The sequence below is a fragment of the Dactylosporangium sp. NPDC006015 genome, from assembly GCF_040614215.1.
In the GTDB taxonomy this organism is placed as follows: Bacteria; Actinomycetota; Actinomycetes; order Mycobacteriales; family Micromonosporaceae; genus Dactylosporangium; species Dactylosporangium maewongense.
The window spans coordinates 54,932-112,602 of record NZ_JBEXUD010000034.1 but is presented as its reverse complement, the minus strand read 5'-3'; the positions used below and the strand labels follow the sequence as shown (position 1 = coordinate 112,602).

Annotated in this window: 45 protein-coding genes, 1 pseudogene and 1 riboswitch (1 of these 47 cut by a window edge); of the genes and pseudogenes, 36 read left to right on the top strand and 10 right to left on the bottom strand. The window is 73.8% G+C overall.

Translation table 11 applies throughout. The features are described 5' to 3' along the window. The 7 genes from ABZ321_RS41280 to ABZ321_RS41250 all read left to right on the top strand — a co-directional run. Window positions 1-651 carry the end of a protein phosphatase 2C domain-containing protein gene (locus ABZ321_RS41280; RefSeq protein WP_354901134.1) on the top strand. The gene continues 1,098 nt to the left of window position 1, outside the view, so the window shows 651 of its 1,749 coding nt (coding positions 1,099-1,749); the start codon falls outside the window, past its left edge; it ends in the stop codon at window positions 649-651. A gap of 4 nt (window positions 652-655) precedes the next feature. Further along, entirely contained in the window at window positions 656-1,651 is a 996-nt protein-coding gene (locus ABZ321_RS41275) for a protein kinase (protein WP_354901132.1), read from the top strand. Further along, a complete protein-coding gene (locus tag ABZ321_RS41270) occupies window positions 1,636-2,370 on the top strand; it encodes a protein DA1 (RefSeq protein ID WP_344511394.1) in 735 nt (244 codons plus the stop codon). The genes ABZ321_RS41275 and ABZ321_RS41270 overlap by 16 nt, the downstream gene beginning before the upstream one ends. A 113-nt stretch (window positions 2,371-2,483) precedes the next feature. After that, window positions 2,484-2,663, top strand: a complete 180-nt coding sequence (locus ABZ321_RS41265; protein ID WP_344511396.1) for a hypothetical protein — start codon at window positions 2,484-2,486, stop codon at window positions 2,661-2,663. Window positions 2,664-2,802: 139 nt separating this feature from the next. Continuing rightward, window positions 2,803-5,817, top strand: coding sequence for an AAA family ATPase (locus ABZ321_RS41260; protein WP_354901130.1), 3,015 nt, complete (start codon window positions 2,803-2,805; stop codon window positions 5,815-5,817). A 152-nt stretch (window positions 5,818-5,969) separates the two neighbouring features. Beyond that, window positions 5,970-8,519: a caspase family protein gene (locus ABZ321_RS41255; RefSeq protein WP_344511400.1), complete on the top strand. Its 2,550-nt coding sequence runs from the start codon at window positions 5,970-5,972 to the stop codon at window positions 8,517-8,519. A 49-nt stretch (window positions 8,520-8,568) separates the two neighbouring features. Then, window positions 8,569-8,805 (top strand): hypothetical protein, encoded by a 237-nt coding sequence (locus ABZ321_RS41250; RefSeq protein WP_344511402.1) that lies wholly within the window; start codon window positions 8,569-8,571, stop codon window positions 8,803-8,805. 72 nt (window positions 8,806-8,877) lie between these two features. Here ABZ321_RS41250 and ABZ321_RS41245 read toward each other — a convergent pair whose 3' ends face one another. Further along, a complete protein-coding gene (locus ABZ321_RS41245; protein ID WP_354901128.1) occupies window positions 8,878-9,474 on the bottom strand; it encodes a LuxR C-terminal-related transcriptional regulator in 597 nt (198 codons plus the stop codon). A 98-nt stretch (window positions 9,475-9,572) separates the two neighbouring features. Continuing rightward, window positions 9,573-10,424, bottom strand: a complete 852-nt coding sequence (locus ABZ321_RS41240) for a hypothetical protein (protein WP_344511406.1) — start codon at window positions 10,422-10,424, stop codon at window positions 9,573-9,575. A gap of 295 nt (window positions 10,425-10,719) precedes the next feature. Here ABZ321_RS41240 and ABZ321_RS41235 point away from each other — a divergent pair, with 295 nt between their 5' ends. From ABZ321_RS41235 to ABZ321_RS41225, 3 genes are all read left to right on the top strand, one after another. After that, entirely contained in the window at window positions 10,720-11,733 is a 1,014-nt protein-coding gene (locus tag ABZ321_RS41235) for a hypothetical protein (protein WP_344511408.1), read from the top strand. Window positions 11,734-11,884: 151 nt separating this feature from the next. Then, on the top strand, window positions 11,885-13,540 hold the full coding sequence (locus ABZ321_RS41230; protein WP_354901126.1) for a CHAT domain-containing protein: 1,656 nt from the start codon (window positions 11,885-11,887) through the stop codon (window positions 13,538-13,540). A gap of 16 nt (window positions 13,541-13,556) precedes the next feature. Further along, window positions 13,557-14,162, top strand: coding sequence for a hypothetical protein (locus ABZ321_RS41225; RefSeq protein WP_354901124.1), 606 nt, complete (start codon window positions 13,557-13,559; stop codon window positions 14,160-14,162). Between the two features lie 85 nt (window positions 14,163-14,247). On the opposite strand, the gene ABZ321_RS41220 is transcribed toward ABZ321_RS41225, so the two are convergent. After that, entirely contained in the window at window positions 14,248-14,514 is a 267-nt protein-coding gene (locus ABZ321_RS41220; RefSeq protein ID WP_344511414.1) for a hypothetical protein, read from the bottom strand. A gap of 153 nt (window positions 14,515-14,667) precedes the next feature. Between ABZ321_RS41220 and ABZ321_RS41215 the strand changes: the two genes are divergently transcribed. The 12 genes from ABZ321_RS41215 (at window position 14,668) to ABZ321_RS41160 (ending at window position 35,285) form a co-directional block, all read left to right on the top strand. Then, window positions 14,668-16,890 carry a vWA domain-containing protein gene (locus tag ABZ321_RS41215; RefSeq protein ID WP_354901122.1) on the top strand — a complete coding sequence of 741 codons (2,223 nt, stop codon included), beginning with the start codon at window positions 14,668-14,670 and terminating at the stop codon, window positions 16,888-16,890. Window positions 16,891-16,919: 29 nt separating this feature from the next. Beyond that, window positions 16,920-20,087, top strand: coding sequence for a tubulin-like doman-containing protein (locus ABZ321_RS41210; RefSeq protein ID WP_354901120.1), 3,168 nt, complete (start codon window positions 16,920-16,922; stop codon window positions 20,085-20,087). Beyond that, the gene (locus tag ABZ321_RS41205) at window positions 20,084-22,462 is read left to right on the top strand and encodes a hypothetical protein (RefSeq protein ID WP_354901118.1); all 2,379 of its coding nucleotides are present in this window, start codon (window positions 20,084-20,086) and stop codon (window positions 22,460-22,462) included. The genes ABZ321_RS41210 and ABZ321_RS41205 overlap by 4 nt, the downstream gene beginning before the upstream one ends. After that, complete coding sequence (locus ABZ321_RS41200) at window positions 22,459-22,647, top strand: hypothetical protein (protein WP_344511422.1); 189 nt, start codon at window positions 22,459-22,461, stop codon at window positions 22,645-22,647. Before ABZ321_RS41205 ends, ABZ321_RS41200 begins: the two co-directional genes overlap by 4 nt. Next, window positions 22,628-24,688 carry a hypothetical protein gene (locus tag ABZ321_RS41195; RefSeq protein ID WP_354901116.1) on the top strand — a complete coding sequence of 687 codons (2,061 nt, stop codon included), beginning with the start codon at window positions 22,628-22,630 and terminating at the stop codon, window positions 24,686-24,688. The genes ABZ321_RS41200 and ABZ321_RS41195 overlap by 20 nt, the downstream gene beginning before the upstream one ends. Then, entirely contained in the window at window positions 24,688-25,788 is a 1,101-nt protein-coding gene (locus tag ABZ321_RS41190; RefSeq protein ID WP_354901114.1) for a hypothetical protein, read from the top strand. Before ABZ321_RS41195 ends, ABZ321_RS41190 begins: the two co-directional genes overlap by 1 nt. Beyond that, complete coding sequence (locus ABZ321_RS41185) at window positions 25,785-26,999, top strand: hypothetical protein (protein WP_354901112.1); 1,215 nt, start codon at window positions 25,785-25,787, stop codon at window positions 26,997-26,999. Before ABZ321_RS41190 ends, ABZ321_RS41185 begins: the two co-directional genes overlap by 4 nt. A 104-nt stretch (window positions 27,000-27,103) precedes the next feature. Beyond that, a complete protein-coding gene (locus tag ABZ321_RS41180) occupies window positions 27,104-28,471 on the top strand; it encodes an O-antigen ligase family protein (protein WP_354901110.1) in 1,368 nt (455 codons plus the stop codon). Beyond that, window positions 28,468-28,914 (top strand): hypothetical protein, encoded by a 447-nt coding sequence (locus ABZ321_RS41175; RefSeq protein ID WP_344511432.1) that lies wholly within the window; start codon window positions 28,468-28,470, stop codon window positions 28,912-28,914. The genes ABZ321_RS41180 and ABZ321_RS41175 overlap by 4 nt, the downstream gene beginning before the upstream one ends. Window positions 28,915-29,054: 140 nt before the next feature. Next, window positions 29,055-31,154, top strand: a complete 2,100-nt coding sequence (locus tag ABZ321_RS41170) for an alpha-galactosidase (RefSeq protein ID WP_354901108.1) — start codon at window positions 29,055-29,057, stop codon at window positions 31,152-31,154. A 114-nt stretch (window positions 31,155-31,268) separates the two neighbouring features. Further along, the gene (locus ABZ321_RS41165; RefSeq protein WP_354901106.1) at window positions 31,269-33,566 is read left to right on the top strand and encodes a bifunctional diguanylate cyclase/phosphodiesterase; all 2,298 of its coding nucleotides are present in this window, start codon (window positions 31,269-31,271) and stop codon (window positions 33,564-33,566) included. Between the two features lie 69 nt (window positions 33,567-33,635). After that, the gene (locus ABZ321_RS41160) at window positions 33,636-35,285 is read left to right on the top strand and encodes a cellulose binding domain-containing protein (RefSeq protein WP_354901104.1); all 1,650 of its coding nucleotides are present in this window, start codon (window positions 33,636-33,638) and stop codon (window positions 35,283-35,285) included. Here the strand turns inward: ABZ321_RS41160 and ABZ321_RS41155 are convergent. Together ABZ321_RS41155 and ABZ321_RS41150 are read right to left on the bottom strand one after the other, a co-directional pair. Continuing rightward, the gene (locus ABZ321_RS41155) at window positions 35,257-35,877 is read right to left on the bottom strand and encodes a LuxR C-terminal-related transcriptional regulator (protein WP_354901102.1); all 621 of its coding nucleotides are present in this window, start codon (window positions 35,875-35,877) and stop codon (window positions 35,257-35,259) included. The two genes, ABZ321_RS41160 and ABZ321_RS41155, sit on opposite strands and share 29 nt — an antisense overlap. A gap of 130 nt (window positions 35,878-36,007) precedes the next feature. Next, window positions 36,008-36,604 carry a response regulator transcription factor gene (locus ABZ321_RS41150; protein WP_354901100.1) on the bottom strand — a complete coding sequence of 199 codons (597 nt, stop codon included), beginning with the start codon at window positions 36,602-36,604 and terminating at the stop codon, window positions 36,008-36,010. A 182-nt stretch (window positions 36,605-36,786) separates the two neighbouring features. Here ABZ321_RS41150 and ABZ321_RS41145 point away from each other — a divergent pair. The 4 genes and pseudogenes from ABZ321_RS41145 to ABZ321_RS41130 form a co-directional block, all read left to right on the top strand. Beyond that, window positions 36,787-38,619, top strand: a pseudogene (locus ABZ321_RS41145) (cellulase family glycosylhydrolase); the annotation flags it as partial. Next, window positions 38,614-39,102 (top strand): cellulose binding domain-containing protein, encoded by a 489-nt coding sequence (locus ABZ321_RS41140; protein WP_354901149.1) that lies wholly within the window; start codon window positions 38,614-38,616, stop codon window positions 39,100-39,102. The pseudogene ABZ321_RS41145 and the gene ABZ321_RS41140, both read left to right, overlap by 6 nt. Window positions 39,103-39,235: 133 nt before the next feature. Continuing rightward, window positions 39,236-39,880, top strand: a complete 645-nt coding sequence (locus ABZ321_RS41135) for a fasciclin domain-containing protein (protein ID WP_344511444.1) — start codon at window positions 39,236-39,238, stop codon at window positions 39,878-39,880. A 6-nt stretch (window positions 39,881-39,886) separates the two neighbouring features. After that, window positions 39,887-41,401 carry a molybdopterin-dependent oxidoreductase gene (locus ABZ321_RS41130; RefSeq protein ID WP_354901098.1) on the top strand — a complete coding sequence of 505 codons (1,515 nt, stop codon included), beginning with the start codon at window positions 39,887-39,889 and terminating at the stop codon, window positions 41,399-41,401. Here the strand turns inward: ABZ321_RS41130 and ricT are convergent. Continuing rightward, window positions 41,395-42,228 (bottom strand): regulatory iron-sulfur-containing complex subunit RicT, encoded by an 834-nt coding sequence (gene ricT / locus ABZ321_RS41125; RefSeq protein ID WP_344511448.1) that lies wholly within the window; start codon window positions 42,226-42,228, stop codon window positions 41,395-41,397. The two genes, ABZ321_RS41130 and ricT, sit on opposite strands and share 7 nt — an antisense overlap. A 237-nt stretch (window positions 42,229-42,465) precedes the next feature. Between ricT and ABZ321_RS41120 the strand changes: the two genes are divergently transcribed. After that, a complete protein-coding gene (locus tag ABZ321_RS41120; RefSeq protein WP_354901096.1) occupies window positions 42,466-44,046 on the top strand; it encodes a hypothetical protein in 1,581 nt (526 codons plus the stop codon). A 438-nt stretch (window positions 44,047-44,484) separates the two neighbouring features. Here the strand turns inward: ABZ321_RS41120 and ABZ321_RS41115 are convergent, their stop codons facing one another. After that, the gene (locus tag ABZ321_RS41115) at window positions 44,485-44,727 is read right to left on the bottom strand and encodes a hypothetical protein (protein WP_354901094.1); all 243 of its coding nucleotides are present in this window, start codon (window positions 44,725-44,727) and stop codon (window positions 44,485-44,487) included. Between the two features lie 205 nt (window positions 44,728-44,932). Here ABZ321_RS41115 and ABZ321_RS41110 point away from each other — a divergent pair, with 205 nt between their 5' ends. The 5 genes from ABZ321_RS41110 to ABZ321_RS41090 all read left to right on the top strand — a co-directional run bounded on the left by ABZ321_RS41110 (window position 44,933) and on the right by ABZ321_RS41090 (window position 49,673). Beyond that, window positions 44,933-45,322, top strand: coding sequence for a winged helix-turn-helix domain-containing protein (locus tag ABZ321_RS41110; RefSeq protein WP_344511454.1), 390 nt, complete (start codon window positions 44,933-44,935; stop codon window positions 45,320-45,322). Between the two features lie 133 nt (window positions 45,323-45,455). After that, window positions 45,456-45,941 carry a MarR family transcriptional regulator gene (locus ABZ321_RS41105; RefSeq protein ID WP_344511456.1) on the top strand — a complete coding sequence of 162 codons (486 nt, stop codon included), beginning with the start codon at window positions 45,456-45,458 and terminating at the stop codon, window positions 45,939-45,941. Continuing rightward, window positions 45,938-47,497: an MDR family MFS transporter gene (locus tag ABZ321_RS41100; protein WP_354901092.1), complete on the top strand. Its 1,560-nt coding sequence runs from the start codon at window positions 45,938-45,940 to the stop codon at window positions 47,495-47,497. Before ABZ321_RS41105 ends, ABZ321_RS41100 begins: the two co-directional genes overlap by 4 nt. A gap of 74 nt (window positions 47,498-47,571) precedes the next feature. Next, window positions 47,572-49,209: a fatty acid--CoA ligase gene (locus ABZ321_RS41095; protein WP_344511460.1), complete on the top strand. Its 1,638-nt coding sequence runs from the start codon at window positions 47,572-47,574 to the stop codon at window positions 49,207-49,209. Further along, entirely contained in the window at window positions 49,206-49,673 is a 468-nt protein-coding gene (locus tag ABZ321_RS41090; protein WP_344511462.1) for a hypothetical protein, read from the top strand. Before ABZ321_RS41095 ends, ABZ321_RS41090 begins: the two co-directional genes overlap by 4 nt. Here ABZ321_RS41090 and ABZ321_RS41085 read toward each other — a convergent pair. Further along, complete coding sequence (locus tag ABZ321_RS41085) at window positions 49,670-50,620, bottom strand: Ku protein (protein WP_344511464.1); 951 nt, start codon at window positions 50,618-50,620, stop codon at window positions 49,670-49,672. The genes ABZ321_RS41090 and ABZ321_RS41085 overlap by 4 nt on opposite strands. Window positions 50,621-50,718: 98 nt before the next feature. On the opposite strand from ABZ321_RS41085, the gene ligD (ABZ321_RS41080) reads away from it, so the two are divergent. Together ligD (ABZ321_RS41080) and ligD (ABZ321_RS41075) are read left to right on the top strand one after the other, a co-directional pair. Further along, the gene (ligD, locus tag ABZ321_RS41080) at window positions 50,719-51,672 is read left to right on the top strand and encodes a non-homologous end-joining DNA ligase (RefSeq protein WP_344511466.1); all 954 of its coding nucleotides are present in this window, start codon (window positions 50,719-50,721) and stop codon (window positions 51,670-51,672) included. Next, window positions 51,665-52,531: a non-homologous end-joining DNA ligase gene (gene ligD / locus ABZ321_RS41075; RefSeq protein WP_344511468.1), complete on the top strand. Its 867-nt coding sequence runs from the start codon at window positions 51,665-51,667 to the stop codon at window positions 52,529-52,531. Before ligD (ABZ321_RS41080) ends, ligD (ABZ321_RS41075) begins: the two co-directional genes overlap by 8 nt. A 98-nt stretch (window positions 52,532-52,629) precedes the next feature. Here ligD (ABZ321_RS41075) and ABZ321_RS41070 read toward each other — a convergent pair whose 3' ends face one another. Continuing rightward, window positions 52,630-53,823 carry an aminotransferase class V-fold PLP-dependent enzyme gene (locus ABZ321_RS41070; protein ID WP_354901089.1) on the bottom strand — a complete coding sequence of 398 codons (1,194 nt, stop codon included), beginning with the start codon at window positions 53,821-53,823 and terminating at the stop codon, window positions 52,630-52,632. A 12-nt stretch (window positions 53,824-53,835) separates the two neighbouring features. Further along, window positions 53,836-53,953: riboswitch (SAM riboswitch) on the bottom strand. A gap of 326 nt (window positions 53,954-54,279) precedes the next feature. Between ABZ321_RS41070 and ABZ321_RS41065 the strand changes: the two genes are divergently transcribed. Continuing rightward, complete coding sequence (locus ABZ321_RS41065) at window positions 54,280-55,737, top strand: PrsW family intramembrane metalloprotease (RefSeq protein WP_354901087.1); 1,458 nt, start codon at window positions 54,280-54,282, stop codon at window positions 55,735-55,737. Here the strand turns inward: ABZ321_RS41065 and ABZ321_RS41060 are convergent. Beyond that, the gene (locus tag ABZ321_RS41060) at window positions 55,728-56,057 is read right to left on the bottom strand and encodes a co-chaperone GroES (protein WP_344511622.1); all 330 of its coding nucleotides are present in this window, start codon (window positions 56,055-56,057) and stop codon (window positions 55,728-55,730) included. The two genes, ABZ321_RS41065 and ABZ321_RS41060, sit on opposite strands and share 10 nt — an antisense overlap. A gap of 146 nt (window positions 56,058-56,203) precedes the next feature. Between ABZ321_RS41060 and ABZ321_RS41055 the strand changes: the two genes are divergently transcribed. Continuing rightward, the gene (locus ABZ321_RS41055) at window positions 56,204-57,457 is read left to right on the top strand and encodes an AI-2E family transporter (protein ID WP_354901085.1); all 1,254 of its coding nucleotides are present in this window, start codon (window positions 56,204-56,206) and stop codon (window positions 57,455-57,457) included. The last annotated feature ends 214 nt before the right edge of the window (window positions 57,458-57,671 follow it).

The window sequence follows — 57,671 nt, the reverse complement described above, 5'->3', positions numbered from 1 at the left end:
GTCTCCGACGGGGTGTCCAACAGCAAGCTGTCGCACAAGGCGGCGTCCGTCGTCACGCGGCTCGGCGCCGAGCTCGTCTCGCTCGCGCTGACCCGCAAGCCCCCGGCCGAGATCGACTGGCCGGAGATCGTGACGCAGCTCAGCGACGAGATCGTCCGGCTCGGCAACAAGCTGGTCGAGCCGGCGCCGGACGGCGGGGAGCTGGACGCCGGCGAGATCGCCCGGCACCTGGCCGCCACCGCCCTGTTCGGGGTGATCGACCTGCGCCCGGTGGAGCCGGAGGTCGACGCGTACTTCTACGCCGTCGGGGACTCCTCGGCGTGGGTGCTGCGCGACGGCAGGCACTGGCAGCCGATGTTCGAGACCAAGAACAGCGGGGAAGGCGCGGCCACCTCCGTGACGAAGGCGCTGCCGCTCAGCCGGCCACCCGCCGGCGGGTGCGTCACGACCACCGTGCGGAAGGGCGACGTCGTGGTGCTCATGAGCGACGGGCTCGGCGACCCGCTGGAGGACGGCACCCGCACCGTCGGCAGGTTCCTGGCCGAGGCGTGGCGGGAGCCGCCGGCGCCGCTGCAGTTCGCCGCGCAGGTCGACTTCGCCCGCAAGACCCACGACGACGATCGCACCGCCGTCGCGATCTGGGCCGTGTGACGCGGTGGCCGACGAAGTCGTCACCGCGGGCCAGCTCGGCGCGCTCGGCCGGCTGCTCGGCACGGGTGGGCAGGCCAGGGTGTACGAGGCACCGCACCTGCGGCTCCCCGACGCGCCCGGCCCGCTGGTCTACAAGGAGTACAAGCCGGAGTCCAAGGCCCGGCAGGGGCCGCGGCAGCTGGTCAAGTTCCGCAACGGGCTGGAGCCGGCCGGCCGCGCCAAGCTGGACAGCTTCACCGCCTGGCCGCTGCGGGTCGTCGAGGACGGCAGTCAGGTCAGCGGGGTGATCATGCCGCTGATCGACCCGTCGTTCATGCAGCTGCGCACCCTGCCCGGCACGGGCACCAAGAAGACGTCGACGCGGGAGGTGCAGAACCTGCTGGTGCCGCCGCAGCGGGCGGCGCTGGTCGGGATGCCGGTCGTCACGGCGCAGCAGCGCCTGACGATCTGCCGCGACCTGGCCGCCGCGCTGCACTGGCTGCATGCCATGGACCTGGTCTTCGGCGACCTCAACGCCCGCAACGAGCTGTTCCGGCTCAGTGGGCACCCGTCGGTGATGCTCGTCGACTGCGACGGCGTCCGGAAGAAGGGCACCATGGCGGAGGTCGCGCAGCTCGACGCGCCCGACTGGGACGCGCCGGAGGGGTGGCTGACCACCCAGTCCGACTGCTACAAGTTCGGCCTGTTCGTCCTGCGCGTCTTCAGCAGCGGCGACCAGCAGTCCACGACCCGCGACCCGGCGCGCGCCGACGCGGCGCTCGACGACGACGGCCGGCAGCTGCTGCGGGCCACCCTCAGCGAGGTGCCCGGCAGCCGGCCGCCCATCGAGGACTGGGGCTACTACTTCCGCTACCGGCTCACCGGCAAGCCGCCGCCGGCGGCCGACCCGGCCAGGACGGTGCCCCAGCCCCGCCCGGCGGCCGTCGTACCGGCGGCGAAGACCACCGCGACGACAGGATGGATCCGGGACAGGGTGACCGGCAGATGGACGCCGCTGTAGTGGCGCCGGCGTGCACCGTCTGCGGGAGCCGGCCGGTGCTGGCATACCGGCAGTCGCTGCACGGCGAGGTCACCTGCGCCGCCCACCCGGTCCTGGCCGAGTGCATGTTCTGCGCCCGGACCCACGCCGACCCGGCGCCGCCGGGCTGGCGGCCCTTCGCCGCCGGGATGATGCGCTGCCCGACGTGCCTCGCCGACGCGGTGGAGACCCAGCAGGACGCCCGGCTGCACCTGCCATCGGTACGCCGGCAGATGACCGACATCGGGCTGGAGCTGCCGGACCGCGTGCGCGTGCGCATCGTCAGCCCGGAGGAGGCCGCGGCGACCGCCGGGCTGGTGACGACGGGGGTCCTGCTCGGGCTCACGGAACAGACGACCGGCGGAGCGGAGGGGACACGGGTGACCGGGATCAGCATCGTCGCGGGCCTGCCGCCGACCTACTTCGGCCGGGCGGTCGCCCACGAGATCGGCCACGCCTGGCTCGCGCTGCGCGGCCGGGCACCGGTCGACGACGTGATCGAGGAGGGCCTGTGCGAGCTCTTCGCCTACGCGTGGCTGCGGCGGCACGGCACCCCGATGGCGCTGGAGCTGCGCCGCCGGCTCAGCACCAACCCCGACCCGGTCTACGGCGGCGGGTTCCGCACGGTGCACCAGGCGGTGCGGCGGCACGGCGTCGCCACCGTCCTCGACCGGTTGCTGACGACAGGAGGCTTGCGGTGAACGGCCATGACCACGCGTGTGTCCCATCCCCGACCCAGCGGATCCGGGCACACGGACAGCGAGCTTCGGCCGGTCGCCCGGCCCTGGCGCACAAGCAGCGACCGGAGATCGACATGTGTGACTACGAGACCGACGGTGGCCTGCCCTGCACCGCGCAGTGCCGGCTGACCGGGCTGCTCGCCGGCGAGCTCGCCGCCGCCTGGGGCGCCGCCGTCGCGGCCGGGGCCGACCCGGCCGAGCTCTGCACGATCGTCGCCGAGCGGCTCAGCGCCGTCAACGACGACAGGGGTTGATCGCCACCCTCCGTTCTCCTGGCTTCTGCCGTCCGTGTCGCTACCGGGCGCCACCGCTTCGGTCCGACGTGCGGCGTCGGAGGGGGAACTCGGCACAGGCCCGGCTGACATCGGCCGGTGGCGGAGGCACGATGGCGCAATGGCAGGCGATCGGACGGCCCGCGCGTTCGTCGGGCGTCGCACGGAGCTCGACCGGCTCCGGCATCTCCTGCGTGGCGCCGGCGGTTCCGCCGGCACCGGCACCGTCCTGATCGCCGGCGAGGCGGGCATCGGCAAGAGCCGGCTCATCAGCGAGTTCACCGCGGCGGCCGTCGCCGCCGCGGGGCCGGCGGGCAGGCTGCACGTGCTGTCGGGGGCGTGCATCAACCTCGGCGTCGGCGTGCCCTACGCGCCGCTGGTCGACGCGATCCGGCGGCTCGTGCGGGCGCACGGCGACGACTACGTGACGAAGTACGGCGGGCCGGCGTACACCGAGCTGACCAAGCTGATCGCCGGCCTGCCGGGCGGCGGACCGGCGACCGGTGCCGCCGCCGAGCCCGTGTCGCAGATGCGGGTCTTCGGCGCGGTGCTGCGCATGCTCGACCATCTCGGCGCGAACGGCCCGACCATCCTCGTCTTCGAGGACCTGCACTGGGCGGACCCGTCGACCCTCGACCTGGTGTCGTACCTGGTGCAGTACCGCACGGACGAGCGGGTGCTGTTCGTCTTCAGCTACCGGCCCGGCCGGGAGATCGAGGGCAGCCGGCTGATGGCGCTGCTGGCGGAGACCACGTTCAGCGCTCGGGTCGAGCACATCAGGCTGCCCGCCTTCACCGAGACCGAGCTCGGCGAGCTGCTCGGCGCGTCCGTCGCCGAGGAGCTCGAGCCGGCCGTCGTGCGGCAGTACCACCGGCTCACCGGCGGCAACGCGTTCTTCGCCGAGGAGCTCATCGTCGACGGCCGGCTCACCGACCCGTCCGCGGGCCAGCTGCCGCACTCGCTGGAGCACCTGCTGCACTCGCGGCTGCACCCGCTCGGCGAGGACGCCAGGAACGTCGTCGACGCCGACGCCGTGGCCGGCCAGCCCGTCGGCTACGACCTGCTGGCGACGGTCTGCGAACTGCGCCCCCGCGTGCTCGACAACGCGCTGCGGGTCTGCGACGACCGGCAGATCCTGCAGCTGGACCCGCAGCGGCTGACGTACGACTTCCGCCACGCGCTGCTGCGTCAGGTGGTCCTCGACGACCTCGGCCCCGGGCACCTGCGCGAGCTGCACACCCTGCTCGCCGAGGCGCTCACCGCCGACCCGTCGCTCGCCACCGAGGGCAACCCGGCCGCGACACTGGCCCACCACTGGTTCGAGGCCCGCCGCTGGCCGCAGGCGCTGCGGGCGGCGCTCGCCGCGGCCGCGGAGGCCGAGCGCAGCCAGGCGTTCCGGGTCGCGCAGAGCCACTACGAGCGGGTGCTGGACCGGCTCTGGCAGCTGGTCCCGGACGCGGCCGCGGTCGCCGGCACGACCGAGGACCGGCTGCTCGCCTCCGCCGCCGAGGCCGCCCGCTGGGCCGGCGACCTCGACAAGGCCCTCCAGCTGCTGCGCCGCGCGATCGACGGGGTCGACGCGGGCGAGCGGCCGGTCCGCGCCGGCGAGCTGCACGAGCGGCTCGGCCGGTACCTGTGGGAGCAGGGCGACAACGAGGCGTCGGTGGTCGCCTACCGCCGGGCCGACACCCTCCTGCCGCTGGAGCCGCCCAGCGCGGCGAAGGCCCGCGTGCTCGCCGCGCTCGCGACCGTCCAGCTGCAGTCCGGGCACTACCGGGACGGGCTGGCGGCGGCCCGCACCGCCGTCGGGCACGCCCGCAAGGCGGGGGCCCGGGCCGAGGAGGGGCGCGCCCTCAACGCCGTCGGGGTGGCGCTGACCCTGCTCGACGAGCCCGACCAGGGCATCCCCGACCTGCTCTCCGCCGTCGCGATCGCCAAGGAGGTCAGCCAGCTCGAGGACCTGCACCGGGCCTACGGGAACCTGACCGTCGCCCTGGAGCACGCCGGCCGGCTGGCCGAGTCGGCGGCGGTCGCGCTGGACGAGCTCGACCGCTGCGAGGCGGCCGGGCTGCAGACCAAGAGCACCCGGGTGCTGGCCAACAACGTCAGCACCACGCTGGTCATGGTCGGCCGGTGGGACGAGGCCGAGTCGCTGCTGACCGGCGCGATCCGCGACCGGCCGGTGCGGGAGACCCGGTACCCGCGGCTCACCCTCGCCGAGATCCACGTCGCCCGCGGCCGGTTCGGCCGCGCCGCCGAGCTGCTCCGGGACCTGCGCGCCGACGCCGGCACGGACCCCCGGTTCCTCAGTCCGCTCGCCTGCTGCCTCATCGAGCTGGCGCTCTGGCAGCGGGAGCACGACGCCGCGGCCGAGGCCGTCGACCGCTGGATCGACCTGCTCAAGGGCACGGAGCACGTGCTGTCGCTGCTGCGGTTCCTGGCGAGCGCGCTGCGGGCGGCCGCCGACGTGCCGCGCAGCGAGGGGCGGCAACGGCACCAGGAGGCGCTCGCCGGGCGGCTGGCGGCGCTGGAGCCGCTGCTCGACCGGGCCCGGCCGGCCGAGCCGGGGTCGGAGGTCGACGTCCTGTCGGCGCAGTGCCGGGCGGAGCTGGACCGTGCGCGATCCGCCGCCACCGCCGGGCAGTGGGAGCGGGTCGCCGCCGGCTGGGCCCGGCTGGAGCGGCCCTACCACCGCGCCTACGCCCTGTGGCGCGCGGCCGAGGCGGCGGTGCGCACCGGCCCGAAGGAGACGGTGACCCGCTGGGCCGGCGACGCGAACGGGCTGGCCCGCGAGCTGTCGGCGAAACCGCTGATGCGGGCGGTCGAGGAGCTGGCCGGGGCGGCCGGCGTCGAGCTGGACCCGGTACGAATGGCCGAGACGTCCGACGCCCCGCCGCAGCCGGCCATTCCGCAGCAGCGGCGACCGGCGGTCCCCTGGGGGCTGACCGGCCGGGAGATGGAGGTGCTCGAGCTGCTGACCGCCGGCGAAACCAACCGGAAGATCGCCAGGAGACTGGGTATCGCCGAGCGGACCGTGGCGGTCCATGTCGGCAGCATCCTTCGGAAAGCGGATGTCGAGAACCGGCAGATGGCCGCGATGGCGGCACAACGGCTCCAGTTGTTCGCCGATTCGTAGGAGTAGGTGTCGCCCGATACCGGAAGCGCTTGCCCACAAGGGCGGTCCTGCGCAATACGTGAACCAACGTAGTCGTCGGCTAGTGACTGCCGCACCGCCCAGCCAATAACGTCCGGGGTGGATTTCTTCACCCACCTTGCTGAGGGGGCGTTGTGGCGCGGAAGGCATTGCTGATCGGCGCGCAGACCAACGGGCTCGCCGGAGTTGAAAACGACGTCGACGCGATGGCCGACGCGCTCTCGCGGCGGGAATTCACCATTCAACGGTGCACCGGGGAAGCGGCCTCGCGGGCCGGGATCCTCGACGCCTACGAGCAGCTGATCGCCCAGACCGGCACCGGAGACTCGGTCTTCGTCTACTACAGCGGGCACGGCGGGCGGCTGCTCGCCCCGCCGGACGAGCGGCACCCGTCGCGGCAGGGCCGGCCCTCGGTGCAGTTCATCGTGCCGAACGACCTGGAGAAGTCGACCGAGGGCGACTTCCGGGGCATCACGGCGGCCACCCTGTCGAGCCTGCTCGCGCTGCTCACCGGGAAGACGGACAACGTCGCGGTCATGATCGACGCGTGCCACTCCGCGCTGGTGTCGCGCGACGACTTCAGGGTCAAGGCCCTGCACTACCCGTACGAGTGGGCCGAGGAGCACGTCGCCGAGGAGCTCGACAGGTTCAAGCGCCTCGGCGGGCTCCCCAGGGACATCCTGGGCAGCGACCTCGCGGTGCGGCTGGTCGCCTGCGCGCCGGAGGAGGCCGCGTACGAGTACACGAACGCCCACGGCGTGCGGACGGGCATGTTCACCGACGCGTTCGTCCGGGCGCTGCGCGACGCCGGCGACCTGCCGGTGACCTGGTCGTCGCTGATGGACCGGGTGCGCCGGGAGGTCCTCGCGCTCGCCCCGGCGCAGCGCCCCGAGGCCGAGGGGGTCGCCGCCGACCGGGTGATCTTCTCCACCCGGGTCCCGGACGCGGCCGGCGCGCTGCGGGTCGTGCCGGGCGCCAACCCGGAGCGGATCTCGCTGCAGGTCGCGCCGCTGCTCGGGATCCGGCTCGGCGACGAGTTCGCGGTCATGCCGGCCGGGGCGGTGGAGGCCGACCCGGCGCACGCGGTCGGGACGGCGGTCGTCGACCGGGTCGGGTCCCTGGAGGTGCACGCCCACCTGACCTTCGCCGGCACGTGGACCGCCGTGCCACCCGGCGCGCGGGCGTTCCAGACCCGCTCGTCCGAGCCGAGCCTGCCGGTCGGGATCCCCGACGACCCGCGGGCCGATGAGCTCCGCCTGGCCGTCGGCACGACGCCCCTGCTGCGACCGGCGGAGCCGGGCGAGGCCACCGTCGCGGACGTCGTCCTCGACGGCGACGGCGGCATGGCGCTGCGCGACCGGGTCGGCCCGCTGCACCCGCCCCGCCCGGCCGGCGGCGCGCAGGCCGGCCTGGTGAAGATCGACCTGGTGCGGCTCGCCCGCGCGGCCCGGCTGCGTGAGCTGCACGACGACCCCAGGTTCGCCCTGGACGCGCAGATCAGCCTGGAGTGGGGCCGCGTCGTGGACGGCGCCGAGCAGCCGCTGCGCCACACCGGCGAGGTGTTGTACCGCGACGAGCGGGTCTTCGTCCGGATCGGCAACAGCGGCGAGCGGACGGTCCACGTCGCGCTCGTCGACATCGGCGTCGGCGGCGCGATCACCCTGCAGACCAGGTTCAGCCCGTCGGGCATCCGCCTCGACCCGGGGCAGTTCTACCTCTTCGGCCTCGACGACATGACGGGGCGGCTGGAGGGGGTGCAGCTGGGCTGGTCCGACGGGCTGGACCCGAGCGCGGTGCGCCCGGAGAGCCTCGTCGTCGTGGCGTCGGACCGCCCGCAGGACCTGTCCGTGCTGGAGCAGGGCGCCGCGTACACCAACCGGAAGGGCCACTGGCCGTCGCCGCTGGAGCAGCTTGTCCGTCAGATCGCTGTAGGGGGCACGCGCGACATGGTGATGTCGTCCGGCCCGCAGATCCAGTACACCGTCCGCTTCATCGATTTCGACCTGAGCCCGGTGCCCGCACCGGTGGCCGAGGAGGTCACCTTTGCGATCGACGACCGTCCGGACCCGGCGGCGCGGCTGCTCACGCCGTCGTTCACCGCGCGCGGCGCGGCGCCCGAACGGGTGGCCGTCCGCCTCGGCGAGCTGGTCGTGCACCGCAACCGGGCCCTGTTCGGCGCCGACGTCCGGGTCGACGCCGTGGTCCTGACCGGCGGATCGCACCCGGGCACGCCGGTCTACACCGCGCAGACCCAGCGCTTCGCCAACGTCCGCGACGGCGACCGGCTGCCGCTGGACAAGCTGCTGGTCTACCACGGGCCGGCGACCGACTTCCTCGACATCGCGGTCTTCGTGTCCCGCGACTCGGCCGGAAGTCTCGAGCTCAGCGACATGATGCGCGCCGAGCTCGGCGACCCCGAGGTGCAGGGCGCGGCGACGACCCTGGCCGGCCTCGCCCTGGCCGCGCCGCAGGCGGCCCTGGCGGTCGCCGCGATCGGTGCCGGGGCCGTCGTCGTCAACGTCGCCTACAAGCTGCTGCGCCGGGCCGTCGGCGACAGCATCGGGCTCTACCGGACCTCCCTGCTGGCCCACGAAGGGTTCGGCGCGGGGCGGCACCCGGCCGACGGGACCCTGCGCCGCGCGCAGGACTTCTCGTTCTCGTTCACCGTCGAGGCAGTCGCCTGAGCTGCCCGGCGTCCATCGCAACGCACCACCTTCTGAGAGGAAGACCGTCATGGGCACCAAGCGGATCGTCATCGGCCAGCACGAGTACGGCATCCACGCAGACCAGTTCACCTCCGTCGTCCAGAACGTCCAGTCCGCGATGGAGAGCGCCACCACCGCCCGGCTGGCCCTGCTGGACAAGGAGGAGCGGCCGGTCACCGTGTACCTCAACGGCCGCGTCGCCGAGGTCGTCGTCGTGGACGGCGACGAGCTGGACCGCGACACCAGGCCGAGCGAGATCTCCTGAGGCTCCCGGAGCCGCTGCGCTCCCGAGGCCCGGACGCCGGGTGCGGCGTCCGGGCCCTGCCTGCGTGACGGCTCAGGCACCGGGTTTCAGCAGGCCCAGCCGCTGCGCCCGCAGGACGGTGGTCAGCCGGTCGGAGGTGCCCAGCTTGCGGTACACCTTCTCCTGATGCTTGGCCACGGTCCGCTGCGACAGGCACAGCCGCTGGGCGATGCCCCTGGTGCTCAGGCCGCTGCCGAGCATCGTGAGGACCTCCCGCTCGCGGCGGGTCAGCCGGGTCTCGTCGGCGGCGTCGCCGGGGTCGGTGCGGTCGCCCAGCGCCTGGGTGACGGCCGCGAACGGCTCGGCGCCGGTGGCGGTGAGGGTCCGCAGGGCGGCCAGCTGGTCGGGCTTCATGGTGAACGCACGGGCCTCGATCAGGCCGGTCGTCCGGCTCGCCTGCGACAGGTCCGGGGCCCAGCGCCACCGCCCCGACTGCCACACCAGGGTGCCGTCGGCGAGGGCGCTCGTCACCAGGGCCCGCAGCAGCTGGGGGTCGCCGCCGGACGCGGTGTGCAGCAGCCGCCGGGTGGTGGGCGCGACGGGGCCGTTCAGCACGTGGTGCACGAGCCGGGCCAGCACCGCGTGCAGAGGCTCCGGCTCCGGTTCGAGGGTCGGTCGAAGGGTCGTCATCTGCGTGCTCCTCGTCGCTCGAGAGGTACGCAAGAAGCCTCTCGACCTGCGGAGACGATCGATATCGGCAACGTTGACTAGGCGCCGGAACGCGATGACTAGTCCATCGGGGGAGAGGGGGACGGGACATGGTCGCCGCCGGTCCACACCAGCCCGTAGCCGTGCCTGGGCACCAGGTCGTCGAAGACCAGCCGCAGCCCGCGGCGCCCGTCCTGCCCGTCCCGGTCGTCCTGTTCCGCGTGTACGGCGTCGCCGGCGGTCCCCAAAACCGGGGGCTCCTCGCCGGCGCTGCCCGGGGGCGCCGCCTCCAGCCGGTGGATGCGCAGGCGGGTGCCGGGCGACAGGCGCACCTCGACCTCGAACCGCGCACAGGGCACCAGCGGCACCACCGTGTAGTGCGAGCCGGTCCTGCCCTGCGACAGCCACGACTCGTGCGTGGCGGGCAGCCTCGCCGGACGGCGGCCCGCGGGCGCGGTGACGTCGACGGTCTCGCACGCCTCGTGCAGCTGGAGCGTGCCGTCGCCCAGGTGCAGCACGGCGCGCAGCGAGCGCAGCTGCCGGCCGGCCGCGTCCCGGTGCTCCCGCCGGTTCAGGGCGGCCCGGACGACCAGGCGCAGCGCGTGGTCCATCCGTCGGCGGACCGTCCGCGGCGCGCACGACTGCTCCCGGGCCAGCCACTCGACCCGCTGGGTGAGGTGCCGGTGCTGGACGTCGCGCTCCAGCGCGAACGCCACCGCGGTCGTGCGGGCCAGCTCCGCCGGGAGGTCCACGACGTGCGAGCCCAGCCAGGTGAGCAGCCGGTCGCGGACGTCGCGGTCGCTGTCGGCCGGCTCGACACCGCACAGCGCGGCCAGCCGCTCGCCGACCCTGGCGCGCAGGTCGTGGCTGTCCAGCCCCCACCCCCGGCGGATCCGCACCAGCTCGCGCACGAGATCGTCCTCTGCGGACACCGGTCCCCCTCTCGAACTGCTCCAGCGAAGATTCGACGGGCGCCAGCGTAAGCCCCCATTCCGGCGCTCAGACCACGTCACTCTTCAATGTCCGCACTATTGCGCAGAACTTGGCCAGTACTTGTCCAATGAAAGGGTCGGGATATCGGGTGCCGGGACCCGTCCGATCGACGGACGGCAGAAAGCCGAAGGAACGTCATTGGATGCGGGTAGTGGGATCTTTTGCGTAATGGTCTTTTCCGGTGCGGGGGCGCTCGGGCACTGTTGCAGCATTAGCAGGCGAAAGGATTCTGAGGTGCCCGAATCGACGGAAACGGTGCGCGATCTCGCCCGCGTCGGCGAGCTGGCACACCGGGCGAGCGACACCATCGGCAGCAACGACTACACCGCCCTCACGGCCGGCGCCTACGACGTCGTCTGGCCGCTCGTCTTCGAACAGCACACCCGGCGCTTCGAGCTGCAGCGCGGACATCCGACGTGTGCCGCGTCGATCGCCGGGCTGCGCCCCGACTGCCTCGATCGGTTCCAGGACGACGTCGAGGCGGTGATGGAGGACCTCCTCCGCAACGCGAAGGTGCCGATCCACAACCTCGAAGGCTGGATCGTCCGCCGGCTCACCCCGGCGACCGTCGACGGCCACCGCCGCCGCCGGGGCGCCGTCGGGGCGCTCCAGCGTCCGCGGATGCCCGCCTGGCTCGCCACGGCGCTGCACCACGACCCGTGGCACACGACGCTGGCCATCGAGATCCTCGTCTGGGTCGGCGTCTCGGCCACCGCCGGCACCGGCCTCTGGCCGCTGAGCGCGTGGGCCGAGCTGCGCTCGAAGGTCACGGGGGAGCCGCTCGGCAGCGAGCGGGCGGTCGCGGCGGACGTGGAGACCGTCCTCGCGGCGATGCGGCAGAGCACGACGTGGTACGCGAACTTCGTCGAGCGACCGCTCGGCAGAAAGCAGGCACCTGTGACGCCATCGCCCCGCTCGGACCCCGACTCGGCCGCCCTGTTCGAGCAGCCGCACCTGGCCCTCAGCGAGCGCCACGACAACGACGAGGCCCGGCTCGCCGACCTGGCGGCGGCCGCGGTCCAGGCGATCGACCGCCGGATCCGGGCCGGCCAGGACCCGGTCGAGGCGGTCGGCATCGTCCTGGACCTGACCTTCCGCTCCGGCAGTGGCGCCGAGGACCTGGACCTGGTCCCCGGCGCCGGCGCGGACCCCGCCGAGCGGATCACGCTCCTGCTCGCCGACGAGACGGCGATGGCCCGCATCACCAGGGCGGTCCTGGACATCCTCGGCATCGATCTCCAGGCATGATCCGTCCCACCCGCGGCGGTGCGGCCGGACACCGGCCACACCGCCGCCGGAACACGTCCTCCACCCGCGGCTGACCCCGGCCGTCGAGCGGTGTGCGGCGAAGGCGGCGCGGCCGGTTCGTCGGGTGGTGGAGCGTGGTGGAGATGGCGGCATGACACGGCTGCCGGGACTCATGGAGGAGGACGGCATGCACGACCCGCTGGACGCCGGGTTCGCCCTCGCGCGCGGCGCTGTGCCGGCGGGGCTGCGCCGCTGTGCCTGGGACGTGCTGCTCCAGCGCGACGCGGCCGCCGCCCGGGCGGCCGCCCGCGACGCCGCCGGCAGTGTGCTGGAGATCGCCCGTCGCTGTCTCGTGGGCGACGACCTCGCCGCGGCCGTGCGGGCGCTCGACGTCGGGCGAGGGCTCGCGCTCTTCGCCGCTACGGAGTTCGTCGACGTCGCCGCCCGGCTCGACCGGGCCGGGCGGCCGGGACTCGCCACCCGCTGGCGGATGGTCACCGGCGGCGCCGGGGACATCCCCGCCGACCTGCGCACCGCCGCTCGGGCCGCACTGTCCGGGGATGGGGACGGGGACGGTGGCGACCCCGCGCTCGCCGGCCTGCTCGACCCGCCGGGACTGCCCGACATCCGCGCCGCCCTCGCGGCCCTGGACACCGACGCGCTCGTCTACCTCGTGCCCGGCACCGACCGGATGCCCGGCTGGGCGGTCATGGTGCCGGCCGCCGGTCCGCCGAGCCTGTTGGCGCTGCCGGGCCTGGTCCCCGACGCCGGCGTCGAGCGTCTGCTCGCCGCGGTCTCCGCACCGGACCTGGTCGGCGACGCGCCAGGCGGCGAGGCCGTCGCGGGGAGCCTCGACGCGCTGTGCGACTGGGCCTGGGGGGCCGCCGTCGGGCCGCTCGCGGAGCGGTTCCTGCCGGCCCTGCCGCCGGCGGCCGGTGGACGGCCGCCGCGGGTGGTGCTCGTGCCGGTGGGCGACCTCGCACGGGTGCCGTGGCATGCTGCGCGGCGCGGCGACGGGACCCACGCCGTGCGGCTCGTGGCGTTTTCGCAGACCGTCTCGGCGCGGATGCTGTGCCGTTCGGCGGCGGCGTCCGCGGTGCCGCTCCTGCCCGTCGGCCTCGTCGTCGCCGATCCGCGGACCGGCGAGGGGACCACCGACCTGGTCGCGGCGCGGACCGGGGCCGAGGCCGTCCACCGCTCGTTCTATCCCGGCGCCCGCTACGTCGGCCGCCGGCCCGACGGCACGACCAGCACGTCGGGCGCCGGCACCGCCGCCGAGGTGCGCGACTGGCTGACCAGCGGCCGGCCCGGCGCCGGGGCGATGCTGCACCTCGCCTGCCACGGGGTCAGCCAGCCGGCGGCCGGCGACACCACCTCGCACCTCGTGCTCGCCGGCCCGGACGGGCGGCTCACCGCCGAGGAGCTTGTGGCGCTGCTGGTGAAGGTGCCGGACCGGGCCATCGGCCTCGTCGTCCTGGCCGCCTGCCGCACGGGCGTCGCCGGGCGCGGCCACGACGCGGCGTTCGGCCTCGGCGCCGCGTTCCTCGCCGCCGGGGTCCGCACCGTGCTGTCCACCCAGTGGAGCGCCCCCGAACAGGACACCTCCGTCCTCGTGTACATGTTCCACCACCACCTCATGGTCGAGCGCCGCCCGGCGTGGGACGCGCTGCGCCGCGCGCAGCTGTGGATGCTCGACCCCCGGCGCGAGGTCCCGCCGGCGATGCCGGAGGCGCTGACCCGCCGGCTGGCCGGTGCTGACCCGGCGCGGGTCGTGGCCTGGGCCGGACTCGTCCACAGTGGACAGTGACGGGGCGGACGGCGCGATGGACACCCCGACGGACACCACGACCCTGCGCGCCCGGCTCGCCGCCCCGGCAGCCGCGCCGCTCGACCTCGACGCGCTGCGGTTCGTCCTGCTGGACACGGTGTCGGCCCTCGCCACGGAGGCGGCAAGCGCCCCAGGGCAAGCTCCAGACCAAGCCCCAGACCAGGCGTCGGACCAGGCCCCGGACCGGGCCGCGGACGGGCCGGGCGCGCTGCACGTGCTGGCCGCCGTGCTGGTCAGGGCAGCCGTGGAGCCTCCCGCGGCAGGGGCCGTCGACGAGCTGGTGGGCCTGGCGACCACCATCGTCTACGGCGCCGAGGAAGCGGACCCCGCCACGGCGGGCGTCGACCGGCTCGTCCTCGCGGTGGCCCACCTGCTGCGCGCCCGGCTGCAGCCAGGCGCCGGCGACGCCGACCGGGTGACCGCGGCCGGGCACCTGCTGGCCGCGGCCGAGCTGCTGCCCGCCGGTCACCCCGCCGCCGCCACCGTCGCCTCGGCGGCGCCCGCGTTCGTGGGGGCGGCCGGCCCGTACGCCGCCCGGCTCGCCGCCGCCCTCGCCCCCACCCGCACCGCCGGGGCGCTCCGGCCGGATGCACCGCCCTGACCCGACGGCCGCGGCGACCCGCCATTCGCCGCTGCGCTCTGCCCGCCGGGCCGGTGGCTGTTAACCTCGGTGTGCCATGGAACTGTCACCGCAGCAGCGCGACCAGCTTGCCCAGCTCCTGCGGGCCGAGCTCGGCACGCTGCGTGACGCCGCCGTGGCGTCGGGCGCGGACGCCGAAGCGGTGGCCGAGACCGTGGAGTCCCGCCGCCGCGCCCTTGAGGCCGACGCCCCCGACGGCGAGCCCCAGGACGACGCCCAGGGCGACCCCCAGCCGTAACGGCTCACCCGGCACGCCGCCGTCCATCGCGGCCGGGTGCTCCACGCCGCCCGTACCGGCGAGAAAACCCTCCATCGAGGTGCCCTCCATCCGTCCTGACTGACGGACATGCGACCGCGACCGGTCGCGGAGACGTGCTGTCGGAAGCGCTGTCCGTCAGGGATGCGGCGAAACGGGGTTCGACCGCAGAGAGGACGGCAAACCGTGACGCGAGGCGTATCTGCACGGGTGGCACTTGTCGCCCTGGCCGCCTGTGCCGGTGTATTCGCAGGCGCGGGGCCGGCGGCCGCGGAAGAGGGCGAGGTCAAGCCCATCGACGTCGTCGTGGCGGTGGACGAGTCGGGAAGTCTCCGCCCGGAAGCCGTCATACAGGAGAAGGCGGCCGCGACCACGATCGCGCTCGGCGAGCTGTCGGCGCAGTCGCGGGTGATCGTCTTCGGCTTCGCCAGCAGGGGCACGAAGCCCGCCGTCGAGTCGCAGCGGTGCGAGCTGCGGCCGGGGGCCGGCGCCGCCGACCGCGAGGCGATGGGCCGGTGCATCCAGCAGAACATCAACCTCCGCGCCGGCGGCGACGGCGACGACACCGACTTCGTCGCCGCGCTCAACCAGGGCATCTCCGACCTCGGCGGCAGCGACCGGCCGAAGGTGCTGTTCCTGCTCACCGACGGCCGGCTCGACGTGCGCGGCGACACCTCCTACGGGCCGAACGACACCGCCCAGCAGCAGCACGCCGAGGACCTGCTGCGGCGGCAGGTCCTGCCGAAGGCCAAGGAGCGCGGCGTCCAGGTGTGGCCGCTCGGCTTCGGCGGCGACATCGACCAGACCATGCTGGAGTTCTTCGCCGCCAATGGCGGCCGGGCGCAGTGCGACGGCCGGGAGGTCACGCCGAAGGCCACGCTGGTCCAGGACTCCGGCGGCGCGCGGCTGCTCAAGTCGATGCAGGAGGCGTTCGCCACCGCACGGTGCGGCGGCAGCTCGTTCGCCGAGCCGACGACCCTGGACGGTGGCGGCGAGGTCACCCTGAAGGTGCCGATCCCCGCCATCGCGACCGACGGCACCATCACCGTCTACAAGGCCGACCCCGCCGTGTCGGTCACCTTCACCGACCCGGACGGGCGGAAGGCGCCGAGCAGCGGCGAGGCCGACGGCTCGACCTTCGAGCTGGCCGGCAACAGCGGCACCGTCGAGGCGCTGCGGATCCGCAACCCGAAGCCGGGCGACTGGGCCGTCAAGCTCGTCGCGCCCGGCGGGATGTCCAAGCAGCTGGTCACCGCGAGCGCGCTGTGGCAGGGCGTGCTGCGCTCGGTGTTCGTCCTCGACCCGCCGAGCCCGGCGCCGGGGCAGGCCTTCACCGTGTACATGCGCCCGCACACCCGCTCGCTGGAGATCACCGACCCGAAGATCCTTGAGGGGCTGACGTTCTCGGCGCGGCTCACCGGCGCCGGCGCCGACACGAGCGTGGCGCTGCTCGACGACGGCAAGGACGCGGACGCCAAGGCCGGCGACGCGATCTACAGCGCCTCGTTCCAGCTCCCGGCGAACGCCTCCGGGCGGTACACCGTCCGCGGCGTCGCCAGCGGCACGGGCGTCGCCGCCGACGAGCACTCCGAGACCTTCGAGCCCGGCAAGCCGACGGACGTCAACGCGCAGATCGCCTTCGACCGGGCTCCCGCGGAGGCGGGGTCGACCCGGTCCGGGGTCGTGCGGGTGACCAACCGCGGCACCGCGCCGAAGGAGGTCCGCCTGCTCGTCAAGGACCTCAACCGGAGCGGGTCGGTGTCGGTCTCCCCGGCCACGGCCGCGGCGGCGCCGGGGCAGAGCGAGTTCAAGTTCAGCCTGGCGTTCGCGAAGGACGCCGTCGGCCCGTCCGGCGGCGTGCTGCAGCTCGTCGACGCCGCCAGCGGGGACGTGCTGACGAACACTCCGCTCGGCGTGACCGTCACCGAGCGCCCGTCCTGGCCGCAGCGGTACTTCTGGTGGCTGGTGGGCGCCGCGGTCCTGCTGGCCGCCGCCGCCGTCAAGGCCGCGCTGATGCTCGTCGCGCGGGTCCGGGGGCAGGACGTCAGGGGGCTGCAGTTCGCGCTGTACCGCGGCAACCAGCAGCAAGGAGGCGTGCTGGGGCCCGAGCCCGAACACCGCTCGAACCGGTTCGACTTCGACATCCTCGTGCCCCAGGACCATCGCGACCCGGCGGGCCTGCGGTCCACCAACACCGGCGAGGGCCCCTACACGGCGCGTCGCGGCGGCAAGAGCGGCGTGCTGCTGGGGCACCCCGGCGCCGGCAAGCCGCTCGAGCTCCTCACCGACGGCCCGGCGGTCGACCTGCAGCACCTGCCCGGCGGCTACTCGATCGCGGTGCGGGACTCGGGACAGGTCCCGAAGCAGCGGGACTACGACCCGCCCCAGCACGAAGACACCAGCCCCACCAACCGAGCGCCTGAATATCTCTAGGGGACCCCATGCATATCTATCACCCGGTCATGTTCGTAGGCCTCGGCGGCACCGGTTGCCGGGTCGGCGCGGAGCTGGAGCGCCGGCTCCGGGAGGAGCTGTGCGGCGCCGACGGCATGCGGCTGCGTGGCCCCGAGTACAACCTGCAGCACCTGCAGCCGTACGAGCTGCCGCACTGCCTGCAGTTCATCTACGCCGACCTGAGCCAGGAGGAGCTCAGCCAGCTCCGCCGCCGTTCGGTGCCGAACGAGTCCTACGCGGACGTGGCGAGCAAGACCGCCTCCTACGCGTACGACCTGCTGCCGCCGTTCGAGAGCTACCCGCAGGTCGCCCGGAACCTGCGGATCCAGGCCCCGGATTTCGTGGAGAGCTGGCTGCCGGGCCCCGAGCGGGAGCCGATGGTGGTGCCGCTCGGGCTCGGCGCCGGGCAGCTGCCGACGGTGGGCCGGGCGGCGATCTTCGAGACCGTCTCGCAGAACATCGACGCGGTCCGGCACCCGATCACGCAGGCGATCGGCGCGATCAACACCTCGGCCGCGGACCTGCGGGTGCTCAACCGCGACCTGGAGACGGCGCTGCAGCCGGTCGACGTCTTCGTGGCGTTCTCGGTCGCGGGCGGCACCGGCGCCGGCATCTTCTACGACTACCTGCACCTGATCGACTCGGCGTTCGCCCGCGCGAACGTCAAGGCGAACATCTACCCGCTGGTGCTGATGCCGTCGGCGTTCGACGAGGGCCGCGGCGGCGGGATGGCCGCCTCGCTCAACGCCGGCCGGTCGCTGCTGGACCTGTTCCGCCTCATCGACGACCTCAACCAGGACAACCGCAACCACGGCGCGCTCAGCGCCGAGCTGGTCAGCCGCGGCCTGCACGTGACCTACCCCAACGAGGGCGACGTGCTGATGCGCCTGGGCGCGGCGCAGACCGCGTTCCTGTTCAGCAAGACCGCCGGCATTGACCGGGAGGACCTGCACCGCTCGATCGTCGCGCTGATCCTGTCGCTGGTCGGCCTGGAGCAGCCGAAGCAGGCCCTCGGCGGGACCGACGGCCACCAGTCCTTCGCCGCGACGTTCATCAACGGCAGCCACGAGCGGCAGCTGATCTCCAAGACCGGCATCGGCCAGCGCAGCGTCTCCACCAGCCTGGTCGGGTCGCTGACCGTGCCCTTCGACGACCTCGCCGACATGTTCGCCGGCCGGATGCTGGCCAGGGGCGTGCGGGAGCTGCTGCCGGCGCCGCCCGGGCGGGCCGAGTCCAACCTCGACCACATCCGCAACTTCTTCAACGCCTCCGGCGTCGGCGCCGTGTGGGCGCGGGAGGAGCAGCCGTTCCGCGAGCCGGCCGCGGTGCGGGGCGCCACCGACATCGTCAACATGCTGCGCACCCGGGTCAAGCGGATGGAGGAGGGCCTGACGGGGCTCGACCAGTCCCTCGCCCGGCGGTCGCCGGAGCTCGCCCGGGACTTCAACCCGGTCGAGGGTGGGCTGCACGTCCTCAACGAGATCGACCTGCTGCGGCTGAAGCGGGTCTTCTGCGGCGACTCCGCCCTCGCCGAGCAGATCGACAAGATGGGCGTCGAAGGGGTGATGGAGAACCGCCGGCAGCAGCCCGAGCCGCCGTCGCAGGACTGGCGCATCCAGGCGCCCCAGCCCGCCGCGATCAAGAACGGGTTCGGCGGGGTGATCCGGGTGACCGTCGCCGACCCCGCCGTGCGCAAGAGCATCGAGACCCAGAACGCCTGGTACCGCTACCGCACCAACCGCTGCTGGCACGCCGCCTGGAACGACCACCGCGCCCTCTGGCACCCGCGGGTCGACCGGTTCGGCCAGAAGCTGCGGGCGCTCGTCGACGCCCTCGCCAACCACGCCGGCAAGAGCGAGGAGGACTACAACCGGCGCGCCGACGAGCTCTACCGGTCGCGGGTCGGCGTCACGTTCCTGCTCCCGCTGCGGACCGAGCTGGAGCTGACCTACGACCGGATGCTGCGCCGGCTCGCCGACCGGTACGCCGGCAAGAAGATCCGCCCGAACGCGACCGAGGGCGAGATCATCGCCGCGGTCCTCGGCCCCGACGGCTGGCGGGCGGCGCTCACCGAGAGCCTCACCCCCGGCCGCGGCCCGGAGCACGGCCTGCAGATCCTGCTCGGCCTGCTCAAGCAGCAGGTGGTGCAGATCCTGCGGGGCAGCGAGCAGCAGCAGGAGGAGGCGCCACTGCTGCCGCACATGAGCCAGCTGCTGCGCGCCGCCGCGACCCGTGACGAGGCGGCCGTCGCGCACAACGACGTGCAGTGGTTCGTCTCGGCGCTCGCCGGCATGATCCCGGCCGCGTTCGTCCCCGAGGGCACCGGGAAGCTGGACACGCTCGTGGTGTACCCGGCCGGCGCGCCCGACGACGACGTCGAGCGGTTCCTGCGGGAGACGCTGAAGCTGCCGCACGGGCACAACGTCGCGCCGCCCGAGTTCCGCGCCGTGAACACCGAGCTGATCACGGTCGTGTTCGCCCGTGGCGGCATGGGCGTCACCGAGGTCGCCGAGGTGCGGCAGGTCCTGCTCGACTGGTCCCAGGCGGCGAAGACACCGAAGCCGCAGCACTACCTCCCGTGGCGGCAGCGGCTCGGGTACGACCAGGACTGGCTCGCCACCACCGAACGGCACCGCGTGGAGATCCTCCAGCGGTTCCTCGCCGCGCTGTGGAACGGGCAGATCACCGTCAGCGGCGACCGGGACTCGCCGGCCGGGATCCAGGTCGTCACCCGCCGCGGCGCCCCCGCCTCCACCGGGATGGTCCTGGACCTGCAGCCGTTCGGCGCCGCCTCCTCGTGGGGCAGCCTGCTGCGCGCGTACGAGGAATGGACCCTCACCGACAGCAACGTGATCCGGCTGAACTTCTGCGAGAAGCTCATGGAGACCGCCCCGAACGGCCTCGCCACGATCATCGAGGACCCGGACCCGCTCTACGTGCACGTCGTCGACGTCGTCGTCGAGCGCGAGATCAAGATCCTCACGGACATGCTGGAGCGGCTGCCCGCCGGCACCCAGCCGTACTGCAAGCAGCTGCTCGGGTTCTGGCGGGACACGTTCTCCGCGGCCCGGCGCCGCACCTTCCTCGGCACCGCGCCGAGCGGCAACACGTTCGAGGAGCTGGAGCACACCGTGCTGACCCGCCACGTCCCGATGCCCGGGATGACGAAGCGATGACCACGACGACGCTGACGACGCAGGCACCGGAGAGCCGGACGCTCCTGGTCGACCTGCGCACCGAGTACGCCGCGCTGGCCGCGTGCCGCACCTTCAACGAGTACGTGCGGCAGCGGGGCGCCGGGCTGGACGGCGGCGTCCGGGAGGTCGACCTGAGCCGGGTCGTCGTCGTCGACCGGGCCGTCGACCTGCTCGCGCACAGCGACGCGCTGACCGTCGTGCGCAACGCCGGGGCCGTGCGGCACGTCGTGTGCATCGCGGTCGGGATGGCCGACGACGCGTCGGGCGTGCCGGTCCGGCTGCCGACGATCCTGCGCAACGAGGTCACGACCGTCCTGTGGGTCGGCGACGAGCACGGCATCACCTGGAACCCCGGCGAAGGGCCCGCGCCGGTCGTCGTCCTCGTCCCGGCCGGCGCCGGGTACAACCACCTCGACGACCTCCTCGAGGCGCTGACCGCGAAGGAGCTCTTCGACGAGGTGGCCGCCCGCGCGGCCGCCATGCCGTCGCGGGTCGCCGTCCCCGGGGTGCGGGTGGTGTCCAACCGCGTCGCCGGCGACGTGCTCGTGGCCGCCCAGCGGCGGGCCGTCGAGGCGATCGTCACCGGCGGCGACCGGGTCATCCCGGCCCAGCCGGGCGGCCAGGATCCGGTGGCCCTCGGCGGCGAGCTGGCCCGCCGGTTCGGGCACCCGGACCCGACCCAGCCCACCGGCGAGTTCGGGCACGCCCGCGGCGACGCCGAACGGGCCGCGCGGGCGCTCGGCGCGGCCCTCGCCACCGCCGGCCGCCCCTGGCAGCCGCTGCTGCCGCAGCGCGGGCCCGGGATCCCGGGCCTGTTCCGCCGGTCCGCGGAGACGCTGCACACCTACCGCGAGGCGCTGCGGCGGCTGCTGCTCACCGGCGACGCCGGCCCCGACGAGCAGCGCCGGGCAAAGCTGCGGGCCGAGGGGGTCACGCTGCCGCCGCCGCCCGGCGGGCCGGCCACCGACCAGCCGGCCGCGGTCGACCAGGTCCTGCGCACGACCCTCGGCGGGATCGGGATGGGCCGGCCGCTGCGGCAGCTCGTCACCGAGATCTTCGAGACCGCCAGCGCGCTGCGCCCGGCCGGCAGCGCGGTCCGGGTCCCGTCCGTCGACCAGGCCTGCCCCGACCAGCGCCTCGCGGAGCTGAGCTCCGTCCCGGCGATGCCGGGCGGGTTCGGCAGCCTCCTGGTGCCGCTGCTGATGGTGCTCGCGCCGCTGCTCGCGCTCGTCCCGGCGGCCGGGTCGCCGCTCGGCCGCACCGTCGCCGCCGGGCTCGGCGGTGCCGTGGTGGCGCTGCTCGTCCTCGGCGCCGCACTGCTGCGCGGCCGGCGCAACCGGATCGGGCTGGTCCGCCGCGCCGCCGTCCGCGACGTCGCCATGGTCGCGCTGGTACTGGTGATCAGCGCGGCGCTGCCCGTGGTCGGCGCCGCGCTGCTGCTCGGTGGCGGCCTCGGTGGAGGCCTCGGCGACGACCTCGGTGCCGGTGCCGACCCGCCCGTGCCGGCGCAGGTCGCCTGGGCCTGCGCCGGAGCCGGCGTGCTGCTCGCCGTGGTCGCGACCGGGCTGTGGTGGAGCCGCCTGGTCGCGGCGTGGCGGCTGCGGCTGCCCGCCGGCCAGCCCGACCGGCTCGTGCGGGCGCTCACCGACGTGTACGACGAGGCGACCGTGGAATGGGTGCTCACCGACGCCCGTACCCGCGCCTCCGACGCCGTGCGGACGCTGGGCAGCACGCTCGACTCGCTCGGCGACGAGCTGCTCGCGCACGGATCGGCGCTGGACGCCGGCCCGCAGGGGACGCCCTACACGGCGGCGACGACCGTCGGCGCGGTCAACGCGATCGTCCGGCACGACCTCGTCACCCTCACCGTCGACTGTGTGGAGCGCGGCGCCGCCGACATCAGGCGCGGCGAGCGTGACGGCGTGCCCGACCGGGTCGCGCAGGACGCCCGCGACCTCGCCACCGGCTACGACCGCTACGTGCGGCACGACGGCATCCAGCACCCGCCGCCCCGCTGGCCCGCCCGCGGCGACCGCGACCAGCTCGTCCTCACCTGGTGGCGCGGCCTGGACGACTTCCGCCGGGCGGCGCTGGACGACGGCCCGGTGCAGCAGCTGTGCGCCGACGACCAGCTGCAGCTGATCGGCAAGGACCCGGCCGGCGCGGTCGTCGTCGCGTTCGCGCCCGGCAGCGCCAAGGAGGCGATCGCCGACGCCGTCGACGGCCTGGACCCCGGGCGCCGGCCGCGCCCCGCCGAGCTGGTCTGGACGACCGCCGGCACGTCGGCCGGGATGCTGCACCTGGTGCCGCTGCGCGCCCGCGTCGAGTTCGAGCAGCTGGAGGCGACCGCATGACCGATCTGGGGACGTGGCAGGCGATTGTGGCCGGCGTACTGACGCTCATCGGCCTGTACGCCGTGTGGTCGACCGCCGAGGGCCTGATCCATCCGGCGGGTCCTGCCGGCAAGCGGGACGGCACGGCGGGCGACAGGCGCGCCGACGAGGACGGAGGTGGCCGGGATGTCCGGCGCGATCTGTGACGAGGTCCTGGACTTCACCACGCCTGCCGGTGACGAGGTCTCCTGGCCGGTCCTGAGCGACCCGGGCGACTCCGGCGGCCCGTTCGACAACGGCGGCTTCCGGTTCCGCACCCGCTACCTCGCCGCCGGCGGCGGATACCAGGTCCTGCAGCGCCGGCTGGTCGGCAGCGGCACACCCGGCGAACGCGACGCCTGGGAGCGCCGCCTCGACGGTGAGATCTGCGCCGGCCTGCGCCTGCACCGCCGCTTCGGCGAGCGGGACCAGCGGCCGCTGCTGCCGCGCATCGTCGGCTACAAGGTCGACGTGGACGAGCCGTTCGTCCTCTGGCAGCCGGTGCCCGGCGAGCCGCTGGCCGGCCACCTCGGCCGGCTGCTCAACGAGGACATCGACCGGGTGCTCGTGGACGTGCTGACCGCCCTGGCCCGCCTCGACGCGGTCGGCGTGGTCCACCGGGCGATCAGCCCCGACACCGTGCGCTGGGACCGGCACCACGCCTACCTCGACGGGTTCTCCTGGGCGGCGCTCGCCGGGGAGCCCCGTGAGCCGCTCGGCGAAGGGCCGTGGAGCCCACCGGAGCAACGTACCGGCGAAGGCAACGCCGACCCGCGCGACGACGTCTGGAGCGTCGGGGTGCTGCTCGGGCGGATCGTGTCCGGGACGCTGAACGGCACGCCCCGCCCGCAGGACCTCGGGCCGCGGTTCGGCGCGCTGCTCGGCGACATGCTGGAGCCGGTCGCCGCGCGCCGGCCGACCGCCGTCGAGGCGCTCGCGCGGTTGTCGATCGCGTCCCCGGTCGGCCGCCCGGGCGAGCCCGACGACCGGCTGGCGGCCGGCCGCCGGCGCTACGAGGAGCTGCGGTCCGGCCGTGTGCCGGGCGGGCACGGCGCGGCCCACGCCGCCGCGGCGCTGGAGGAGGCCCGCCCGGCCCGGCGGGGGTTCTTCCGGTCGCGGCCGCCGGCGCAGGCCGCGCCCGAGGCGCAGTACCCGCCCCGGCGGTGCTACCTGTGCCTGGACGACGTGCAGTGGACCGGGACGAACCTGCGCCGCTGGGTCGACGGCAAGTACCGGGCGCTGGAGCTGACGCCGGACCTGTCCGAGGCGCAGCGCGAGTCGCTGCTGCTGCACGCGATCCAGCGCTGCCCGAACCGGGCCGGCGACGGCCCCGACCACTACCTGCCGGTGGGCTACCTGCGCAGCGGCAGGCCGATCAACGTCGCCGTCATCGGCAGGTCCGGCGCGGGCAAGACGCACCTGCTCGCCGGCATCGTGCGCGACATCGACGCCGGCGGGCTGACCAACTTCAACGTCATGACCGGCGCGGTCGACATGGCCGGGCACGACAGCTTCCGCGAGCAGCACATCACGCCGCTGTACGACCAGGGCACCATGCTCCCGCACACCGGCGCGGTGGCCGAGGTCGAGTACACCGACGGCGTCGTGGTGACCGTCAACGGCCGGTCGCGGCCGCTCATGTTCTTCGACGTCGCCGGGGAGACCCTGCAGCCGCGGCAGCAGCGCACCCGGGCGGCGCAGTTCCTGTCCGCCGTCGACGCGCTGCTGTTCGTCGCCGACCCGGAGATGGACACGATCGACGCGACGTTCGGCGCGGTGATCGACCGGCTCGCCACCCGGCAGGGCCCCGACGGCCGGCTCGACATGCCCGCCGCGATCGTCGTGACGAAGAGCGACCTGGGCCGCTTCGAGGAGCCGGTCGACCGGTGGATCCGCGCCCGCTCGACGGCCGTCCCGCCGCTGGACTGGGACCGGGTCGTCGAGGAGAGCCGGGATGCCTACGCGTACCTGCACCGCCGGGGGCGCACCGGGCTGCTCGCGCCGTTCGCCCGCTTCCGCGACTGCACGCTGCACTTCGCCTCGGCGACCGGCGGCGGCGCCGACTCCGGCGGGCGCTTCCCGCGTGGCGCCCGGCCGCAGCGCTGCCTGGAGCCGCTGCTCTCGCTGCTGGCGCAGCTGGACGTGCTGCCCGCCGGGACGCTGCATCGGGGTGCGGAGATGCCGGCCGGGACGACGAGGAGGGCGTAGTGAGCGGCCAGGTGCACACGATGCTGTTCCAGTGGTCGGAGGCGAAGGGCTTCATGACCGCCCGCTCGTCGCTGCCGAGGCCGGAGCAGGAGCTCTGGTACGACCGTCTGCTGCCGCGACTGTCGCTGCCGCAGGGCCAGTACGACACCGGCAGCACCTGCTACCTGCAGTACGACGACGTCATGGCGCTGCTGCACCGCTGGCCCGCCAAGGACGGCCACCACCGCGCCTCGACCCGCACCCGGGCCCTGCTCGGGCCGCCGCGGCTGCTCACGTTCGCCGACGCGGTCAGGGTCCGCACCGACGCCGAGCCGGTCGAGGGGATCGACGGCGAGGGCCCGTTCCCGGGGATGCCACCGGGATGGCGGGCGGCGAGCGACGACGACGCCACGATCCTCGCCGCGCTCGAGGAGTGCCACGATCGGCTGGTCACCTTCGTCGCCGGGCTCCTCACCGACGGCGCCGCAGGGCGCTTCGCGGTGGTGGCGCCCGAGCAGTACCGGCGGGCGCTGCTGTGGGGCGCGCAGCACTGCTTCCGGCCCGACGAGTGTCCACCGTGGACGTTCTCGACGGCGGAGGCGGGCGTGGCCGGGACCGACCTGCCGCGCATCGTGTTCGTCCCGTCCGAGGCGTCGTCTCGCGGCTACGGCGGCGACGACCTGTCGTGGATCGACGTCAACCGGCCCGAGTACGTCGACCCGCTGGCGCGCGACCATGCCGCGCGGGTCGTGGACGACGCGCTGTACCGCGTCGCCGTCCCGCACCGGACCGCCCACAACGGACGGCCGCCGGTGCCGCACTCGCTGCCGCAGGCGGTGCCCCATTCGATACCGCAGGCGGTGCCTCATTCGATACCGCAGCCGGTGCCGCATCCGGTGCCGAGTTCGGTGCCGCAGCCAGTACCGCAGCAGCCGCCGATGCCGGAGCAGGTGAGCGTGCCGTCCGGGTCCCCGGATGCCCACCGGCAGGCTGAGCGGCCGGCCAAGGAGCCGGCGGTGCTGCGGACCGAGGAGAGCGAGTACGCCGTGTTCGTCCTCAGCCTGGCGATCGGGTCGGCGCTGTTCGTGCTGCTCCTGATGTATCTGGGGGCGGCGCAGTGAGCGCCGTCCGGGCGGTGCTGCGGGACCCGCACTGGTACCGCGACGCGGCCGGCGCCGGCCTGCAGGCGCTCGCCGCGTTGCTGCTGACCCTCGCGTGGGCGGCCAGGGACCCCGACCTGCCGCGCGTCGCCTGGGCGGCGTTCGCGGGCGTCGGCCTGTGCGGCTGGCTGTTCCTGATCACCGCCGCCCGGTCCGCCCGCCTGGCCGCCACCGGCGCCGGCGAGCTGCGGGGGCTCCTGCTGGTCGCGATGCTGCTCGCGCAGATCGGCTTCGTGCTGCGGCTCAGTGCCCGCGAGCCGGTGGTGCCCGGCCTCGAATGGGTCGTCTTCATGATCTCGGCGCTGCTGTTCCTCGCGGCGTACGAGGTCGCCCGCCAGCCGGTGCACCAGATGCTCTGGGTCGCCACGGTCGGCGTGCTGCTCGCCGGGTCGGTCGCCGCCGTCGTCGCGACCCCGCACGGCGTGCTCGAGCCGCGCCTGTACTGGCGGCAGGCCCTCCCCGCGGCCGTCCTCGCCGCGGCCGTGTCCGGCGCCGTGGTGCTCGGGTGCCTGTGGCGCCGGGACCGGGTCATGCGGGAGGCGGTCAGGGCGCACGTCGTCGCCGTGCCGCCGCTGGCCGTCTACGCGTTCACCCGCGACCCGGGCGCCGCGACCCTCGTGTGCGGCGCCACGGCCGGCGCGGTGTTCGGCGCGGGACGGGTGCTGTGGCGGTCGTCGTGGACCGCGACCCTCCGGCCGATCGGCACCGGCGTCGCCGCGGTCGCGGCCGTCACGACGGTCCTGTGGCTGTTCGACCCGTGGAAGGTCGCCGTCAGGGAGCCGGCACCCGCCCGGGATCTCGTCGGGGTCGCGCGGGAGACGGCCGGGGCCGTGTCGCTGGCCGACGTCGGCGGGCGGGCCGGCGAACTGGTGCTGACGCTGCTGGTCCTGGTGTTCGCGCTGCAGGTGGGGCTGCTGGCGGCGCGGGCCGCCCGCCCGGACGCCGAGCTGCCGGACCGGCACGCGTTCCAGCGGGTGTGGGCGGTCGCGCTCGGCGGCCAGGTCCTCGCGTCGCTCCTCGCGCCGCTGCTGGTCGGGGTGCTCCGGCTGCCGGCCCCACCGACCCTCACCACGCTGCCGTTCGCGGCCGACGGGGCGAGCTTCGTCGTGACGTTCGCGGCGCTCGGCCTGCTGTTCGCCGCCGCCCAGCGCCCGCCGGCCGGAGCCCTGTAACGCCTGGGCGGCCCAAAAGGTTGTATCGGATAGGGGTCTGCGAATCTTCGCGGACGTCGATACTGTTTCCGCCACGGGCACCCTGACGGGGAAGGGTGGTGCTGGTGGAAACGCTTGTGCACAAACAGGATCCGGTCCTGTCTCACATCGCTCTGGTCGCCGCGGCGACCGCCGGCGTCGTCGCTCAGGGTGGCTTCTACCTGCCGGGCAGGACGCTGGTGACCGTGCTGGCCATGGTCGCGTTCGGCCTCGCGCTGCACGCCCGGCGGGACCTGCTCACGGGGCTCGTCGCGATCCTCGGCACCGCCGGTGCCGTCGTCGCGTGGGCGCTGCTGCGGGGCGTCATGAGCGGCGGGCTGCCGGTCGTGGCCGCGGTCGCGGCGAGCCTGGCCACGCTCGTCGCGGCGCTCGCGGCGGTGCGCCTGACCGGCCCGGCCGCCCGGCAGTGGCTCATGTCGGGCCTGGTCGGGCTCGGCACGCTGGTCGCGGTGACCGGCTGGGCCGGCGTCGCGTGGCGGCTGGAGCGCTGGTCGGTGCTGGTCGAGTCGACGATGTGGCGCGCCGCGTCCACGCTGACCTACTCCAACGCCGCGGCGGCGGTCCTCGCGGCCGCCGCGCTGCTGGCGCTGGCGCTGGCGGTCGACGATCCAAACGTCTGGTGGCGGCCCTGCGCCGTCTATCTCACGCAGGTGGGGCTGGCCGCGACGCTGAGCCGGGCGGGTGCGCTCGCGTTCGCCGCCGGGCTGGTCGTGCTCGCCGCCGCCTCCGGTGTACGAACCGTGCTCCGGCACGCCGTCCCGGCCCTGCTGGGCGCGGGGGTGGCCCTGGCGGCGCTCATCCCGTCGTTCCCAGCGGACGCGTCGCCGCGGCCGCTGCTCGCGGTCGGCGGCCTGGTCGCCGGCGCCGTCGTGGCGCTGGTCCTGCCGCGGCTGCCCGCCTTCGTGCTGCTGGGCGCCGGCGCGGTGCTGGCGGTCGCGGCGCTGCTGGGCCTGCGGCACGTGGCGGGGCTCGACGCGCTGCTCGCCCGGCGGGCGACCCTCGCCTCCCGCGGGCGGTCCGGGGCCACGTCCTCGGCGCTGGACCTGGTCGCCGCCCACCCGCTGGCCGGCAGCGGCCCGGGGCAGGGGCGATACTTCTGGATCGACCACACCGGCCAGCTGGTCGTGAGCCGGTGGGTCCACAACGAATACCTGCAGTGGCTCGTCGACCTGGGCGCGATCGGCCTCGTGCTGCTGCTCGCGTTCGTCGCGGCCCTGATCCTGCACGTCCGCGCCGGCAGGCGTGCCGGCGTGCCCATCCCGCTGTGGGCCGGGGCGGTCGCCGCCATCGCCGCGCTCGCGCTGCACAGCGCCTTTGACTTCCTGTGGGAGCTGGCGGTCGTCCCGCTGCTCGTCGGTGTCCTGGTGGGCATCGCGGGTCCCTCCCACGGCGAAGAGTCCGTACCACCACCCAACGGGGAGGAAACATCATGAAGGTCACCAAGTCCAAGCTCGGCGTCGCCGCGCTCGCGGTCGGCGGGGTGCTCGCGTTCGCCGTCCCGGCCGGCGCGGCCGTCAACCTCCAGTCCGAGTCGCCGGGCCACGGCACGGTGAAGATCGCCAAGCAGGCCCAGCTGAAGGCGAATGGCGCGGCCACCGTCGTGACCCTGAACGTCAGCTGCCCGGCCGGCTGGCTCTTCACCGGTTACGTCAGCGTCACCCAGGCCGTCGGCAACATCACCACCGGTGGCTCGAACCGCACGTCCGAGATCACCTGCACCGGCTACACCCAGAAGGTCAAGGTCCCGGTGACGGCCTCGCCGGCACCGTTCAAGGTGGGCGACGCGTACGCCCTCGGCGAGATCCAGGTCCACAGCCCCGGCTACCAGTACTTCTACGCCAACACGGGCCGCGAGATCGTCAACGTCCAGTCCTGATACAGGGGGCGCGCCGGCTTCCGGGCCGGCGCGCCCGCGCTTCCCGGCGGTGGTCGGGCCGGGAGGCGCCACACGACGGGGGTGTCGAGCAGGGACGTAACGGGGGACCTGCTCGACACCCCGCGGTCGATGATGGAGGGGTGACAGCGTTGCTGATCCACCTGCAGGCCGCGGGCACGAGCCTGGTGCTGGACGCCCGCGGCCCGCGGCCGCCCGCGATCCTGCACTGGGGCGCCGCGCTGGGCGACCTGGCCGACGCCGACCTGGCGGCGCTGGCCGGCGCGGCGGTCCCCGCGGTGCCACCCAGCTCCCTGGACGAGCCCCTGCGGCTGTCGACGCTGCCAGCGCTGGCGGAGGGCTGGACGGGCCGCCCGGCCGTGCGCGGCTCCTGGGCGGCGGGCCCGGCCCGCCCCGCGTGGCGGCTCGCCGGCGTCGAACGCCCCTCTTCCGGCGCCGTCGTGGCGGACCTGCGCTCGGCCGACGGGCTGCTCCAGGTCGCCGGCGAGGTCTCGCTGTCGCCGCAGGGCGTACTGAGGATGCGGCACACCCTGACGAACCACGGCACCGGCCCGTTCCTGCTCGACGCGCTCGACGTCGTGCTGCCGGTGCCCGCGCGGGCCGCGGAGATCCTCGACTTCAGCGGCGTGTGGGCCTACGAGCGGCGACCGCAGCGGGCCCCTCTGCGCGACGGCGCCTGGAGCCGCGAGACCCGGCACGGCCGCCCCGGGCACGACGACCCGTTCCTCATGATGCTCGGCGTCCCCGGCTTCGACTTCCGCGCCGGCGAGGTCTGGGCCGTGCACCTCGCGTGGAGCGGCGACAAGCGGCTGTGGGCCGAGCGGCAGCCGCTGGGCCGCTCGGTGCTCGGCGCGGGCGAGCTGCTCGACCCCGGCGAGATCCTGCTCCCGCCCGGCGGGTCCTACACCTCGCCGTGGACGGTGGCGGCCTGGTCGGCGACCGGGATCGACGGCCTCTCCGAGCGCCTGCACGGCTGGGTCCGCGCACGCCGGGGCCCGGTCCCGCCGCGTCCGGTGGTGCTGAACACCTGGGAGGCGGTCTACTTCGACCAGAGCATGGAGCGCCTGCGGGGCCTCGTCGACGCGGCGGCGGACGCGGGCGTCGAGCGCTTCGTCCTCGACGACGGCTGGTTCACCGGGCGGACCGACGACCGGCGGGCGCTGGGGGACTGGACCGTCGACGCGGCCCGCTGGCCGCACGGGCTGCACCCGCTCGTGGCGGCGGTGCACGCCCGCGGCATGGACTTCGGGCTGTGGGTCGAGCCGGAGATGGTCTCCCCGGACTCGGACCTCGCGCGGGCCCACCCGGACTGGCTGCTCGGCCCGCCCGGCGCGGCGACCTGGCGGCACCAGCGGGTCCTCGACCTGTCGTCCGGCGCCTACGAGCACGTCCTGGAGGGCCTCACCGCGCTGCTGCGGGAATACCCGATCGCCTACCTGAAGTGGGACCACAACCGGGACCTGCTGCAGGAAGGCGCCGCGCACCGGCAGACCACCGCGCTCTACCGCCTGCTGGCCGAGCTGCGCGGGCGGTTCCCGCACGTCGAGGTGGAGAGCTGCGCGTCCGGCGGCGCCCGCGTCGACCTCGGCGTGCTCGACCTCGTCGACCGGTTCTGGACCTCCGACAGCAACGACCCCCTCGAGCGGCAGCGCATCCAGCGCTGGACCGGCGTCCTCGTGCCGCCGGAGCACCTCGGCTCGCACGTCGGCGCGCCAGCGGCGCACGTCACGGGGCGCACCAGCGACCTGAGCCTCCGGCTCGCCACCGCGCTGTTCGGCCACGCCGGCATCGAGTGGGACCTCACCACCGCGTCGGGGGAGCAGCGGCTGGAGGTCGCCGAGTGGGTGCGCTGCTACCGGCGGCTCCGGCCGCTGCTGCACACCGGGACGGTGGTCCGCTCCGGCGGCGACGACCCCGACCGGCTCGTGCACGGCGTGGTCGCGGCCGATCGCGGCGCCGCCGTGTACGCCCTGGTGACCCTGCGGGCCTCCGGCGCCGCGATCCCGCCCCCGGTCCGGTTCGCGGGGCTCGACCCGGACCGCCGGTACACCGTGCGGCCGCTACCCCTCGGCGGCCCGCCCAGGACCGTGCAGGACCGGCCGCCCGCTTGGCTGCTCGACGGCGGGATCACCCTGCCGGGCCGGCTGCTGGCGGAGGTGGGCCTGCCGGCGCCGCTGCTGGCCCCGCAGCAGGCGGTCGTGTTCGAGGTGGTCGCCGCCTGAGGTCGGGACCGGTCCTGAGCGGCAGCCGCGACGAGCGGGCCGTTTGGCTCAGCCGCGGCCCTCCGCCGCCGAATGGGTGGTTGACGACGGTGTCGGGCGGAGGTTGCCAGGGCGGTGGGAGCGGACCGGCGGACGCGGCGCTGGGCGGCCGTGCTCTGGGTGCTCGGCGGCCTGTACGCGCTCACCGTCGCCGGCATCGTCGCCACGCTCGGCCGTGGCGGCGTCCCGGCCGACGTGCCCGCGGGCGCCGGCATCCTCGTGTCCGGCGCGACCGGCCTGGTCTGCGCCGTGTGCGCGGCCCGCCACGACTGGCTCGACCGGCGGACCCGGCGCGCCTGGCGCTTGATGGCCTTCGGCTACGGGCTCGCGCTCGGCGTGCCGGTCGTCGCCACCGTCACCGACACGGGGCCCTTCCCGTCGCCCGGCGACGCGGCGCACCTGGCGTTCGTGCTGGTGCTGCTGTTCGCGGTGCGGGCGTTCCCGTTGCTCCCGGAGACCCGCGGCGAGCGCCACAAACACGTCCTCGACGCGGCCATCGTCGTCGCCGGCGCCGCCACGACGATGTGGTACTTCGTGGTCGGGCCGTACATCGCGGCGAAGGGCGCCTCGACCGGCACGGTCGTCGCCGCGGCCGCCCGCCCCGCGGCCGACCTCGCCCTGCTGTCCGGGCTCGTCATGGTGCTCCTGCGCGGCGCCGACCCGACGTCGCGCCGCCCGCTGGGCATCGTGGCCGCCGGGATGCTCGTGTACACCGTGGGCGACGGCCACCTCGGCCACCTGCGGGCCCACGCCGACCAGGTCGGGCGCACCTCCTGGCAGCTCGCCTGCTGGAGCACGACCCTGTTCCTGCTGGCGGCCGCCGCCGTCGAGCAGAACCGCCGGGCGACCCGGCGGTCCGTCGATCGCGGCGCGGCGCGGCCCGGCAGGACGCGGCTGCTGCCGTACGCCGGGATCGGCGTCGGCTACGCGCTGCTGGTGCTCGCCGCGGTCCGGCAGGGGCAGGCGCACCCGTGGGCCGGGCTCGTCGCCGGCGCGGCCGGCATCACCGGGCTGGTCATGCTGCGCCAGGCGCTCGTGCAGCAGGAGAGCCGCGAGATGGCGGTCACCGACGGGCTCACCGGGCTGGCGAACCGGTCCCGCGTCCACGAGGTCCTCGGCCGCGCCCTCGCCCGCGGCGGGCGGACGGGCGGGAGCACCGCCGTGCTGCTGCTCGACCTGAACGGCTTCAAGCAGGTCAACGACGCCCTCGGGCACGAGGCGGGCGACCGGCTGCTGGTCGAGTTCGGCGAGATGATGCGCCGCAGCGTGCTCGGCGGCGACCTGGTCGGCCGGCTCGGCGGCGACGAGTTCGCCGCGGTGCTGCACGACATCGGCCGGGTCGACCACGCCGTCGCCGTCGCCAGGCGGATCGCGGCCGCGACGGAGCAGCCGATCCCGTTCGGCGACCAGACGCTGCGCGCGTCGGCGAGCATCGGCGTCGCCGTCGGCGGGCCCGGCGAGTGCACGGCCGACGAGCTGCTGCACCGCGCCGACCTCGCCATGCACCAGGCGAAGCGACGGGATGACGGCACCCGCTGGCAGTGCTGGGACCGCAGCCTGACCGACGAGGCCGAGCTGTCGCTGGAGCACGAGCTGCGCGGCGCGATCGCCGGTGGCCAGCTGCGGCTGCTGTACCAGCCGATCGTCGCCCTCCCGCACCGCGAGATCGCCGGCGTGGAGGCGCTCGTCCGCTGGGAGCACCCCAGGCACGGGCTGCTCGTCCCGGAGAGGTTCGTGCCGCTCGCCGAGCGCGCCGGCGTGATCGAGGACCTGGGCCGCTGGGTGCTGGAGCAGGCCTGCGCGCAGGCGAAGGCGTGGCAGCGGCGGGTGCCGTCGCTCCAGCTCAACGTCAACATCTCGCCCCGTCAGCTGGACAACCAGGGCTTCACCGGCGAGGTGCTGGAGATCCTCGACCGGGCCGGGTTCTTCCCCGGTCACCTGGTGCTGGAGGTGCCTGAGAGCGCGGTCGTCGGCGGCGCCGCCGACGGTGCCGGGCACACCGCCGAGGCCGACCCGATCGCGCAGCTGGAGGCGCTGACCACGGCCGGGATCCGGGTCGCGCTGGACGACTTCGGCACCGGGTACTCGTCGCTGCGCTACCTGACCCGCCTGCCGGTCGACGCGCTCAAGCTCGACAGCTGCTTCGTCGCCGAGCTCGACGGCACGTCGAAGGGCTCCGCGGTCGCGCAGGCGGTGCTGCGGCTCGGGCAGATGCTGCACCTGGACACCGTCGCCGAGGGCGTCGAGGGCGAGGCCCAGGCGCGCGAGCTGACCCTGCTGGGCTGCGAGAAGGCCCAGGGCATCTACTTCTCCGGCCCCGTCCCCGCCGCCGACCTGGAGCGCCAGCTGCCGGCGGCCGCGTCGCCCCGGTGACAGCGCTCCCACGGGACAGTAGCGGGTTGCCGCGCTGCGAGTGATACTCGTCGCACCATGCGTGACTCAGTGCGTCTTCGTGCGGCCGTCGCACTCCTCACCGCCACGGGAGCGGTCGTGCTCGGGGTGGCCGGCGCCCTCCCCGGAGGGCTCGCGACGCTTCCCCTGGCGGTGGCCGCGGCCGTCGGGGGCACCCTGCTCGGCCTCGCCGCCGCGGCGATCTGGCTGCCGGCGGCGGTCCTGCTGCTGTGGCTGCTTCCGGGTTCGGGCTCCGGCGACGGTACGGGCGCCGCGGCCGCCGCGCCGGAGCCGCACCCGGTCGTCGCCGTCGCGGCCGTCGCCGCCGCCGGGCTGCTGCCGGTGCTCGCCATGCGGGTGCGGCGGGCGTGGGCGGCGCACGGCGAGCGGATGCGGATCGAGGCCCGGGCCGCCGCCGCGGCCGCCGAGCGCGCCCGGCTCGCCCGGGAGATGCACGACTCGCTGAGCAAGACGCTCGACGCGATCGCCCTCGGCGCGGCCGCGCTGCCGGGCACGCTCGCCGAGCCCGACCGGGCCAGCCGGCTGGCGGCGACGCTGCGCGACGGATCGCTCGACGCGGCCCGCGACGCCCGGGTGCTCATCGACGAGCTGCGGTCCAACCCGGCCGACGCGCCGCTGTCCGACGTCGTCGCCGCGATCGGGCGGGAGTGGTCGGTGACCAGCGGCGTCGGCGTGATCCTGCACAACGCCGACGTCGACGCCGCCCCCGAGGTCGGCATCGAGCTGTGCTGGATCCTGCGTGAGGCCCTGCGCAACGTGGCCGCGCACGCGGGGGCGGAGCTGGTCGCGGTGACGCTGAACCGGGCCGGCGGCGAGGTGACCCTCGAGGTCCGCGACGACGGCGCCGGCTTCGCCGTGCCCGACGACCTGAGCCTGCTGCAGCGGGCGGGCAGCCACGGCCTCGTCGGCATGCAGGAGCGGGCCCGGCTGTGCGGCGGGACGCTGACCGTGTGGTCCCGGCCCGGCGGCGGCAGCCGGGTCACCGCGGTCGTCCCCGCCGAGCCCGCGACGCCCGCGTCACCGCCGTCGCGCCGGCTGCGGCTGCTCATCGGCGCCGCCGCGGTGGCCCTGCCGGTGGCGCTGATCCTGCCGTTCACCGGGGTGCCGCCGTTCGGCGAAGCCGCGGACCCGCCCGGTGAGCGCGTAGCCGGGGCGTCCACCGGCGCCCTGCCCGCGGGTGACGGGCCGTCCGTCCCGGGTGGACAGACGCCCACCGGGCCGGGCGGTGTGCCGTCCGGGTCGCCGGCGGGGGCGTCGCCGGGCGCCGCACCGGCCGTCACGAAGTCGCCGAAGGCCTCGCCGGGCGGCGCCTCCGGCCAGCCGTCACCGCCGGTCGCCGGACCGCCCACCGGGACCGACGCCGCGAACGCCTGCACGGTGCGGTATTCGAAACGCAACGAGTGGAACCCGGGCTTCGTCGCCGACGTGGTCCTTACCAACACCGGCACGCGGACGATCGACGGCTGGTCGCTGCGGTTCCAGTTCTCGTCGGGTCAGCAGCTGATCAGCTACTGGGGCGCGATCGCCACCCAGACGGGCCCGGCGGTCGTGGTCGAGGACGGCGGGGTCAAGCCGACCGTGCCCGCGGGCGGCACCGTCACGTTCGGGCTGCAGGGCACCTGGCAGGGGGCCAACCCGGCGCCGACCGTCTTCACCCTGAACGGCGTTCGGTGCGGCTGAGCCACTGCACGATCGCCTCGGTGCGGTTGTTGACGCGCAGCTTCAGGTAGATCTGGCTGACCCGGTTGCGGACCGTCTTCTCGGCCAGGTCGAGGCGCGTGGCGATGGCCGCGTTGGGCTCGCCGGCCGCGATCAGCTCCATGATCTCGTGCTCGCGGCGGGTCAGCGGCTGGTGCAGCAGCGCCGGCACCCGGTCGGCGGTGCGGTGCTGCACGTGATCGACCACGATGGACAGTGGCACCGGCGAGAGCCGGCTGTGCCCGTCGGCGGTCGCGCGGGCCGCGTCGAGCAGGTCCGCCCGGGTGTACTGGCCCTCGACCAGCAGGCTGCGCGCGCCGGCCCGCAGCATCGGCACCACGTCGCCGGGCACCACCGCGAAGGCGACGACCAGCACCGGCGGGCGCGGCGGCGGCAGCGTGGCGAGCGCGGTCAGCTCGCGGATCGGCGCGTGCGTGTGCAGCACGACGAGATCGGCGTCGATCCGCCCGCCGTTGAGCACGTGCAGCAGCGGGCGCACGTCCAGTGCGCCGGCGCACGGGCGCAGCAGCTCGGCGAGGCTGTTACCGGTGGAGCTGATGACCAGGACCCGCATGCCCGTCACGACACCACGCGCGCGGCGTGTTGGCAACGTTTCCCGAAACTCCCGCTGGGTGCGTTTCCGCATCTCAGGAGCGATTCGCGGGGATCGCACCCAGCGGATTTGGGTGCTCGTCCCCCGAAAGTCAGGTGTCCCAACGCCTGATGGCGCCCGCCCGGCTGGTGACGCCGAGCTTGGCGAAGATGCGGTTCACATGGTTCTCGACCGTCTTCGATGAAAGGACCAGGGTCGCGGCGATGTCCCCATTGGACAGTCCGCGGGCGATCAGATCCATCACCTCCGCTTCGCGCTGCGACAGCCCGTGCCGCGGCGGCGCCTGACGCACGGCGGCGACCAGGACCCGCGCGGCGCTCGGCGACAGGTGCGACTCGCCGCCCGCGACGGCCCGGACCGCGTGCAGCAGCTCCGCCGGGCCGAACTGCCCGTGCACCAGGAACCCGATCGCGCCGGAGCGCACGGCGTCCAGCACCGTGCGGTCGTCGGCGCTGCGGGTCAGCATCAGCACCCGGCTGTGCGTGCTGATCGCCCCGACGACCGACAGCCCGTCGCGGACCGGCATGCGGTGGTCGAGCAGCGTCACGTCGGGCCGGTGCCGGCGGGCCAGCTCGAGCGCCTCGGCACCGTTGGCCGCCTCCGCGACGACCGCGATGTCACCGGTGAGCATCTCCCTGACGACCGCCCTGACCACGCTGTTGTCGTCGGCGATGAGGACAGTGGTCAATGCCGGGACCTCCTTGCGCGGGTCCCGGCGTGCCGCGGGACAAGCGTGCCAACGATGTTCGCCATTGTTTCGCGACGGTGTCGACATGCTTACGCTACCCGTCACCGGGAGCGCTCCCACGCGCCGCCACGCTGGGGGCGCCCCGGTTTTGTTCTGGACCGCCATCTGGAAGGAACGTCAGCATGCGCCTCCATCGCAGGTTGCTGGCCGCCGCCGCGGCCGCGCTGCTCGTCCCGCTCGCGCCGTTCGTGTCGTCGAGCCCCGCCACCGCCGCCGACACCGCGGACTGGCTGCACACCGCCGGCAACAAGATCGTCGACAGCCAGGGCAACGAGGTCTGGCTGACCGGCACCAACTGGTTCGGCTTCAACGCCACCGAGCGCGTCTTCCACGGCCTGTGGAGCGGCAACATCACCGAGATCACCAAGTCGATGGCCGACCGCGGCATCAACATCGTCCGGGTGCCGATCTCGACCCAGCTGCTGCTGGAGTGGAAGGCCGGCCAGGCCGCCGTGCCCAGCGGCGTCAACACCTACGCCAACCCCGAGCTGCTCGGCAAGACCACGCTGCAGGTCTTCGACTACTTCCTGCAGCTGTGCAAGCAGAACGGCATCAAGGTGATGCTGGACGTGCACTCCGCCGAGGCCGACAACTCCGGCCACATCTACCCGGTGTGGTGGAAGGGCTCGATCACGCCCGAGCTGTTCTACCAGGGCTGGGAGTGGGTGATCGACCGGTACAAGAACGACGACACCCTGGTCGCGGCCGACATCAAGAACGAGCCGCACGGCAAGTGGTCGGAGTCGCCGCGGGCGAAGTGGGACAACTCCACCGACCAGGACAACTTCAAGAACACCTGCCAGGTCGCCGGCAACCGGATCCTCGCGAAGAACCCCAACATGCTCATCCTCTGCGAGGGCATCGAGATCTTCCCGAAGAACGGCACCAACTGGTCCTCCACCGCCGAGGCCGACTACTACGGCAACTGGTGGGGCGGCAACCTGCGCGGCGTCAAGAACTACCCGGTCAACCTGGGCAACCACATCGTCTACTCGCCGCACGACTACGGCCCGCTGGTCTACGAGCAGCCGTGGTTCCAGAAGCCGTTCGACAAGGCGTCGCTGACCACCGACGTGTGGCAGCCGAACTGGCTCTACATCCACACCGAGAACACCGCGCCGCTGCTCGTCGGCGAGTGGGGCGGCCGGCTCGGCCAGGACGCCCGCCAGGACAAGTGGATGTACGCCCTGCGCGACACCATCATCGAGAAGCGCATCAGCCAGACCTTCTGGGTGCTCAACCCCAACTCCGGCGACACCGGCGGCCTGCTGCTGGACGACTGGAAGACGTGGGACGAGGCCAAGTACGCGATGCTGAAGCCCGCGTTGTGGCAGTACCAGAACAAGTTCGTCGGCCTCGACCACGACGTCAAGCTCGGCGCCAACGGCATGAGCCTCAACGACCGCTACGGCGGCGTCTCCGACACCGTCGCGCCGTCGGTGCCCGCCGGGCTCACCGTCGCCGGCACCACCGGCACGAGCGTCTCGCTGACCTGGACCGCGTCCACCGACAACAGCGGCACCGTCGCCGGATACGACATCTACCGCGGCGCCACCAAGGTCGGCACCTCGGCCACCGCGTCCTTCACGGACACCGGCCTGACGCCGAGCACCACGTACAGCTACACCGTGCGGGCCTTCGACGCGGCCGGCAACGTGTCCGCGGCGTCGGCCGCCCGCACCGCCACCACGTCGAGCACGCCGGTCGACACCACCCCGCCGTCGGTGCCGGGCGGGCTCGCGGTCACCGGCACGACCACGTCGAGCGTCTCGCTCTCGTGGACCGCGTCGACCGACAACAGCGGCTCCGTCGCGGGCTACGACGTGCTGCGGGGTGGGGTGAAGGTCGGCACCGCCACCGGCACGACCTATGTGGACACCGGCCTGGCCGCCAACACCGCCTACAGCTACACGGTGCGGGCGTTCGACGCGGCCGGCAACGCGTCCGCGGTGTCCGCCGCGGTCACCGGCAAGACCGCCGCCAACCCGACCGGGGTGGTGCGGGTGCAGTACCGCAACAACAGCGTTCCGACCAACGACCAGGAGATCAAGCCCGGCCTCCAGGTCGTCAACGGCGGCACCGCGCCGCTCGCGCTGAACACCGTCGCGGTCCGCTACTACTTCACCCGCGACGGCGGCAGCTACGCCATCTGGTGCGACTGGGCCGCCGTCGGCTGCGGCAACCTCGCGACCCGGGTCGTGAACCTGCCGTCGGCGGTCAACGGCGCCGACGCGTACATCGAGGTCACCTTCACCGGTGGCAGCGTGGCGCCCGGCGGCAACAGCGGCGAGATCCAGCTGCGGGTCAGCCGCACCGACTGGCAGCCGGTCAACGAGGCCAACGACTACAGCCGCGGGGCGGGCACGTCCTTCGCGGACGCGGCCACCGTGCCGGCGTTCATAGGCGGCGCCCTCGCCTGGGGTGTCCTGCCGGCCTGACACGTCGAGGTCAGCGGGCGGGTGGCGCGGGTTCCGCGTCACCCGCCCGTGGTTTTTGCAAAAGACACCAATCCGATCGGCCGGGGCGCTCCGAAGACATGGTGTACATCCGCTTACGAAGGGAAATATCACCATGCGCGCCTCCAAGCTCGTCGCCGTCGCCGCGGCGGCCGTGTTCGCCCTGTCGGCCACCGCGGCCTGCGGCTCCTCGGACGACGGCAACGACACCGCCGCCCCCGCCGCCACCACCGGCGCCGCGACCACGATGGCGGCGCCGACCAGCGCCGCGCCCATGGCGGACGCGCCGTTCGGGGCCGGCTGCTCCGCGGTGCCGACCGACCCCGCCGATGCCGGCAGCTTCACCGCCATGGCGAAGGTCCCCGTCGGCACGGCCGCGGCCGGCAACCCGGTGCTGAAGACCCTCGTCACGGCGGCCAAGCAGGCCAACCTGGTCGACTCGCTCAACACCCTGCCCGCCGGGACGGTCTTCGCCCCGACCGACGCGGCGTTCGCGAAGATCCCGCAGGCCGACCTGGCCAAGGTGCTCGCCGACACCAAGACCCTCACGGGCATCCTCACCTACCACGTGGTGCCCGAGAAGCTCACGCCCGCGCAGCTCGCCGGCTCGCACAAGACCCTGCAGGGCACCGAGCTGACCGTCAGCGGCAGCGGCACCAGCTTCACCGTCAACGGCGCGTCGATGGTCGTCTGCGGCAACGTCCAGACCGCCAACGCCATCGTGTACATCGTCGACACCGTCCTCATGCCGAAGGCCTGACCGGCCATGCGGATCCGGGCCGCCCTCGCGGGCATCACGGCCGCGGCCGCGGGGATCGCCGCCGGCGAGCTGCTCGCCGCCCTGGCCGTCCCTGCCGCCGGTCCGGTCGCCGGCGTCGGGGGCGTGATCGTCGACGCCACGCCCACCGCGGTGAAGGAGTGGGCGGTGGGTACCTTCGGCACACACGACAAGCCGCTGCTGCTCACCGGGATCGCCGTGGTGCTGGCCGCCTTCGCCGCGCTGGTGGGCGTGCTCGGACTGCGCCGGCAGGCCTTCGGGCTCGCCGGCGCGGCGGTCCTCGGCCTGGCCGGTGCGGCCGCGGCGGCGAGCCGGCCGGCCGCCGGTCCGCTGGACGGCCTGCCGTCGCTGCTCGGCGGCGTGGTCGCGGCGGCCGCGCTGGTCCTGCTGCTGCGCCCCCTCGACCGGAGCGGTGGCATCGATGCCGGCGGGTCCGCTCGGCCGATGGGCCGGCGCCGCTTCCTCACCACCGCCGGGCTGGTCGCCGCCGGGGCCGCCGTCGCCGGGGGCGGGGCCGCCCTGGTGCGCGCCGCCGGTCGCGGCGCCGCCGAGCGCAGCCGGGACGCGATCCGGCTCCCCGCGCCTGTCTCACCGGCGCCGCCGCTGCCGGCCGGGTCCGGCGCCGGGTTCGTCACCGCCAACCGGGACTTCTACCGCGTCGACACCGCGCTCACCGTGCCCCGCGTCGACGTCGCCGGCTGGCGGCTGCGGGTCAGGGGCATGGTCGGCCGCCCGCTGGAGGTGACCTTCGACGACCTGCTCCGCCGCCCCCTGATCGAGCGGGACGTCACGCTGAACTGCGTCTCCAACGAGGTCGGCGGGCCGTACGTGGGGACGGCGCGCTGGCTCGGCGTACCCCTGGCGGACCTGCTGCGGGAGGCCCGGCCGGCGCCCGGCGCGGACCAGGTGGTGGCGCGGTCGGTGGACGGCATGACCATCGGGACGCCGCTGGCGGTCGTGCTCGACGGGCGCGACGCCATGCTCTGCGTCGGCATGAACGGCGAGCCCCTGCCCTTGGAGCACGGCTTCCCGGTGCGGATGCTCACGCCAGGCCTGTACGGCTACGCCGGCGCATGCAAGTGGCTGACGTCGATCGAGCTGACGACGTTCGAGGCGTACGACGCGTACTGGGTGGCGCGGGGCTGGGCGGCGCGGGGCCCGGTGAAGACGGCCTCACGGATCGACCGGCCGCTGCCCTTCACCCGCCTGGATCCGGCCGCCGGCCCGGTGCGCGTCGCCGGCGTGGCGTGGGCGCAGGGGCGCGGGATCGCCGCGGTCGAGGTGCAGGTGGACGACGGGCCGTGGCAGGCCGCGACGCTGCTGCCGGCGCCGACGGACGACACCTGGGTGCAGTGGCGCCTCGACTGGGCCGCGACGCCCGGCAGTCACCTGCTCCGGGTCCGGGCGACCGACAAGACAGGCGCCCTGCAGACACCCGACCGGGCCACGCCCTTCCCGTCCGGGGCGACCGGCTGGCACACCGTCACCGTGACGGTTCAGTAGCGCTCCTCGTACGCCTGGCGGGAGCCGCACACGGAGGCCCGGCTGCACGAGCAGCGGGACCCGTCGGCGTCCATCCGCACGGTGACGGAGTCGCGCGGCACACTGTGCCCGACGACCCGGCCCTCGCCCGACGGCGTGGACACCCGCGTGCCGACGGCCGGCGCGGTGGCCTGGAACTGCTGGTACAGCGGGTGCTCGTACTTGAGGCAGCACATCAGCCGCCCGCAGGCGCCGGAGATGCGCAGCGGATTGAGCGGCAGGTCCTGGTCCTTCGCCATCCGGATGGTGACCGGCTCGAAGTCGTTGAGGAACGTCGCGCAACACAGGTCGCGCCCACACGAGCCGATGCCACCCTGGACGCGGGCGGAGTCGCGGGCGGAGAGCTGGCGCAGCTCCACCCGGCAGTGCAGGGTGGCGCCCAGATCCCGCACCAGCGAACGGAAGTCCACCCGGTGGGGTGCGGTGAAGTAGATCGTGGTCCGCGCGCCCTGCCCGCCGGTGCTGTCCAGCACGTGGTCCACCGCGACGACCTTCATCGGCAGTTCGTGATCGCGGATCAGCTTCTTCGCGGCGACCTTCGCCTCGGCCTTGCGCTTGCGCAGCAGCTCGTCGCGGCGCAGGTCGGCGTCGGCGGCCATGGCGACCAGCCGGGGGAAGCCCTCGGTCTCCTCGCTGACCCACTGCGCGGCCCACACGCACTCCGCGACCTCGGGCCCGTCGTCGGTCGGGACCAGCACCCGGTCGCCCACCTCCGGGCGGAACTCGCCGGGGTCGAAGTAGAACAGCCGCCCGTAGCGATTGAAACTCACCGCGCACAGCATGCCCATGGGTGCACAGTAACGCGGCCCACTGTCAGTTCCATATGGCCTGCGGCTTTATCAGTCAAAAGTCCAGTTTGACTCTTTTGGTGTACCCCGTAGCTATTACAACTACTTCGTCGTTGCTAGTGCGGATGAGCCCGCTAAGTGGGCCGTAACTCCGGCCGGAAAGGGCTCGTTGGGGGCAGCAGTGGCACGCCCCCCGGCGAGCTACCCCCGTACTCCCGGTCTCGGAGGACCTCAAGCATGACGTCTCCTGTTGCTTCCGCACGCCCAAAAACAGCCCGGACCCTCGCCGCCCTCGCCGCAACGGCGATCGTCGGAGCGCTGAGCCCGGTCGCGTTCGCGGCGCCCGCGGCTGCGGCACCGGCCGACGCGGCCTGCCCAGAGGGCTTCGGTGCCACCGCCGCCAGCAACACCCTTGCCCTGGGCCGCGTCGACCTGCGCGCCGCCGGCCTGTCCGGCACGGTCCTTCCCGAGCTCCGCGTCGCCACCACCCACTCCGGCATCGCCGGCGGCACCCTGCGCGCCGCCGCCGACTCCCGCTACCTGCGCAGCAGCGGCGACCTGCCGGCGGGGGTGCTGGGGTCCAGGGCGTACCAGCAGGCGCCCCCGACCCACGACCAGCCCGACGTCGTGAACGTCGCCGGCGTCGACCTCGGCGCGCTGCGGCTCGGCACCGGCGGCCTGCGCGCGCAGGCGTCCTGGAAGAACGCCGGCCGCTGCACCAGCGCCGACGGCCCGCGGGCCGCCGGTGAGGCGAAGCTCGCCGGCATCACCGTCCTGCCGGGCCGTAACGGCCGCGCGCTGCTGCGCATCAACGCCGTCGAGAGCGCCACGGTCGCGGGCGTCGACTCCTCGGGCAGCCGCCCGGCCGCCTCCGCCACGGCCACCGGCGGCATCGCCGACTTCAAGCTGCTCGACAACGGCCCCTCCGCCATCGGTGTCCGGGTCGTCAGCCCGCCGACCCTGCGCGTCCTCGCCGGCGGCAAGAAGACGGTCGACTACACCGCCCCCGTCCTCGAGGTCACCATCCCCGGCCAGACCCCGGTCCGCGTCTCGTCCGCCGGGTCCCACGTCGACGTGGTCGTGCCCGTCGACGCCGCGAGCACCGAGGCCGCCATCGACCTCGCCCGCACCGAAGGCCTGCCGATCCTGTCCGGCATCCCGCTGCTCGACCTGCTGACCGGCATCACCTCCGCCGTCTCCGGCGTGGTCGGCGGCGCCACGGCCATCCTGCCCGGCGCCGACCTCAACAGCCTGCTCGGCGGCCTGCCCGGCCTCCCCGCCGTCGGTGGCCTGCTCGGCTCCTCCACGGCCGCCCCGGCCGCCGCCTCCACCGAGAGCACCGCCCCCTCGAAGCGCGGCGTGGTGGTCCTGCGGGTCGAGCTCGGCGTGGTCGAGAAGCAGTTCAGCTCCACCGGCGTCTACGCCAAGGCCGCCTCCGTCCGCGTCCAGCTGATCGCCCGCAACACCTGGAAGTCCAGCGGCGGCTACGGCCACGGCGACTCCGGCCCGGCCGACAAGACCGCCCTCGTCGACCTGGGCATCTGCACCCTCGAGGCGGCCGCCGCGGCCCCCAAGGCACCCGGCACCCCCACCAAGAGCCCCGGCGACGACTCCGACGGCGGCTACGGCCCCGGCGACGACGATGACGACGACGGTTACGGCGGCGGCGGTACTGGCGGCACCGGCGGCGGCGGTGGCCAGGCCGGCGGCGGCCTCCCGGTCACCGGCAACAACGTGGCCCTGATGCTCGGCGGCGGTGTCCTCCTCGTCGTGGGTGGCCGCCTCCTGCAGATCCTGGCGCGCCGCAGGGCCGCCTGAGACCCCTTCGCCGCCCGTGCAGCGCCGCCCGCCCTTCCCCGGCGAGCCCGCTGCCCGGGCGGCGCTGTCTGTGCTGTGCTGTGCTGTGCTTCCGCCCCACCGCTGTCGCGGCGGGTCCCGGCGGGGATTCTCACCCGCGCCCCAATGCTCGCTGCGCTCGCACCGCCGGCCACGCTGCGCTTACTGCGCGCCTTCGGCGCGGGGCGGCGGCTTCCGCGCCTGCGCGCCGCATCCGCCGCGCGTCCCCTGCCCTGCTCGCGTTCTTCTTCTTGTGATCGAAGTCGCGTGGTGGCTATCCGGGCGGCCGCTGCTGTCCTTGGATCACGGGCGGGCGGTCGGTGGACAGTGCTGGACCGTGACACCCAACGGTTGCTTCTGCAGCGGACTGGTGATCAGGGAGTTCTGGGGAACCAGTCCGGTGCACAGGCAACCGGTGAGTCAGGCGGCGAGGGGGGTCGGGGCGTGGACGCGGCGGAGTGCGGCGGCGAAGTCGGTGGCCGCGGTGGCGACGCGTTCGGCGCCCAGGATGGCCTGCTCCCAGGTGCCGCAGAGGCCGGAGCTGAACTCGATCTGCACGTCGCCGTCGTCGACCAGGAGGATCAGGTCGCCTTCGTCCTCGGTGAGGACGGCGCGGATGGCGCGCAGGTCGAGGGTGACGATGGGGAAGAGGTCGTCGTCCATGGCTGGCTCCGATTGGTCGGCTGCGCACATGAAGGTGGGGTACGGCGCCGCGCGGCTCGCAGCGTCGTGGTAACGGCGCCGCACCCCTGATCTGGTGGCACGGAACCGGACCGCCCAGCCCGGCCCCGCGCCTGACTCAGATAGTAGCCCAATGGCCATAAGGCCACAATATCTCCCGCCGATAGACCTTCATATGGTCGCGGTCATGATCTCCCGGAGTTCCGGCCTGGCTCTCTACCTGCAGGTCGCGGACGCGATCCGACAGAAGATCAACAGCGGTGAGATGGCTCCGGGGAGCCTGTTGCCCTCGGAGAAGTACCTTGCCGAGGAGTACGACGTCGGCCGCGACACGATTCGCGACGCCATGGCGTACCTGCGCGGCGAAGGGCTCGTGGAGAGCAAGCGGGGCTACCGCAGCCGCGTGCGGTCCAACGCGCCGCGGGAGCGGATCTGGCTGCACCAGGGCGAGGTCGTCTGGGCCCGCATGCCCACCCCGCAGGAGAAGAAGGAGCACGGCCTCGGCGACGGCGTGCCCGTCCTGGTCGTCGGCGACAAGTCGTTCCCGGCGGACCGCTTCGAGTTCGGGCGAGAGTAACGCGGCTAGCACAAGGCCGGCCACTGAAGCAAAACCAGCCGTAACGCGGATCACCCGTTATTGAGTTGGTGAACTCTGCCCCGCGAACCGATGCTTGTGGCAAGCAAGTATCGCGACGCAGGGACGAGGATCCGTGGACGACGACGCCGAGCTGGCCGAGCACGCCGCCATCGGGCGGCAGGTGGGGCGGTTCATCCGCCTCTCCGAGCGCTTGTTCGCCACGCTCAAGTGGAGTGACGCGGGCCGTGGGCTGGAGCGCCCCGCGTACGTGCTGCTGAGCCGGATCGCGGTCGACGGGCCGTTCCGGTTGTCGGCGCTCGCCACCGAGGTCGCGCTGGACCTGTCCACGGTCAGCCGGCAGGTCGCCGCGCTGGAGTCGGCGGGGCTGGTGCGTCGCGCGACGGACCCGACCGACCGCCGCGCCAGCCTGGTGGAGGTCACCGACCTCGGCCGTGACGTGTTCGCGGAGAACAAGGCCCGTTGGCTCGCCATGTGGCAGGAGCTGCTCGCCGGGTGGACGCCCGAGGAGCGGCAGATCTTCGCCGCCCTTTTCACGCAACTGAACCAGACGCTGGCCGAGAAGCTGCCAGGAACAAGCTCCGAAAGGGACGCTCGATGACCACCGTCGCGCCGCCGGAACAGGCCCGGCCGCAACTCGCCCATCGGCAGATCATGCTGCTGATGGGTGGTCTCATGACCGGGATGCTGCTGGCCGCGCTCGACCAGACCATCGTGGGCACCGCGTTGCCGACCATCGTCGGTGACCTCGGCGGACTCGACCACTACTCGTGGGTCGTGACCGCGTACCTGCTCGCCTCGACCGCGTCGACCCCGCTGTACGGCAAGATCAGCGACCTGTACGGCCGCCGCCCGGTCCTGCTGTTCGCGATCTCGACGTTCCTGGTCGGCTCGCTGCTGGCCGGCCTGTCGCAGGACATGACCCAGCTGATCGCCACGCGCGCCCTGCAGGGCATCGGCGCCGGCGGTCTCATGACGCTCGCGTTCACCATCGTGTCCGACGTCGTCGCGCCGCGGGAGCGCGCCCGGTACCAGGGGCTCTTCGGTGCCGTGTTCGGCATCTCCTCGGTGGCCGGCCCGCTCGTCGGCGGCTACTTCGCCGAGACGGACTGGCGCTGGATCTTCTACATCAACGTGCCGCTGGGCGTGTTCGCGCTGTTCGTGTGCAGCCGGGTGCTGCGTCTCGTCCCGCACGTCCGGCGGGACCACAGGATCGACTACCTGGGCGCCACGCTCATGGTCGCGGCGGTCAGCGCCTGGCTGCTCGCGCTGTCGTGGGGCGGCAACGAGTACGCGTGGGGCTCGCCCACCATCCTCGGGCTGCTGGCCGGCGGTGCGGTGCTGACCGCGCTGTTCATCGTCGCCGAAGGGCGCGCCGAGGAGCCGATCCTGCCGCTGCGCCTGTTCAAGCGGGCGACGTTCTCCCTCGCCAACACCGCGACCTTCATCCTCGGGTTCGCGATGTTCGGCTCGATCATCTACGTCCCGCTGTACCTGCAGATCGTCAAGGGCGCTTCGCCGACGCGCTCGGGCCTGCTGATGCTGCCGATGATGGCGGGCGTCATCGTGACCTCGATCGTCGCCGGGCGGGTCATCAGCGGGATCGGACGGTACAAGTGGTTCCCGGTCGCCGGCACCGTGATCATGGGCTCGGGCCTGCTGCTGTTCACGACGCTGCAGGTCGACACGCCGCTGTGGCAGGCGTTCATCTACATGACCGTGATCGGCGTCGGCCTCGGCATGGCCATGCAGCCGCTCATCCTCGCCGTGCAGAACGCGCTCGACCTGCGTGACATGGGCGCGGGCACCAGCGCCGCCACGTTCTTCCGGTCGCTGGGCGGCTCGGTCGGCGTCGCCGCGCTCGGCGCGCTGATGAACAACAAGCTGGCGGCGCAGATGAGCGACAGCGGCATGAAGGGCGTGTCGATCAACGCGCCGGCCGAGGTCCGCAAGCTGCCGCCGCAGGTCCTGGAGGCGGTCGAGCACGTGTTCGTCAACGCGCTGCACCCGGTGTTCCTCGCCGCGGCGGTCGTCGCGTTCGTCGGCACGGTGATCACGATCGCGCTGCCGGACAAGCCGCTGCAGGGCGGGGCGCCGCAGCAGACCGACAGCGAGGAAGCCGCGGCCGAGATGGAAGCCAAGGCCGCCGCGTTCTGACACAGGAACCCCGGAGCTACTCACCAGTAGCTCCGGGGTTCCGTTGTGAGCCACCGCACATTAGCGTGCAGTACATGCGCAGCACGATGATGCAGACACCCCTCCTGATCTCCCGAATTCTGCAGCACGGGGCCACCGTCCACGGCGACTCCGAGGTGGTCACCTGGGCCGGCGCCGACGGCAGGCACACGTCATACGCGGAGGTCGGCCGCCAGGCCGCCCGCCTCGCCCACGCCCTCCACGACGACCTCGGGGTCACCGGCGACGAGCGCGTCGGCACCCTCATGTGGAACAACGCCGAGCATCTGATCGCGTACCTGGCGGTGCCGAGCATGGGCGCCGTGCTGCACACGCTCAACCTGCGGCTCTTCCCCGAGCAGCTGATCTACATCGCCAACCACGCCGAGGACCGGGTCGTCATCGTCGACTCGACGCTGATCCCGCTGCTCGCCGGCGTGCTGCCGCACCTGACCACGATCCGCCACATCGTGGTCGTCGGCGACGGCGACGCGTCGAAGCTGAGCAAGGACGGCGTCGAGGTCCACCGCTGGGACGCGCTGCTGGACGGCAAGCCCGACACGTACGACTGGCCCGCCGTCGACGAGCACGACGCCGCCGCGCTCTGCTACACCAGCGGCACCACGGGCAACCCGAAGGGTGTCGCCTACTCGCACCGCTCCATCTACCTCCACTCGATGGAGGTCTGCATGGCGGAGAGCTTCGGGCTCGGGCCGAAGGTGCGCGACCTGTGCATCGTGCCGATGTTCCACGCGATGGCGTGGGGCCTGCCGTACGCGGCGATGATGAGCGGCGCCTCGCTGATCATGCCCGACCGTTTCCTGCAGGCGGCCCCGCTCGCGCAGATGATCGCCACGGAGAAGCCGACGTTCGCCGGCGCCGTGCCGACGATCTTCACCGACCTGCTCGCGTACCTGGACGCCAACCCGACCGACACCTCATCGCTCAAGGAGGTCGTCATCGGCGGCTCGGCCTGCCCGCCGGCGCTGATGCACGCGTACTCCGAGCGGCACGGCATCGAGGTCATCCACGCCTGGGGCATGACGGAGATGTCGCCGCTCGGCTCCGTCGCCCGGGAGCCCTCCGGCGTCGACGGCGCCGAGGCGTGGGCCTACCGGTACACCCAGGGCAGGCTCCCGGCCGGGGTCGAGGGCCGCATCGTCGGGCCCACCGGCGAGGTCATGCCCAACGACGGCACGGCCGTCGGGGAGCTGCAGGTCCGCGGGCCGTGGATCACCGCGCAGTACATCGGCGAGGACGGCCCCGACCCCGACAAGTTCGAGGACGGCTGGCTGCGTACCGGCGACGTCGGCACCCTCTCGCCCAACGGCTACCTGACGCTCACCGACCGGGCCAAGGACGTGATCAAGTCCGGCGGCGAGTGGATCAGCTCCGTCGACCTGGAGAACGCGCTCATGGCGCACCCCGCCGTGCTCGAGGCGTGCGTCGTCGGCGTGCCGGACGACAAGTGGGGCGAGCGGCCCCTGGCCACGATCGTGCTCAGGGAGGGTGCGAGCGCCGACGCCGGGACGCTGCGCGACTTCCTCGCCGACAAGGTGGCGCGGTGGCAGCTGCCGGAGCGCTGGTCGTTCATCGAGGCGGTGCCGAAGACGAGCGTCGGCAAGTTCGACAAGAAGCGCGTCCGCGCCGACTATGCGGATGGTGGCCTCGAGGTGGTACAGATCAACGGGTGAACCGTACGGCGAAGATCGCGCTCGTCGTCTCCGGCGCCGTCCTCGCCTGCGTGATCGCGGCCTGTGGCGTGGTCCTGGCACTGAGTGACCTGGTGCCGGGACTCGCCGGCTGCGACGAGCTCGACAAGCCCACGAAGACCGGGATCATCACCTCGACGACCCGCATCGAGCAGCAGTGGCCGCAGCTCGCGCCCATCCAGCAGGTCCACTGGCAGGAGCACGAGGCCAGGGCGCGGTCCTGCCCGGAGATCGGGCCGATGGACTACACGATGGATGGGTTCGCGGTGCTGACCGCGGAGCGGGCCCAGGCGCTGCCGGCGACCACGGCGGCGGAGGCTCCGGACGTGCCGGAGGACCTCCGCCCCTTCGCGCCAGCCGGCGCCGCATGGCTGCGGGTCGACGGCACCGACCTGCTGCTCGACAAGGCCTCCTCGACGGTCTATTTCACCCGCACCACCAGCTAGGCGGACTTCCTCGCCTTCGCTGGGGTGACCTTCTTCGCGGGCGTCGCCTTCTTCGCCGCGGGCGCCTTCTTCGCCGGGGCCCGCTTGATCGGGGTCGCCTCGGCCACGTCGTCGTCCTTCGCGGCGGCGGTCTTCACGGCCTTCTTCGCGGGCGCCGGGGCCGGCTCGCCGCGTGCCGCCTTCGCCCGCTCCACGGACGCCCGCAGCGCCGCCATCAGGTCGACCGCCGCGGCCGGCGCCTCCTCGGTCTCCTCCGGCTGGACGACCTCCCGGCCGGCCACCTTCGCGTCGATGACCTCCTGCAGCGCCTCGCGGTAGTTGTCCGTGTACGTCGACGGGTCGAAGTCCGCGGCCATCGACTCGATCAGGGAACCGGCCATCGCCAGCTCCGCCGGGCGCGCCGACACGTCCTCGTCGAGGATGTCGAACTTCGCCGCCCGGATCTCGTCGGGCCACAGCATCGTGTTGAGGACCAGCACGTCCTCGCGGACCCGCAGCGTCGCCAGCTGCTCCCGCTGCCGCAGCGCGACCTTGACGATCGCGACCCGCTCCGTGTTGGTGAGCGCGTCGCGCAGCAGCGCGTAGGGCTTCGCGGCCGTCTTGTCCGGCTCCAGGTAGTACGCCTTGTTGTAGAGGATCGGGTCGACCTGCTCGGCCGGCACGAACTCCAGCACCTCGATCGCCCTGCTCGTGGTCAGGGGCAGGTCGGCGAAGTCCTCGTCGGTGAGGATCACCATCTCGCCGCCGCCGAGGTCGTACCCCTTGGCGATGTCGTCATACGCGACCTCCTCGCCGTCGATCGAGCACACCCGCTTGTACTTGATCCGGCCGCCGTCGTCGCGGTGCACCTGGTTGAAGCGGATGTCCTTCTCTTCTGTCGCCGAATACAGCCGGACGGCGATCGACACGAGCCCGAAGGAGACCGCGCCTTTCCAGATCGCGCGCATTAAGGGATCCCTTTCCGCAGCGTGTTGACCTCGGAACACCAGCTTCGCATCGAATCGACCTCCACGCGAGGAAGTCGGCGGCGAACTATCGTGGGGTGATGGGGACCGGGCCGCCCGCACCGATGCTCGCCTCGACCGGCCCGCTTCCGACCGGGCCGGGCTGGTCGTATGAGTTCAAGTGGGACGGCATCCGGGCGATCGCCGTCGTCACCGCCGGCGTCACCCGCCTCTACGCGCGCAGCGGGGTCGAGGTGACCGCCGCCTATCCGGAGCTCGCGGCGATCGGCGAGGGCCTCGACGACACCGTCCTCGACGGCGAGGTCGTCACCATGGACGAGGCCGGCCGGCCGTCCTTCCAGCTGCTGGCCGAGCGGATGCACGTCCGCGAGCCGGCCCGGGCCGCGCGGCTGGCGGTCGCGTTGCCCGTGTCCTACCTGGCGTTCGACGTGCTGAGGGCCGCGGGCAAGGATGTGCTCGCATCGCCGTACACCAGCCGCCGACGCATCCTCGAAGGGCTCGCGCTGGGGGCGCGGGCGGTGATCCCGCCGTGCTTCGACGACGGACCGGCGACCGTCGCCGCCAGCCGCGACAACGCCCTCGAAGGCGTGGTGGCGAAGCGGACCGGCTCGCACTACCACCCCGGCCTCCGCTCGCCGGACTGGGTGAAGGTCAAGCTGGAGGAGAGCTGCGAGTTCGTCGTCGGCGGCTGGCGGCCCGGCAAGCGCGCCCTCGGCGCCCTGCTCGTCGGGGTGCCGGCGGCCGGTGGGCTGCTCGCCTTCAGCGGCCGGGTCGGCGGGGGGATCTCCAACGCGGCCGAGCGCGCCCTGCTGGACGCGCTGCGTGACCTGTCGGTGCCGCAGCCGCCCTTCGCCGGCACCGTGCCCCGCGAGGACGCCCGCGGCGCGACCTGGGTCACGCCGACGCTGGTGGTGGAGGTGAAGTTCAGCCACCGGACGCGCGACGGGCGGCTCCGCTTCCCGCGCTTCCTGCGCCTGCGGCCGGACCTCACGCCCGCGGACGTCGCTTCCTCCTCGGGCGGCGTCGATGCCTGACAAGGTCCGGGTCGAGGTCGAGGGGCGGCACCTCGACCTGACCAACCTCGACAAGGTCCTGTACCCGCAGGTCGGCTACACCAAGGGCGAGATCATCGACTACTACACCCGCATCGCGCCGGTCCTCCTGCCGCACCTCGCCGGCCGGCCCCTGACCCGTATCCGCTACCCCAACGGGGTCGACGGCATCAGCTTCTTCGAGAAGAACGCGCCGGCCGGCACGCCCGACTGGGTCCGCACCGTCCGGCTGCCGGTGCCCGGCTCCAGCCGTGGCCGCGAGACCATCGACTTCATCGTCGTCGAGGAGCTGGCCACGCTGGTCTGGCTGGCGAACCTCGCCGCGCTCGAGCTGCACACCCCGCAGTGGCGCGTCGCCGCCGACGGCTCGCCGCTCAACCCCGACCTGCTGGTCATCGACCTCGATCCCGGCCCGCCGGCCACGCTCGCCGACTGTTACGAGGTGGCCCTGCTGGTCCGGGACCGGCTCGCCGCCGACGGCCTGGAGCCCGCCGCCAAGACCTCCGGCCGCAAGGGCATGCAGCTGACCGCCGAGCTGTCCGGCGAGGAGACCGCCGACGAGATCAGCGCGTACGTCAAGGACGTCGCCGAGGAGCTCGCCCGCCTCCGGCCCGACCTGATCGTGGCCAGGATGGCGAAGCAGCTCCGCCCGGGGAAGGTCTTCATCGACTGGAGTCAGAACAACGCCTTCAAGACGACGGTCGCGCCGTTCTCGTTGCGCGCGGGTGCCCTGCCGACGGTGTCGGCCCCGCTGACCTGGGACGAGGTCGCCGAGGGCACGCTGACCATCGCCGACCTCACCCCTTCCGTCGTGCTGGACCGCGCCACCGCCGGGCCGTGACCCGGTGCGGTGCCGGCGCGCCGCCGACACCGCACCGGATCGTGCCGGCGCCGCCGGCGCCGCCGGTGCCGCGGGATCGTGGCGGCGGGCCTGGTGGCTCAGCGGCGCAGGGCTTCCAGGAGGCGGTCGATGTGGGCTTCCGTGGTGCCGAGGCCGAAGCTGGCCCGCACCGCCTGGGGCGGCACCGGCGCCGACGGGGCGATCCTGGCCGTCGCCTCCGAGAGCAGCCGCCGGGTCAGCGGATGCGCGCAGAACAGCCCCGTCCGCACCCCGATCCCGTGGTCCCGGCCGAGCGTCGTGGCCAGCGCGCCGGGGTCCTCGCCCAGCACCGCGAACGACACGATGCCGACCCGCTCCGCGTCCGCCTCGAACAGCCGCAGCTCCTCCACGTGCGGCAGCCGCGCCAGGCCCGCCCGCAACCGTGCCACCAGGGCCCGCTCCGCGGAGTGGTCGGCGGCGGCGAGCGCCCGGCACGCGGCCGCGATCGCGACGGCGCCGAGCAGGTTGGGCGTGCCGGCCTCGTGCCGCGCCGGCCCGGTCGCCCACCGGACGTCGAGGTCGTCGCCGACGCTGGCGCTCGCGCCGCCCCCGGCCAGGTACGGCTCGGCGGCGTCCAGCCAGTCCGCCCGCCCGGCCAGCACCCCGGCCCCGAACGGCGCGTAGAGCTTGTGCCCGGAGAACGCCACGTAGTCGGCGCCCAGCGCGGTCAGGTCGACCGGGGCGTGCGGGGCGAGCTGCGCCGCGTCGACCGCCAGCCGGGCCCCGTAGCGGTGCGCCACCTCGGCGAGCGCCGCCACCGGCCACACCTCGCCGGTCACGTTGCTCGCCGCCGTGACGCTGACCAGGCCGCACGGCTGCCGGCGCAGCGCCCACTCCAGCGACTCCACCGCCTCCTGCGGCGAGCGCGGCGCGTCCAGGTGGAGGCTCTGCTGCCACGGCAGCAGGTTGGCGTGGTGCTCCCCGTCGAACGTGAGCACCGTCGTGCCCTCGGGCACCGCCCTGGCCAGCAGGTTCAGGGCGTCGGTGGTGTTGCGGGTGAAGACGACCGTGTCGCCGTCGCGGCAGCCGACGAAGTCCGCGACGGTCTCTCTGGCCTGCTCGTACTCCCGCGTGCACCGCTCCGAGAGCGCGCCGGCGCCGCGGTGGACGCTGCCGTAGAACGGCAGGAGCTCGGCGACCGCGTCGGCGACCGCCCGCAGGCACGGGGCGGTCGCGGCGATGTCGAGGTTGGCGAAGTCGACGCTGCGGCCGTCGCGCAGCTTCACGTCACCGGGGGACAGGATCGTGGACATGGCAGAGTCCTCCGCTCGCGCTTGCCCGGACACACCGCGTGCCGGACCGTGTCATCACCCGGGGCACCCCGCCGCGAACGCGAGGGTTGCCGGCCAGCAAGCCGGGGCTTTAGCGCTGGCACTCATGACCTGGTCTCACCGTAGCGCGGATATGGTTGGCCCATGACCGATCTCCCGCCGACTGGGACGCCTCAGGATCCGGGTAACCGTGACGCCACCTTGTTGCCGTCGTCGGGTGATGTACGACCAGCGGCCGCCTCTGCCGCGCCCGAGGAACGGTCACCCTGGGCAGCTCCGATCCCCGTACCTGCCCCGTCGAGCGGCGGTCCGGTCCCGTCCAGCGGCGGTCCGGTCGCCCTGGACAAGGGGCCCGACGCATCGGCCGGCGCTTCCGGCGGTGCTTCAGGCGGAGCTACAGGCGGCACTTTCGGTGGTGCGGCCGGCCCGGCCGCCGGCTTGGCCGCGCCGCAGGGGTGGGACGCGGCCGGCGGCGACGTCGTGCCCAACGTGACGGAGGCCGCCGCCCCCGACACCGGCGAGCAGCGCTACCCGACCGCGGCCCTCGCCCTGGCCGCCGCGCCGCCCGCCAAGCGCTCCGACCGCCGCCGCCTCTGGACGCTCATCGGCGTCATGGGCGGCATCGCGGCGTGCGGCGTCGCGCTGCTGGCGTTCTTCGGCTTCAGCGGCGGATGGACCGCCCTCGTCATCGGCGTCGGCGCGGCCGTCATCCCGGTGCCGCTGCTGGTCTCCTGTTTCCTGTGGCTCGACCGGTACGAGCCGGAGCCCGTCCGCTATCTCGTCTTCGTCTTCGGCTGGGGCGCGTGCGTGGCCACCGGCGTGGCGCTCGTGGTCAACACCGCCGGCGGGGTCCTCGCCGACAAGCTCGGCCTGTCGGACGCGATCGTGGCGGTCGTGGTCGCGCCGTTCATCGAGGAGAGCATGAAGGCCCTCGGGCCGGTCCTGCTGCTGTGGCGCCGCCCCCGGGCGTTCTCCGGCCTGATCGACGGCATCGTCTACTGCGGGCTGTCCGCGACCGGGTTCGCGATGGTGGAGAACATCCTGTACCTCGGGTACAAGGGCTACGCCGACACCGCCGAGCAGGGCGGCGCGGTGAAGGGCGCGGCGGCACTCGTCGGCATCTTCATCGTGCGCATCCTGATGACCGGGTTCGCGCACCCGCTCTTCACGTCGATGACCGCGATCGGGCTCGGCACCGCGTCGCGCAGCTCGACGAAGGCGGTCAAGTGGCTCGCACCCCTCGCCGGCCTGCTGCTCGCGATGCTGCTGCACGGCTCGTGGAACCTCATGTCGGTGATCGCCGCCGCGAAGCCGATCATCCTGCTGTACGGCTACTTCTCCGTCATGATGCCGATCTTCCTCTGCATGGTCGGCTTCGCGCTGTGGCAGCGCGCGGCCGAGGGCAGGCTGACCGAGCGGATGCTCACCGAGTACGCGCGGGCCGGCTGGTTCTCCCCGCCGGAGGTGGCGTCGCTCGGCACGCTCGGCAGGCGGCTGTCCGCCCGCCGGTGGGCCAAGCGGGTCGCCGGAGACCCGGGTGCCAAGGCGATGAAAGCCTTCCAGTTCGACGCGACGAAGCTCGCCCTGCTCCGCGACGGCATGCGCCGCGGCCTGGACAACACGCCGGCCCGCCGGATGGAGGCGCTCGCCGAGGAACGCCAGCTGCTGACGGCGCTCGCCGCCTACCGGCAGGTCTTCGTCGGGCGCGATCCGCAGGCACCCATGGCGGTGTGGGACGGCAGCAGGTACCACATCACCTTCCCGGACGGGATGGTCCGGGTGCTCGCCGCTCCGCCCACCCCGGTCGTGCCCGTCCCGGTCGTCGTGCCGCCGCCCCCGCCGCCGATGTACGCCGGATACCCCTACCCCTACCCCTACCCCTACACCTACAGATAGAGCCCCGTCGAGTCCGGCTCGACCCGCCGCGCCGCGACGGCGTGCACGTCCCGCTCGCGCAGCAGCACGTAGTCGCGGCCCTGCAGCTCCACCTCGGAGCGGTCCTCCGGGTCGAACAGCACCCTGTCGCCGGCCACGATCGACCGTACGTTGGGCCCCACCCCGACGGCCGTGGCCCACGACAGGCGCCGCCCCACCGACGCCGTGGCCGGGATCACGATGCCGGACGCGTGCCGGCGCTCGCCCTCGGCCCCTTCGAGCCGGACGAGGACCCGGTCGTGCAGCAACCGGATCGGCAGGCCCCCTTCCACATCGGACACGACGTGCGGGGTGGTGGCCGGCGGGTAACCGGCGGCTGGCTGGGCTGTCACGGTTGCGACGCTACCGCCTGGGTACGTGCGATCGCCGCGGGACCCGGACTACGGTGAAGCGTCCGGTCGGTTCGCAGGCAGTCACAGGGGGTTTCGTGGGCCGGTTCGATCAGGTGCGCGCCAATCTCCGGCGGGCGTACGAGCAGCGTCTCGAAAACGCCCGCCTCGAACGCGAGGCGATCGCCGCGGTAGTGGCTGAGGCTGAGGTGCCGCCGCCTCCACCGCCGGCCGAGCCCGACGTGATCCACTCGTCGACGATGAGCCGCGACGACGCCGAGATCCCGCGTGGCCTGCGGCTCGCCGCCGCCTGGTCGTGGCGCCTGCTGGTCCTCGTGGCGGCCCTCGCGGTCCTGCTCTGGCTGGTCAGCCGGCTCGACACGGTGCTCATCCCGCTGAGCATCGCCCTGCTGCTGTCCGCCCTGCTCGCGCCGATGATGGAGTTCCTGCGCCGCCGCGTGAAGCTCCCGCCGTCCCTGGCCGCGTTCCTGGTGCTCGTCACCGGCCTCGCCGCCGTCGCGGGCGTGCTCACGCTGGTCGTCAGCGAGTTCGTCGACGGCTTCCCCAACCTGGCCGACAAGGCCTCGGCCGGCGTCAACCAGATCCAGGACTGGCTCACCACCGGCCCGCTGCACCTCAACGGCAGCCAGCTCGACGCCACCTTCGACGCCGCCACCAACTGGCTCAAGGACAACCGCGGCAGCCTCACCGACAGCGCCGTCTCCACCGCCACCGCCACCATCGAGTTCTTCGCGCTGCTCCTGCTGGTGCTCTTCGTCACGTTCTTCTTCATGCGCGACGGCCACCGCATCTGGCTCTTCCTCACCGGCGTCCTGCCCACCCCCGCCCGCGACCCCATCCGCCGCGCCGGCGAGGCCGCCTGGCGCACCCTGGTCGCCTACGTCCGCGCGACGGTGCTGGTCGCCTTCATCGACGCCCTCGGCATCGGCCTGCTCCTGGTCATCATCAACGTGGACTTCTGGTTCCCCCTGGCGACAATGGTGTTCCTGGCCGCCTTCGTCCCCATCGTCGGCGCCACCGTCTCAGGCGCCGTGGCCGTCCTCGTCGCCCTCGTCGACGAAGGCCCGATCAGCGCCCTGGTCGTCCTCATCGGCGTCATCGCCGTCCAACAACTCGAAGGCCACGTCCTCCAGCCCCTCATCATGGGCCGCGCCGTCTCCGTCCACCCCTTGGCCGTCATCGTCGCCATCTCCACCGGCGTCGTCCTGGCCGGCATCATCGGCGCCCTGGTAGCCGTCCCCCTGGTAGCCGTCCTCAACACCGGCATCCGCCACCTGGTCCAACACCGCCACGAACCACCCCCCGACTCGGTCATCATCTCCGCAGATTGACCCTGCTCGTGCCACCGGCCAGGCCTGCCCTTCGAACCATGCCGGCGCACCAACGAGGTGGCAGCACTCCGCCCACAGCGAGGTGGCGCCGGTCGACGTGGTGATCGAAGTCCAGCCCTGGCCGCGCCGGCAGCCAGCCCTGTCCTTGGATCAAGCCAGCCACAGGAGAAGGGCACTGCAAGCACGGTGCCGCTGGACTCGGCCCTGGGAGGCG

Coding starts and splice junctions, on each gene's coding strand:
- ABZ321_RS41220 (WP_344511414.1), bottom strand. CDS start 14,514: ATGGAGGGTTTTCTCGCCGGTACGGGCGGCGTGGAGCACCCGGCCGCG.
- ABZ321_RS41200 (WP_344511422.1), top strand. CDS start 22,459: ATGACCGATCTGGGGACGTGGCAGGCGATTGTGGCCGGCGTACTGACG.
- ABZ321_RS41095 (WP_344511460.1), top strand. CDS start 47,572: ATGCGCAGCACGATGATGCAGACACCCCTCCTGATCTCCCGAATTCTG.
- ABZ321_RS41175 (WP_344511432.1), top strand. CDS start 28,468: ATGAAGGTCACCAAGTCCAAGCTCGGCGTCGCCGCGCTCGCGGTCGGC.
- ABZ321_RS41230 (WP_354901126.1), top strand. CDS start 11,885: ATGACACGGCTGCCGGGACTCATGGAGGAGGACGGCATGCACGACCCG.
- ABZ321_RS41110 (WP_344511454.1), top strand. CDS start 44,933: ATGATCTCCCGGAGTTCCGGCCTGGCTCTCTACCTGCAGGTCGCGGAC.
- ABZ321_RS41265 (WP_344511396.1), top strand. CDS start 2,484: ATGTGTGACTACGAGACCGACGGTGGCCTGCCCTGCACCGCGCAGTGC.
- ABZ321_RS41195 (WP_354901116.1), top strand. CDS start 22,628: ATGTCCGGCGCGATCTGTGACGAGGTCCTGGACTTCACCACGCCTGCC.
- ABZ321_RS41115 (WP_354901094.1), bottom strand. CDS start 44,727: ATGGACGACGACCTCTTCCCCATCGTCACCCTCGACCTGCGCGCCATC.
- ABZ321_RS41210 (WP_354901120.1), top strand. CDS start 16,920: ATGTTCGTAGGCCTCGGCGGCACCGGTTGCCGGGTCGGCGCGGAGCTG.
- ABZ321_RS41250 (WP_344511402.1), top strand. CDS start 8,569: ATGGGCACCAAGCGGATCGTCATCGGCCAGCACGAGTACGGCATCCAC.
- ABZ321_RS41270 (WP_344511394.1), top strand. CDS start 1,636: ATGGACGCCGCTGTAGTGGCGCCGGCGTGCACCGTCTGCGGGAGCCGG.
- ABZ321_RS41085 (WP_344511464.1), bottom strand. CDS start 50,620: ATGCGCGCGATCTGGAAAGGCGCGGTCTCCTTCGGGCTCGTGTCGATC.
- ABZ321_RS41225 (WP_354901124.1), top strand. CDS start 13,557: ATGGACACCCCGACGGACACCACGACCCTGCGCGCCCGGCTCGCCGCC.
- ABZ321_RS41130 (WP_354901098.1), top strand. CDS start 39,887: ATGCGGATCCGGGCCGCCCTCGCGGGCATCACGGCCGCGGCCGCGGGG.
- ligD (WP_344511468.1), top strand. CDS start 51,665: ATGCCTGACAAGGTCCGGGTCGAGGTCGAGGGGCGGCACCTCGACCTG.
- ABZ321_RS41245 (WP_354901128.1), bottom strand. CDS start 9,474: ATGACGACCCTTCGACCGACCCTCGAACCGGAGCCGGAGCCTCTGCAC.
- ABZ321_RS41120 (WP_354901096.1), top strand. CDS start 42,466: ATGACGTCTCCTGTTGCTTCCGCACGCCCAAAAACAGCCCGGACCCTC.
- ABZ321_RS41070 (WP_354901089.1), bottom strand. CDS start 53,823: ATGTCCACGATCCTGTCCCCCGGTGACGTGAAGCTGCGCGACGGCCGC.
- ABZ321_RS41205 (WP_354901118.1), top strand. CDS start 20,084: ATGACCACGACGACGCTGACGACGCAGGCACCGGAGAGCCGGACGCTC.
- ABZ321_RS41260 (WP_354901130.1), top strand. CDS start 2,803: ATGGCAGGCGATCGGACGGCCCGCGCGTTCGTCGGGCGTCGCACGGAG.
- ABZ321_RS41100 (WP_354901092.1), top strand. CDS start 45,938: ATGACCACCGTCGCGCCGCCGGAACAGGCCCGGCCGCAACTCGCCCAT.
- ABZ321_RS41135 (WP_344511444.1), top strand. CDS start 39,236: ATGCGCGCCTCCAAGCTCGTCGCCGTCGCCGCGGCGGCCGTGTTCGCC.
- ligD (WP_344511466.1), top strand. CDS start 50,719: ATGGGGACCGGGCCGCCCGCACCGATGCTCGCCTCGACCGGCCCGCTT.
- ABZ321_RS41155 (WP_354901102.1), bottom strand. CDS start 35,877: ATGCGGGTCCTGGTCATCAGCTCCACCGGTAACAGCCTCGCCGAGCTG.
- ricT (WP_344511448.1), bottom strand. CDS start 42,228: ATGGGCATGCTGTGCGCGGTGAGTTTCAATCGCTACGGGCGGCTGTTC.